Consider the following 57,671-nt stretch of genomic DNA (forward strand, 5'->3'; position numbering starts at 1 on the left):
CGCCGGGCTTTCCTGTCCCCCGGCCCCTCAAGGCGAAGGGGCGATCAGGTTCGCGGGCTATGCGGCGATATTCGACCGGGTGGACCGGGGCGGGGACGTGGTGCGGGCGGGCGCGTTCCGGCGCGCGGTGGAGGCCGGGCCGAAGGGCGTGCCGCTGCTGTGGCAGCACGACCCCGCCCGGCCGATCGGGCGGATCGACTATCTGGCCGAGGACGGCCACGGCCTGCGGGTGATCGGGCGGCTTTCCGGCCGGTCGCCGGCGGCGCGCGAGGCGGCGGCGCGGATCGGCGACGGCAGCGTGCGGGGCCTGAGCTTCGGCTATCGCGTGCGGGGAAGCGCGCAGAGAACAAACAGGGAACTTTTCGACCTCGACCTGGTGGAAGTTTCGCTGGTGACATTCCCGATGCAGCCGCGCGCGCGGGTGCATGCGGTGGAGCGGATATGACCGAGGAGACCAATATGGACGGCACTTACGACGTGAAGGCGGATGCGCTGGAGGCGAGCTTCGACGCGGCGGCGCGCGCCGACGAGCTGGCCGCGCTGCGCGGCGAACTGGCGGCGGTGAAGGCGCGGATCGACGCCCAGGCCGCCGCCGCGACCCGGCCGGCGCTGGCGGCGACGGGGGTGAAGGGCGATGCCTCGCCCGAGCGGCGCGCCTTCGTCGACGAATATCTGCGCCGGGGGGCGGACAGCGGCGTCAAGAGCCTAGCCGGCACCAGCCCGGCCGAGGGCGGCTATGCCGTGCCGCGCGAGATCGACGAGGTGATCGACAGCACGCTGAAGGCGATATCCCCCATCCGCGCCATCGCCAATGTGGTGAAGGTGGGATCGGCCGGCTATCGCAAGCTGGTGGCGACGGGCGGCTTCGCTTCCGGCTGGGCCGCCGAGGGCGCGGCCCGGCCGGCGACGGCGACCCCCGGCTTCACCGAGATCGTGCCGCCGATGGGCGACCTCTACGCCAATCCCGCCGCCAGCCAGGCGATGCTGGACGATGCCCGGTTCGACGTCGAGGCGTGGCTGGCGGGCGAGATCGCCACCGAATTCGCCCGCGCGGAGGGGGCGGCCTTCGTTTCCGGCAACGGCGCCGACAAGCCCCGCGGCTTCCTGGCCGGCCCGATCACCAACGAGGCGGACGGCGCGCGCGCCTTCGGCACGCTGCAATATGTGCCGAGCGGGGCGGCGGGCGCCTTCGCCGCCAGCAACCCGCAAGACCGGCTGGTCGACCTCATCCAGGCGCTGCGCCCGCCCTATCGCCAGGGCGCGGTGTTCGTGATGAATTCGGCCACGCTTTCGGCGATCCGCAAGTTCAAGACCGCCGACGGCGCCTTCCTGTGGCAGCCGGGCCTGGCCGAAGGGCGGCCGGACACGCTGCTCGGCTATCCGGTGGTCGAGGCCGAGGACATGCCCGACATCGCCGCCAACGCGCACGCCATCGCCTTCGGCAATTTCCGCGCCGGATATCTGGTGACGGAACGCGCCGAGACGCTGATCCTGCGCGATCCCTACACCAACAAGCCCTTCGTCCACTTCTACGTCAGCAAGCGCGTGGGCGGCGCGGTGAGCAATTCGGAAGCGATCAAGCTGATGAAGTTCGCCAGCGCCTGAGGACGAAGACGCGCCGCGCGGGTTTCCCCTTCCCCTGGCCCGCGCGGCGCGGTTGTTTTCCCCCCTGTTCGGAGACAGATATGGCAGACGCCTTCGCCGCCAGCGCGGACGCGGCCTATGCGCCCGCGATGCGCGCGGCCGCCATCGTGCCGCATGACAGCAACCCCCTGAACGACATCACCAAGGCCATCTATGTGGGCGCCGGCGGCGACGTGGCCGTCCGCGCCGCGCGCGACGGCGCGGACCATGTGTGGAAGGCGGTGCCGGCGGGATCGATCCTGCCGATCCGCGCCAGCCATGTGCGGGCCACCGGCACCACCGCCGGCGACCTGCTGGGCCTTTACTGAGCGGACGGCCGGCCATGCGCCTGGGCCTTGGCTTCGCGATCGCGCTGTTCCGGCGGCGCGACGCAACCGGCGGGGGCAGCCAGCCTCCGCTTTCCGTGCTGCTGGCCGAGGACGGGCTTGCCCTGGCCCTGGAAGACGGCGGCGCCTTCATCCTGGAGTGATCCATGCCATCGACGAAGATATCCGCGCTGCCGATCGCAGGGGCGATCGGCGGGGGCGAGCTGCTGCCCGCCGTGCAGGGCGGCGGCAATGTTGCGGTGACGCCGGCCATGCTGCGCCGGCACGCGCTGGCGGGCACGCCGCCGCTGATCGGGAGGCCGTTCGCCAAGCTGATGGTGGACGGCGACAGCAAGGCCGGCGAGGCGCCGGCCGCCGCCCGCTGGGTGGCGGCGCGCACGCCCCTGAACGTGTGGATCATGCCGGTGAGCTTCAGCGTCGGCGGATCGACATCGGGCACGCAGGCCGGCACGGGGCTGACCAACCCCGACCGCATGGCGGCGATGACGGCGGGCGTGGCGGCCGAGACGGCGGCCGACTGGATCGTCGACATGCTGCTGACCATCGGCACCAACGACGTGGTGCTATCGGGCCTTGCGGCGGACACCATCCTGGCCAACGTCCGCAAATATCACGACGCCTTCCGCGCGGCGGGCGGGCGCTTCCTGATCCTGATGGGGGTGGACCCGCGATCGGGGCTTTCCGCGGCGATGGCGCGCCAGATCGTGGCCGTGAACCGCGCCTATGCCGATTATTGCATGACGGTGCCGGACGCGATCTTCTGCGACACCGCGCCCTGGTGGCTGGACCCGGCGCCCACGAACGCCGCCTTTTCGCCGATCGGGGGCAGCACGGGCAACGCCTTCAGCATGGCGGCGGACGGGCTGCACGGCAGCGCTTATGGCAGCTACCGCAAGCAATTCGCCCTGGGGCCGATATTGCGGGCGATCTACCGCCCGCGCGATCCGATACCGTTGAACGCGGGCGACAGCTTCGACGCGACGACGGCGCCGCGCGGCAACATGCTGGGCGCCAATGCCCGCTGCGTGGCACTGGGCGGCACCAGCAGCATCGTCAATTCGGGCACCGGCGCCATCGCGGGGACCCCGCCCCTGGGCTGGACGGCGACGGGCACGCTGACCGGCGACCTGGGCGTGGCCTTTTCGACCGCAACCTGCGCGCCGCTGGAAGCCTATACCGGATCGAGCGGCTGGACGGCGGTGCGCATCGCCTTCACCGGCACGCCGGGCGAGGCAGGGTCGCTGACGCTGAGGCTGACCACCGCTTCCGCCCAGCAGGCGGGGATGCTGCTGGCAGGATCGGCGCTGCTGAGCGGCAACGCGCTGGTCGGCTGCCACGGCATCAGCGTGACCACGGCCAACATCACCCCGACCGTGAACAACATTCTGGGCGCGACCGGCACGCTGGGGGCGCCGGACCAGTTGCCGCAGATCGACGGATTGATCGCGCTGGACCTGATGGCCCAGCCGACCGCCGGCACCAACAGCGGCCTTTCCGTGGCGATCCGCTGGCGCGCGGGCGTGGCGATGAGCGGATCGATCGACCTGATCGGCGCGACATGGCGGCGGATCGACCCGATCCCCGCGGCGGCGGCCTGAGGGGAGGGCGGATGAGCATCTATCTGAAAGACCCCGACGCGACCGTCGATTATCTGATCGACTGGGGGGAGCGGCTGGAGGGCCGCAGCGTGACCGCGAGCGACTGGGCGGTGGTGCCGACCGAGGCGGGCGGGATCATCATCGCCGACGATGCGGTGGACGGCACCCGCACCCGGGCGACGCTGAGCGGCGGCGTGCCGGGCCATGTGTATCGCGCGACCTGCCAGGTCGAGCTTTCCGACGGGCGGATCGACGAGCGTTCGATCACCCTGCGCGTGGAGGAACGCTGATGCCGGCGGAGCAGGCGACGCCGCGCACGGCGGTGAGCGTGGAGGAAGCGCGGGCCTGGCTGCGGATCGACGGCGAGGCGGAGGATGCGGCGCTGGCCAGACTGATCCGGGCGGCGAGCGGCCTGTGCGAGCAGTTCATCGGCCAGGCGCTGCTGACCCGGCTGGTGAGCGAGACGGTGCCGGCCCGCGGCGACTGGCAAAGGCTGGCGCAAAGGCCGGTGCGCAGCATCGCCGAGGTGGCCGGATTGCCGGCGGAAGGGGCGGCCTTCGCCCTGCCGGTCGATGCCTATGCCATCGATATCGACGCGGCCGGCGACGGCTGGGTGCGGATCGACCGGCCCGGCGCGGCCGGCCGCGCGATCATCACCTACGAGGCCGGGATGGCGGCGGACTGGAACGGCGTGCCCGAGCCGATCCGCCAGGGGATATTGCGGCTGGTGGCGCATCTGCACGCCCATCGCGATGCCCCGGACGATGCCGGCCCGCCGGCGGCCGTGGCCGCGCTGTGGCGGCCGTTCCGCAGGATGCGGCTGTGAGCCGGCCGGGCGAGCTGAGCGGGCGGCTGCGCGAGCGGATCGCCATCCTGCGCCGGGACGAGGCGCGCGATGCGCTGGGCGGGGCGGACGGCGGGTGGCACCCGATGGGCGATGCCTGGGCCGCGATCGAGCCGGCGGGCACCGGCGCGCCGGTGGCGGGCGAGGCGATCCGCGCGCGGCCGCGCTGGCGGATGACGGTGCGGGCCGGGGCCGGGCTGATGCCCGGCGACCGCATCCGCTGGCGCGGCGCCGTGCTGCGCGTGCGGCAGGCGACCGCCGATCCGCGCCTGCCCGATCGCATCCTGGCCGAAGCGGAGGAGGAGCCATGAACCGGCGGATCGACGCCGCCGCCCGGCAGCGGGTGGCGATGCTGATCGCGGCGTTGCGCGAAACGGCGGAGGCGGAGCTGCCGGCCGGGCTGGCGGTGGAAGGCCGCGACGACGGCATCGCCATTTCCGGGCCGGGACTGGCGCGGCGGCTGGCCTATGACGGCAGCTTGCGCGGGCTCGCCTTCGCCATGCGGGGCATGAGGAGACGGGGATGAGCGCCATGGCATTGCAGGCGGCGCTGGTGACGGCGCTTTCCGCCCGGCTAGGCACGATGGTGAGCGGCATATTCGACGGGCCGCCGGTGCGGGCGGCCTTTCCCTATGTTTCGATCGGCGGCTGGGCGAGCGGCGACTGGAGCCACAAGACGGGGCGGGGCCGCGAGCACCGGCTGGCGGTGACGATCTGGGACGATGGCGGCCGGCCGGGACGGCTGCACGGGCTGATGGCCGAGGCCGAGGCGGCGATCGAGGGGATCGGGGAGATTGCGGGCGCCGAGCTGGCGAGCATCGCCTTCGTCCGATCCCGCATCATCCGCGACGCCGACGGGCCGTGGGCGGGGATCATCGAATATCGGGTGCGGGTGGCGGGATGACCGCCGCCGGCCGGCGGGACGGACAGGCGGCCCTGGGGTGCGGAGCCCACGGGGCGGAAGAAGGAGACCCATATGGCGGTGGAGAAGGGCAGCGCGTTCCTGCTGAAGATCGGCGATGGCGCGGCGACGCCGGCCTTCGCGACGGTGGCGGGGCTGCGCACGACGCAGATGTCGATCAACGGCGAGGCGGTGGCGATCACCACCAAGGATTCGGGCGGCTGGCGCGAGCTGCTTTCGGGTGCGGGCGTGCGATCGGTTTCGGTGGCGGGCAGCGGCGTCTTTACCGGATCGGCGGCGGAAAGCCGGCTGAAGGCCAATGCGCTGGCCGGGATGATCGACGATTATCGCCTGAGCTTCGAGGGCGGCGAGCAGATGCAGGGGCGCTTCCTGCTGACCCGCCTGGATTATAGCGGCGATTATAACGGCGAGCGCACCTATACGCTGGCCCTGGAAAGTTCCGGCCCGGTGGTGTCGCTGTGAACCCGGCGCGGGGCGAGGCGGCGATCCGCATCGCCGGCCATGCGGTGACGCTGCGGCCGAGCTTTGCCGCGCTGGTGGCGGCCGAGGGCGAGATCGGCCCGTTGTTCGCCATGGTGGAGCGGGCGGCCGAGGGACGGCTGGCGCTGGGCGAGCTGGCCGCCTTGTTCTGGCATTGCGCGGCGGACCTGCCCGAGGGGGTGGGCCGCGATCATTTCAACGAGGCGGTGCTGGAAGGCGGGCTGATCCGCGCGACGCCGGCGCTGAAGGTGCTGATCGGCCAGATATTGCAGGGGCGATGATGCGCTTCGCGGAAAAGGCGGCGCGACTGGCGGGCATGGCCGGCGCGATCGCCGGCTGGCGCCCCGACGATTTCTGGCGCGCGACGCCCGCCGAGCTGGCGGCGGTGCTGGAGGCGCTGGCCGGCGGTTCCGGCGATCGCGCCGCCGATGCCGGCGACATCGCCCGGCTGAAGGAGATGTATCCCGATGGATGAGGAGATCGAGCGGCTGATCGTGAGCGTGCGGGCCGACACGCGCGGCTTCGAGCGCGACGTGGCCGAGATGCGCGGCGAGCTGGAAGGGCCGCTGGCTGCCGGCGCGGAGCGGGCCGGCGGCATGATCGAGGCCGCGCTGGGCCGGGCGGTGCGCACCGGCAAGCTGGGGTTCGATGATCTGCGGCGGGTGGCGCTTTCCACCATGGCGGCGATCGCATCGTCCGCGATCCAGGCGGGGATGGGGCAGATCGGCGGATCGGGCGGCGGTGCCGGAGGCCTGATGGCGATCGGCGCACAGCTGCTGGGCGCGCTGGGCCTGCCCGGCCGGGCGACGGGCGGGCCGGTGGCGCCGGGTGCCGCCTATCTGGTGGGCGAGCGCGGGCCGGAGCTGTTCGTGCCGACCGCGAGCGGGCGGATCGAGCCGATGCGAGGCGCGCGCGGCGGGCGCGACGTGCGCGTCGCCATCAGCATCCAGGCGGGTGAGGGCGGCGAGCCGCGCGCGCTGGCGCGATCCGGCCGGCAGGTGGCGCGCGCCGTGCGGGCGGCGATCGAAGCGGCCGAGGGGTGAGGAGGGGCTTATGGGCTGGCGGCTGGCCGCGACCGGCGATGCGCTGGAAACCGGCTTCATCAAGCGGTTCGACCCGCAATATTGGACGGTGAACTTCCCCCAGCCGATGCTGGCGGCGGTGACCAACCCGGCGCCGGACGCGCTGCGGATCGACGCCACCTTCCTGCGCCGGAACGACCTGGCAGGGATCATCTGGGCGGCGGCGGACGACGGCAGCCACCCGCTGCTGGCCTATGAGACGGCGCGCGATTTCCGCGGGTGCCGGCTGCGCTTCCGCTGGCGATCGGCGGGGGTGGCGCCGCTCGACGCCGTGCACGGGCCGGTGATGACGATCGAGGGGCGCGACGCCGCCGGCCATGCGCGGGCCTGGTATGTCAGGCTGTGGAACTATGCCGAGGGCGGGCCGGACGATGCCGTCGTCACGCTGGATTTCGCCGGGCTGGAGAGCGGGTTCGCCCTGCCGGGCGAGGCGGTGTGGGCGGGCGATATCGACCGGCTGTTCCTTTCGCTGGTGCCGCCGGGATACGACCCCGCCAGCGATGCGCCGCTGCCCGCGCCCGCCGAGGGCTGGGCCGAGATATCCGCGATCGCCTGCGACGGGCCGGGTTCCGTGCTGGCGATCGGCGACGGGCTGATCCCCGGCCACGGCATGCGGATCGCGACCGGATATGACGACCTCTACCACCTGACTCCGGCGCGCGTGCTGCGCAGCATCCGGCACCTCGGCTATCGCGGCGCCATCAACCATTATGTCGGCATGAGCCATTATATGCGGCTCGGCTGGGACGGGGCGGCGGGCGCCTATCTGGCGGGGCTGGCGGGCGGCGCGATCGCGGCGCCGTGCGCGGCATGGCATCGCGATTTCGCGGCGCGGGCATGGGCGCAGGGGCAGGACGTCATCTGGTCGCTCTCCTACGAGCTGCTCGACCAGAATTGTCCCGATGCGTGGAAGCAAAGGGCGGAGAATGGCGATCCGGCGCGGACGGGGTGGGACCCGCCGTCCACGCTGCTCTCCCCGGCGCATGGCGGGGCGATGGCCTATCTGCGCGCGGTTGCCGAAGCCTTTGTCGATATCGCGGCGGATACGGGCATGCCCGTGCGCTTCCAGATCGGCGAGCCGTGGTGGTGGGTGATGCCGGACGACGGGCGGATATGCCTTTACGATCCGGCGGCGCGGGCGGCGCTGGGGGGCGATCCGCCGTCCATCCCCGACGTGCGCGGGGCGCTGGATGCGGGACAGCGCGCCCTGCTCGACCAGGCGGGCGCGCTGCTCGCGGCGTCGACGGCGGCGCTGCGCGATGCGGTGAAGGCGCGGGCGCCGGGCGCGGAGGTGCTGATCCTGATCTATCTGCCGACGGTGCTGGACCGCGCCGCGCCCGAGCTGAAGCGCGCCAACGTGCCCCTCGGCTGGGCGCGGCCGGCCTTCGACCGGCTGCAGCTCGAGGATTATGACTGGGTGACGGCGGGCGACGCCGGATCGACCGCGCGCGGGATCGCCGAGGCTTCGGCCCGGCTCGATTACCCGGTGGAGGAGCAGCATTATTTCGCGGGCTTCGTGCTGCGGCCGGAGGATCGGCGGCAGTGGCGGCGGATCCACGACGCGGCCTTCGCGGCCAAGGCGCGGGGGACGGCGGACGTGTTCGTCTGGGCGCTGCCGCAGGTGCAGCGCGACGGCTTCACCCTGTTCGCGATCGGTGACGAGGAGGCGGCGGTGCAGGCATTCGACGATGTGGACTTCCCCGTCGCCATCGGCGCGCGGGCGACGGTGGAGCCGGGCTTTTCCACCGCGATCGTGACGACGTCCGCCGGCCGCGAGCAGCGCAACGCCGACTGGGCGGACGCGCGGATGCGATATGATGTGGGGCCGGGCGTGCTTTCCCGCGGCGACCTGGAGGCGCTGATCGCCTTCTTCCGGGCGCGATACGGCGCGGCGCGGGGATTCCGCTTCCGCGATCCCACGGACGATAGCAGCCGGGGGATGACGGACGAGCCGGGCTTCGCCGACCAGCCGATCGGCACCGGCGACGGCATCGCCACCCGCTTCCCGCTGGTGAAGCATTATGGCGATCAGGTGCGCCGCATAACGCGGCCGGCGGCCGGCAGCGTGCGGGTGGGGGTGGATGGCGTCGCGCGGGCGAACGGCTGGTCGCTGGCCGAGGGCGGGGTGATCGCGTTCGACGAGGCGCCGGCCACGGGCGCTGCGATCACCGCCGGCTTCCGCTTCGACGTGCCGGTGCGCTTCGCCGAGGATCGGCTGGAGGCGGGGCTGGCGGGCTTCGCGGCGGGCGAGGCGGCATCCGTGCCGCTGATCGAGATCAGGGAGGGGGAGGCGTGACGGACTGGATCGGCCGCGACCTCACCACCATCGCCTTCTGCTGGCGGCTGGACCGGCGCGACGGGGTGGCGCTGGGCTTCACCACGCACGACCGGGACCTGGAGATAGGCGGGCTTGCCTATCGATCCGCGCCGGGGATGCTGCCTTCGTCCATCAGCCTTTCCGACGGGTTCGAGGTGGATACGCTGGACATAGCCGGCGCGCTGACCAGCGATGCGATCCGCGACGAGGATCTGGCGGCCGGGCGGTGGGACGGCGCGCGCGTCCGCCTGTTCGCGGTGGACTGGGCCGATCCCGAGGGCACGCCATTGCACCTGACGCGCGGCGAGCTGGGCGAGATTTCCATCCGCGACGGCGCCTTCACCGCCGAACTGGCCGGCCCGACCGCGATGCTGGACCGGCCGGTGGTGGAATATACCTCGCCCGAATGCCGGGCGGAGCTGGGCGACCGGCGATGCCGGATCGACATGGCCGGCCGGCGGCGGCTGACCCGGCTGGCCGATGTGGACGCGGACGGCCGGCTCCGCGTGGCGGCGGCGGGAACGGGGGCGCCCAATGCCCGTGGCTATGGCCGGCTGCGCTGGATCGACGGCGCCAATGCGGGGCTTTCCAGCGCGATCCTTTCTTCCGCCGGCGACTGGCTGACCCTGCGCGAGCCGCCGCCCTATCCAATCGCGGCCGGGCTGATCGTCGAGATAGCGGAAGGCTGCGACAAGAGCCTGGCCACCTGCGCGGGCCGGTTCGGCAACGCCGCGAATTTCCGGGGCGAGCCCTGGCTGCCGGGCAACGACATATTGACGCGCTATCCCGGCGCATGAGCGTGGCGATCGTGGCGCGGGCGCGGGCCTGCATCGGCGCGCGTTTCCGCCCGCAGGGCAGGAGCATCGCCGAGGGGCTGGATTGCGTGGGGCTGGCGGCGATCGCCTGCGACGTGCCGGCGCCCGCGCGGGATTATGCCCTGCGCGGCGGAGACGGCGATCGGATCGCGGCCGGGCTGGCGGCGGCGGGGCTGATCCCCGTGCCATGGCCGGAGGCGCTGCCGGGGGATGTGCTGCTGGTGGAGGCCGGGCCGGCGCAGGCGCATCTGCTGGTGCTGACGGATGTGGGGTTCGTCCATGCCGATGCTGGCCTGCGGCGCGTGGTCGAGACGCCGGGGCGGCCGCCCTGGCCGGTGCTGGGGGCCTGGCGCGGGACATAGGAGCGGAAACATGGCGACGTTGGTGCTGACAACGGTGGGATCGCTGGTGGGCGGGCCGATCGGCGGGATGATCGGTGCCGTGATCGGCCAGCAGGTCGACCAGCGCCTGTTCGCGCCGCGGCGGACCGGGCCGAGGCTGGGCGAGCTGGGCGTGCAGACATCGAGCTATGGCCAGGCGATCCCGCGCCTTTACGGCCGGATGCGGGTGGCCGGAACGGTGATCTGGGCGACGGACCTGCGCGAGGACCGCCATCGTTCCGGCGGCGGCAAGGGCGCGCCCAAGACGACGACCTACAGCTATTCCGCGAATTTCGCGGTGGCGCTTTCCGCCCGGCCGATCCGCGCCGTCCACCGCATCTGGGCGGACGGCAAGCTGCTGCGCGGCGCGGCGGGCGACTGGAAGAGCGAGACCGGATACCGGCTCTACAAGGGCGACGAGGGGCAGGAGCCCGATCCGCTGATCGCTTCGGATGTCGGCTTGGCCCCGGCGCATCGCGGGCTGGCTTACGCCGTGTTCGAGCAGTTCCAGCTTGCCGATTATGGCAACCGCATCCCTTCCCTGACCTTCGAGGTGGAGGCGGATGCGGACGAGGTGAGCATCGCGGACATCGCCGCCGACCTTGCCGGCCGCGCGATCGGCGGAAACACGGATGCGACCGTGCATGGCTTTGCGGCGACGGGAGACAGCGCGCGGGGCGTGATGGAGGTGATCGCCCGGGCCATTCCGCTTTCGGTGCGCGACGATGGCGAGCGGCTGCTGATCGGCGACGGCGCCCCTTCGCCCGTTACCATATCGGCCGGGGAGGCCGGCGCGCGCGCCGACGAGAAGCGGCGGGACCGGATCGCCATCGATCGGGCGGCCGCTGCCGCGATCCCGGACGAGATCGCCGTGGCTTATTATGAGCCAGGGCGCGATTACCAGGCCGGATTGCAGCGGGCGCGTAACGGCGGCGGGCCGGGGAGGCGGGCCGAGCGGATCGAGTTGCCGGCGGCGCTGCTGGCCGGGCAGGCAAAGGCCGTCGCCGAGCTGCGGCTGGCGCGCGCCTGGGCCGACCGGAAGAAGGCGGCGCTGGCATTGCCCTGGCGGCATATGAGGCTGCGGCCGGGGCAGGCGGTGCGGATCGACGGCATGGCACCGATGCGGATCGGCGGATGGACGCTGGACCGGATGATGCTTGAGCTGAAGCTGGCGGGCCTGCCGCTGGCGGGGGCGGGCCGGAGCGCGGTTGCCGGCGATGGCGTGCGCGAACCCGATGCGCCGCATGGGCCGACCGTTGTCGCCCTGCTGGATCTGCCGCCTCTCGACGCCACGGCGGCAAGCGTGCCCCGCATCTGGGCGGCCGCGGCCGGACCCGCGCCGGGCTGGCGGCGGGCGGAGCTGGGCTGGAGCATCGATGGCGGCGCGACGTGGCAGGATGCCGGGCAGACCGCGATGCCGGCGGTGATGGGCATTGCCGAGACGATATTGCCGCCGGGCAGCAGCGTGCTGATGGACCGGACATCCTTTGTGGATGTGGCGCTGCTGCACGACGGGATGGTGCTGATCGGGCGCGATGACGAGGCGCTGGTGAACGGGGCCAATGTCGCGATGATCGGCGACGAGTTGATTCAGTTCGGCAGCGCCGCGCCGCTGGGAGGCGGGCGCTACCGGCTTTCCCGCCTGCTGCGCGGGCGGCGCGGCACCGAGGCGGCGATGGCGGGGCACGCGGCGGGCGAGCGCTTCGTCCTGATCGAGACGCCCAGTCTTCTTCCCATCGAATTGCCCGCATCCTCGATCGGCGGCCATATCGGGCTGATGGCGCGGGGCGTGGGCGACGGCGCGCCCGCGACCGCGCAGGCCGCGTTCCTGGCCCGCGCCCTGAGACCGCCGTCGCCCGTGCACCTGCGCCTGGAGCGGGGCGTCGGCGGCGTCCTTATAGGCTGGACACGGCGAAGCCGGACGGGATGGCCCTGGATCGGCGGGGCCGACGCGCCGCTGGCCGAGGAGGCGGAGCGCTATCGAATCGTCATCACGCCCGCGATCGGATCGGTGCGGACGGCGGAAACGAACGAGCCTGCCTATGCCTATGACGCGGCCCGGATGGCCGCGGACGGGGCGGCGGGCACGCCCGCCATCGACATCGCCGTCCACCAGATCGGCGCGGGCGGCCTCTCCGATCCGGCAACCGCCAGCATGACTTTCTGAAAGGCACATCATGGCAGACAGCACCGCGCGCTTCGCCTTGCCCAATCTCCAGCCCGGGCAGGCGCAGAAGGAATTGTTCCACAATGAGGCGCTCGCCCGGATCGACGGCCTGCTGCATCCCGTGGTGGAGGCGCTCGATCAGAATGGGCCGCCGGCCGGCCCCGAGCCGGGGAAGGCGTGGATCGCAGGGCCTATGCCGACGGGAGAATGGGCCGGCCATGCCGGCGATCTGGCGATCCGGACCGAAGGCGGGTGGCGATTCATCAGGCCTGTCGCGGGAATGACGGCCTGGCTGACCCCGGCCTCGGCATGGGTGTGGCACGATGGCAACGGCTGGCGGGCGACGCCCGCGCCGACCTTCGGCGTGGCCGTGGGGGGCGAGCAGGTCGTGGGCGGCCGCCAGCCGGCGATCGCCCGTCCGGCGGGGGGCGCCACCGTCGACCAGCAGGCGCGGACGGCGCTGGATGCGATTCTTTCCGCGCTCGAGGCGCACGGACTGATCGCGAACTGAAACTTTTTTTTACGCGAAACGAAACCGGGGCAGGCAATAAGAGTTTAGGCGACGTCTGTAATGGGGTGGCCGCAGCGGCGTGTTTCGCTTGTTCTGTGAGACATTTCCGCAACAGATGTGGAAGATGCGCGCTTGCGCGGATAGTCCAGTTTGGTTAGGTAGCAGTGCTTCCGCGAGGAACTGCTTTGAAAGGGGAATGATATGCGTAAGCTCGCCATCATGGCCGCGCTCGCAACCACCGCGCTGGCATCGCCCGCGATGGCGCGTGACGGTGCGTGGTATGTCGGCGTCGAGGGCGGCGCGATGATCATCGAAGACATCAAGCTGAAGGTGGATGACGTGAAGAACGTCATTTCCTCCGACCAGAAGTATGGCTTCGATGTCGATGGTATCATCGGTTATGATTTCGGTGTGTTCCGCGTTGAGGGCGAAGTCGGCTACAAGCGTGCCGAGGTCGATGGCCACACGCTGAACGTGCCGCTCGAAGATTACGATGCTGGCACCTATGACAGCAAGTATTCCGGTAATTCCTCGGCCCTCAGCTTCATGCTGAACGGTTTGCTGGACTTCGGCGACGATGACGGCATCAACGGCTTCGTCGGCGGCGGTGTCGGTATCGCCCGCGTCAAGCTGAACGACTATCGTTTCGACGGTGGCCCGACGCTTCTGGACGACAGCGACTCCAAGTTCGCTTGGCAGATCCTGGCCGGCATTCGCGCGCCGATCACCCAGAATATCGATCTGGGCCTGAAGTATCGTTACTTCCGCGTGGACGACATCAAGCTCGTCTCTGCGGCCGGCGACGATGTGAAGACCAAGTGGCAGTCGCACAGCCTGCTCGCCAGCGTGATCTTCAACTTCGGCGAACCGGCGGCTCCGCCGCCCCCGCCGCCTCCGCCGCCCCCGCCGCCCCCGCCACCGGAACCGGCTCCGCCGCCTCCGCCGGCTGCGATCCCGGGACCGTTCATCGTGTTCTTCGACTGGGATAAGTCGGACATCACGCCGGAAGCCGCTGGCATTCTGGACAATGCGGCCGCTGCCTATGCGCAGGGCGGAACGGCTTCGGTCGTCCTCGCCGGCCACGCCGACAAGTCGGGCTCGGCCCAGTACAACGTCGGTCTGTCGCAGCGCCGCGCCGATGCGGTTAAGTCCTACCTGGCCGGCAAGGGCGTGCCCGACACGGCCATGTCGACCGAGGCCTTCGGCGAAAGCCGTCCGCTGGTCGAAACCGCCGACGGTGTGCGCGAGCCGCAGAACCGCCGCGTGGAAATCACCTTCGGTCCGGGTTCGGGCATGTAAGGTGGCGGATCGCTCCCTCGGGAGCGATCGCTGCGGAAATTGGGAGCCGGCCTTCGGGTCGGCTCCTTTTTCTTTTCCGGTGATATCTTTTCTTGGCCGGAACGAGATGGCCGTCACCGGCGCCGGCAATCCCGTCGTCCATTGCGGTTGGGCGCCGGGTGAAGCGCGTGGGGGATTCGCCAAGCGCCGCTGCGCCTGCTAACGGAGCCGCGAACGACAATCCTTCGGATTTCCCGCTATCATGAACGACCGCCCCACCGGCCGCCCCGACCGGCGCACCTTCGCGATCATCTCGCACCCCGACGCCGGCAAGACCACGTTGACCGAAAAGCTGCTGATGACCGGTGGCGCGATCCATCTGGCGGGCGAGGTGAAGGCGCGCGGGGCGACGCGGCGCGCGCGTTCGGACTGGATGAAGATCGAGCAGCAGCGCGGCATTTCCGTCACCAGCTCGGTCATGACGTTCGAATATGACGGGCTGACCTTCAACCTGCTCGACACGCCGGGCCACGAGGATTTTTCCGAGGACACCTATCGGACGCTGACGGCCGTCGACAGCGCGGTGATGGTGATCGACGCCGCCAAGGGCATCGAGGCGCAGACGCGCAAGCTGTTCGAGGTGTGCCGGCTGCGCTCCGTGCCGATCATCACCTTCGTCAACAAGGTGGATCGCGAGGGGCGGGAGCCCTTTGCCCTGCTGGACGAGATCGCCGACCAGCTGGCGCTGGACGTCTGCCCGATGATCTGGCCGGTGGGCATGGGGGGCACGTTCGAGGGCCTGTATGATCTCGCCGGGCATCGCCTGCTGCCGGCGGCGGGCGGCAGCGTGCAGGTGACGGGGCTCGACGATCCCAGGCTGGATGAGCTTGTCTCCGCGGACGCCCTGGCGAAGCTGCGCGAGGAAGCGGAGCTGGCGGGGGCGGGCTATGCCGACTTCGACCTCGCGGCCTATCGGCACGGCGATCTGACGCCGGTCTATTTCGGATCGGCGCTGCGCGATTTCGGCGTGCCGGAGCTGATCGATGCGCTGCGCGATCTGGCGCCGAGCCCGCGCCCGCAACCGGCCGCGCCCGCGCCGGTGGACCCGGACGATCCCGCCGTGGCGGGCTTCATCTTCAAGGTGCAGGCGAACATGAACCCGCAGCATCGCGACCGCGTGGCCTTCATGCGGCTATGCTCCGGCCGGTTCCGGCGCGGCATGAAGCTGAACCAGTCGGGCACGGGCAAGGCGATCGCGGTCCACAGCCCGATCCTGTTCTTCGCGCAGAACCGCGAGGTGGCGGACGAAGCCTGGCCGGGCGACATCATCGGCATCCCCAACCACGGCACGCTGCGCGTGGGCGATACGCTGACCGAGGTGGCGGGCGCGGCGAGCTTCACCGGGCTGCCCAATTTCGCGCCGGAAATATTGCGCCGCGTGCAGCTGGCCGATCCGACCAAGACCAAGCAGCTCCGCAAGGCGCTGGACGACCTTTCGGAGGAAGGCGTGATCCAGGTGTTCCACCCGGCGATCGGATCGCAGATGATCGTGGGCGTGGTGGGGCAACTGCAGCTCGAGGTGCTGATATCGCGGCTGCAGCACGAATATAAGGTGGATGCGAAGCTCGATGCCTCGCCCTGGGATACGGCCCGCTGGCTGAGCGCGGACAATGAGGGCGATATCAAGGATTTCGCGGCCAACCATCGCAACGCCATGGCCAGCGACCGCGACGGGCAGCCCGTGTTCATGGCCAAGGATGCGTGGGAGCTGAACTATGTGATGCAGCGCCATCCCACGCTGCGCTTTTCCGCCACGAAGGAGCGTGCCTGACGCTCGCGCCGGGGAGGCTTGCTTCCCCCTCTTCTTCCGCCCGCCGGGAAACCGCTCTAGACAGGAGCCGGAGAGGATGAGGCGGGAGAGGGCGATGGACGGGCGAAGCCCGACGGACGATGCGCCTCGGGCTGGCGCCCACGCATGACCATGCGGTTCGACCTGCTGATCGTCGGCGGCGGGATCAACGGCGTGGGCATCGCCCGCGACGCCACCGGCAGGGGCGTGAAGACCCTGCTGGTCGAGCAGGACGACCTGGCGGCGCATACCTCGTCCGCCAGCACCAAGCTAATCCATGGCGGCCTGCGCTATCTGGAATATCTCGAATTCCGGCTCGTCCGGGAGTCGTTGATCGAGCGGGAGAAATTGCTGCGGATCGCGCCGCATATCATCCATCCGCTGCGGTTCGTGATGCCCATGGGAGAGAGCGGCCGGCCGGGCTGGATGGTGCGGCTGGGCCTGTTTCTCTACGATCATCTGGGCGGGCGCGGGATATTGCCCGGATCGGCGGCGGTGAGGCTGGCCGGCGATGGCCTGGCCGGTGATGGGCTGGGCGCGGGGCTGAAGCCGGGCGTGACGCGCGGCTTCGCTTATTCCGATTGCCGGGTGGATGACGCCAGGCTGACGGTGCTGAACGCGATGGATGCCGCCGCGCGCGGCGCGGATATCCGCACGCGGACGCGCTTTATCGGGGCGAAGCGCGACGGCGATGCATGGGCGGTATCCATCGAGGATGGGCCGAGCGGACGGCGGAGCGAGGTGCGCGCGGCCAATATCGTCAACGCCGCCGGGCCGTGGGTCGGCGGTGTGCTGGGCGCGATCGAGGGGGCCCGCGCCGAGCGGCCGCCCCGGCTGGTGAAGGGCAGCCATATCGTGGTGCCGCGCCTGTTCGCGGGCGACCATGCCTTTATCCTGCAGAATCCGGACGGGCGGATCATGTTCGCCATTCCCTATGAGCGGGATTTCACGCTGATCGGCACGACCGACGTCGCGGTATCGGGCGATCCCGCCGCCGCGCGGATCGAGGCGGAGGAGGTGGCCTATCTTTGCGAGGGCGTGAACCGCTGGTTCGCGAAGGGGATCGGGCCTGCGGACGTGATCTGGCGATATAGCGGCGTGCGGCCGCTTTACGACGACGGATCGGCCAGCGCATCGGCGGTGACGCGCGATTATGTGCTGAAGCTGGGCATGGCGGAGGGACCGCAATTGCTGTCGGTGTTCGGAGGCAAGCTGACCACCTATCGCCGGCTGGCCGAGCATGCGCTGGAGAAGCTGGCGCCGTTCCTGCCGATGCGGCGCGGTGCCTGGACCGATGGCGAGGCCCTGCCCGGCGGTGACCTGCCCGATGGGGATTTTGCCGCCTTCGTGGCGGAGGCGCGCCGCCGCTGGCCTTTCCTGCCGCCGGAGACGGCCGAACGCATGGCCGGGGCATATGGCACGCGGATGGCGATGATCCTGGGCGATGCCCGATCGCTGGACGATCTGGGGGAGGCGTTCGGCGGGGGGCTGAGCGAAAGCGAGCTTGCCTATTTGATCGACCATGAATTCGCGCGGACGGCAGAGGACATAGCGTGGCGCCGGTCCAAGCTGGGGCTGCGGATGACCGAAGGGGATATCGCCCGGATCGCGGGGCGGCTGGCGCAAGGGAAGATGGAGGCCGCCCGTGGCTGAGCCGCGTCATATCCTGGCGATCGACCAGGGAACGACATCGACGCGCAGCATCGTATTCGATGCCGAGGCCCGCGTGGTGGCGACCGCCCAGCGCGAGTTCGCGCAGCATTATCCGGCGCAGGGCTGGGTGGAGCATGAGCCCGAGGATATCTGGCGCGACGTGCTGGCCACGGCGCGGGAGGCGATTGCCGATGCCGGGCTGACGGCGGCCGGAATCGCGGCGATCGGCATCACCAACCAGCGCGAGACGACGCTGCTGTGGGACCGGGCGACGGGCGAGCCGCTGCACCGCGCCATCGTGTGGCAGGACCGGCGGACGGCGGATGCCTGCGAGCGGCTGAAGAAAGCGGGCCATGAGGCGCTGGTGCGGGCGCGGACGGGATTGCTGATCGATCCCTATTTTTCGGCGACCAAGCTCGCCTGGCTGCTGGACCATGTGGAAGGCGCGCGGGAACGGGCGGAGCGCGGGGAACTGGCCTTCGGCACGGTCGACAGCTTCCTGCTGTGGCGGATGACGGGCGGGAGGGTGCATGCGACCGATGCCACCAATGCCAGCCGGACCATGCTGTTCGACATCCACCGGCAGGAATGGAGCCGCGAACTGATCGCGCTGTTCGCCATTCCCGCATCGCTGCTGCCCGAGGTGCGGGACAGCAGCGAGATAGTGGGCCATTGCGATGCCGGGCTGTTCGGCGCGCCGATCCCGATCGCGGGCATGGCGGGGGACCAGCAGGCCGCGCTGGTGGGGCAGGGATGCTTCGATCCGGGCAGCGCCAAGGCGACCTATGGCACGGGCTGCTTCATGCTGCTGAATACGGGCGAGCGGCCGGTCGCCTCGGTCAACAGGCTGCTGACGACCACGGCCTACCGCATCGATGGCGAGACGAGCTATGCCGTCGAGGGCTCGATCTTCGTCGCGGGTGCCGCGATCAAATGGCTGCGCGACGGATTGGGCCTGATTACCCATGCTTCGCAGACGGACGACATGGCGACGCGGGTGGAGGATAATGGCGGCGTCTATATGGTGCCGGCCTTCGTGGGGCTGGGCGCGCCGCATTGGGACGCGCATGCACGCGGCCTGATCTGCGGGCTGACGCTTGGCACGTCCGCCGCCCATGTCGCGCGGGCGGCGCTGGAATCGGTGGGTTATCAGACGGCGGACCTCATCACCGCCATGATCGACGACGGCGCCGCCAAGCCCGCCTTGCTGCGCGTGGATGGGGGGATGTCCGCCAATGACTGGCTGTGCCAGTTCCTGGCCGACATCCTGGAGCTGCCGGTCGAGCGGCCGGCCAATCTGGAAACGACGGCGCTGGGCGCGGCATTCCTGGCGGGCATGGCGGTGGGGCTGTGGGATGGCCGGGCCGGCGTGGCGGCGCTGACCCGACAGGCGGCGCGGTTCGAGCCCGCCGGCGATCCCGATACGCGCGCCGCCCTGTTGGCGGGCTGGCGGCAGGCGCTGGCGCGGGCGTTGGGGAGACAGGTTTCAGAATGATGGCCGGGAGGGCCGGAAGGCTGGAAGGGGCGTTGCTCTGAGCCCTCTCCCGCTTTCGCGGGAGAGGGTTGGGTGAGGGTCTTCCTTCTTCTAATCTGCGCGCATGTATCCGGTCAGGCGCCAGATCAGCCCCCATGCCGCGCGCCTTCGCCGCGACATGACCGACGTCGAACGCAAGCTTTGGCTGGCCGTGCGGAATCGCCGGCTGAACGGGTTCAAGTTTCGCCGACAGGCGACGGTCGGCCCCTTCATCGTCGATTTTTTGTGCATCGAAGCGCGGCTTATCGTCGAACTCGATGGCGGACAGCATGGAGAAACAGCCGATGCACCCCGCACCGCTTATCTTGAAGCGCGGGGATTCCGTGTCCTTCGGTTCTGGAACAATGATGTCATCGAAAGTTTCGACGGCGTTCTGGAATGTATCGGCCGCGCGCTGGCCAGCCGTTGAGCACCAAGGAAGAAGACCCTCACCCAACCCTCTCCCGCGAAGGCGGGAGAGGGCTTAAGGATACCGTCACATCTGTGAGCCTGCACGGGCCACATGATGGATTTGTCCACGCGCTCCGCCACCCATCCCCTGACCCGAACGCGCCGGCAACTTTACCCGGCGGCGGATCGTCCCTATGTCGCGGGCCATGTCCGCACCTGTCCTCGCTTTCGAAGATCTCGGCCTCGTCCAGGGTTCGGGGTGGCTGTTCCGCCATCTCGACATCTATATCCAGCAGCGCGACCGGCTTGCGCTGATCGGGCGCAACGGCGCGGGCAAGACGACCCTGCTGAAGCTTCTGGCCGGCGCGATCGAGCCCGATGAGGGGCGGCGGACGGTGGTGCCCGGCACCCGCGTGATCCTGCTGGAGCAGGAGCCTTCCATGGCGGGCCATGCGACGCTGCGCGACTTCGCGCTGGCCGGCAACAGCGCCGCCGCGCATGAGGTGGAGGCGATCGCCGACCAGATCGGCATCGATCTTTCGCGCGAGGCGGCCACCGCATCGGGCGGCGAGCGGCGGCGGGCGGCCATCGCCCGCGCGCTGGCGCAGGAGCCGGACGTGCTGCTGCTGGACGAGCCGACCAACCATCTGGACATCGCCGCGATCGACTGGCTGGAGCAATGGCTGGGCCGTTATAATGGCGCGTTCGTCGCGATCAGCCACGACCGCACCTTCCTGACCCGGCTGACCCGCCAGACATTGTGGCTGGATCGGGGGACGATCCGCCGGGCCGAGATCGGCTTCGGCGGGTTCGAGGCGTGGACCGAGAAGGTCTATGAGGAGGAGGCGCGCAACGCCCAGCGGCTGGATGCGCGGCTGAAGATCGAGGAGCATTGGCTGCAGCGCGGCGTCACCGGGCGGCGGCGGCGCAACCAGGGGCGGCTGGCCCAGTTGAAGGAGATGCGCGCGCAGCGGGCGGCGATGATCGGCCCGCAGGGCGCCGCCAACCTTGCCGTCGCCAGCGACGACAGCAAGACCAAGGTGGTGATCGATGCCGAGCATGTCACCAAGCGTTTCGGCGATCGCGAGGTCATCAAGGATCTGAGCTTCCGCATCACGCGCCGCGACCGGATCGGCGTGGTGGGCGCCAATGGCGCGGGCAAGACGACGCTGCTGAAGCTGCTGACCGGCGAGCTGCCGCCGGACGAGGGCACGGTGAAGCTGGCGAAGACGCTGGACGGCATCGTCATCGACCAGCAGCGCAGCCTGATGGCGCCCGACAAGCGCGTGCGCGACGTGCTGGCCGACGGCGGCGACTGGGTGACGGTGCTGGGCGAGAAGAAGCACGTCCACGGATATCTGAAGGAATTCCTGTTCGATCCCTCGCTGGCCGATGCCCGGATCGGCACGCTTTCCGGCGGCGAGCGTTCGCGCCTGCTGCTGGCGCGGGAATTCGCCCGCCATTCCAACCTGCTGGTGCTGGACGAGCCGACCAACGACCTCGACCTCGAGACGCTGGACCTGCTGCAGGAGGTGATCGCCGATTATGAAGGCACGGTGCTGATCGTCAGCCACGATCGCGACTTCCTCGATCGCACGGTGACGGTGACGCTGGGCCTCGACGGATCGGGCAAGGTGGATATCGTTGCCGGCGGCTATGAGGATTGGGAACGGCAGCGGGCGCCCAGGGTAGAGGCGCGGCGACCCTCTGCTCCCAAAGCAGATGCGCTGCCGCCGCGCGAAAAGACGCGCACCAAGCTCAGCTACAAGGACCAGCGAGATTACGACAATCTGCCGGCCGAGATCGAGAAGATCGAGGCGGCGATCGCGCGGGACGAGGCGGCGCTGGCCGATCCCGATCTCTATGCCAGGAACCCCGCGCGTTTCGCGGAGCTGACCAGGGCGATCGAGGCGGCTCGCCAGCGCAAGGAGGAAGCGGAGCTGCGCTGGCTGGAACTGGCCGAGATGGCCGAGGCGCTGGGCTGATCGCGGCGGCCGGGTTCGCGCGCATCGCGCAGGCCGCGCTGGAAGTATCTGGGGCACATATCTTCTTCCCTTGAGGGCATCTCGTGCTAGGCTCGGTCGAGCGGCACGGGGTTCCACGGCGGGAGTAGCGTGTGCGGATCGACAGCGATGCTCCGTGGCACGGCCTGGAAGGGAATGACGTGCTCGCCAGGCTCGCCGCCGATGGCGCCGGCCTCGACGAGGATGAGGCCCGGCGGCGGCTGGAAAGCCATGGCCCCAATCGCCTGCCGGAACCGGCGCGCGCTTCCGCCATTACCCGCTTCGTCGCCCAGTTCCGCAGCGCGCTCATCTATTTCCTGCTGGCCGGAGCGGCGGCGGCCGCCGCGCTGGGTCATCTGGTGGATGCCTTCGTCATTATCGTGGTGGTGCTGGTCAACGCGATCGTCGGCTTCATGCAGGAGGGCAAGGCGGAGCAGGCGCTGGGCGCGATCCGCGACCTCATCACGCCCCATGCGACCGTGCTGCGAAGCGGGCATCGGCGGTCGGTGGACGCGGCCAGCATCGTGCCGGGCGATATCGTGCTGCTGGAGCCGGGAGACAGGGTGCCGGCCGACATGCGGCTGCTGCGCGTGCGCGGCCTCACCATCGACGAGGCGCTGCTGACCGGCGAATCCGTGACGGCGGACAAGCATGAGGCGCCCGTGGCGCCGGATGCGGCGATCGGCGATCGGACGGACATGGCCTTTTCGGGCACGCTGGTCGCCACCGGGCAGGCGACGGGCGTGGTGACGGCGACGGGGCAGGGCACGCAGATCGGGCGGATCAGCCAGCTTCTCCAGGACGTGGAGCCGATGACGACGCCGCTGCTGCGGCAGATCAACGATTTCGGCCGGCGCTTTACCTGGGTGGTGATGGCGGGCGCGGCGCTGCTGTTCGCCTTTGCGGTGCTGGTCCGCAATTTCGACTGGGCCGATGCCTTGATCGCCGTGGTGGCGCTGGCGGTGGGCATCGTGCCGGAAGGGCTGCCCGCGGTGATCACCATCACGCTCGCCATCGGCGTGCAGCGCATGGCCGCGCGCAACGCCGTGATCCGCAAGCTGCCGGCGGTGGAGACGCTGGGCGCCACATCGGTGATCTGCACCGACAAGACCGGCACCCTGACCCGCAACGAGATGACGGTGCGGCACGTGCTGATCGACGGGCATTCCCTGCATGTGAGCGGCGCCGGCTATGCGCCCGAAGGCAGCCTGACCGCCGATGGCGGCGATGACGATGCCGCCGCCGTCGCGGCCGCCAGCCGGATCATCGAATGCGGCCTGCTGTGCAACGATGCCGCGCTCGATCTTCGCGACGGTGAATGGCGGGTCGAAGGCGATCCCATGGAAGGCGCGCTGGTCGCGCTCGCGATGAAAGCAGGGTTGAGCCCCGACAATCTGCGCGGCCAATGGTCCCGGCTGGACGAGATACCGTTCGACGCCGCCTATCGCTTCATGGCGACCCTGCATCGCGCGCCCACGGGCGAGGTGGTGGCGTTCATAAAGGGCGCGCCGGAGGCGGTGATGGCGAAGGCCGGCATCCGCGAGGCGGGCTGGGACGCCCGGATGGCGGCGGCCGCCGATCGCGGCGAACGCGTGCTGGGCTTCGCCCTCAAGCGCTTTTCGACGCCGTCCGACCGGCTGGGTTTCGGCGACCTCGAGGGCGGCGTGGAATTTCTCGGCCTGATGGGCTTCATCGATCCGCCGCGCGAGGAAGCGGTGGCGGCGATCGCGGAATGCCGGTCCGCCGGGATCGCGGTGAAGATGATCACCGGCGACCATGCCGCGACCGCGCTCGCCATCGCGCGGCAAATCGCGCTGGCCGACGATCCCAGGGCGATGACCGGCGCCGAGCTGGACGGCCTGTCCGATGCGGATCTGGCGGCGATCGTCGGGGACATATCCGTCTTCGCCCGCACCAGCCCGGAACATAAGCTGCGCATCGTCCGCGCGCTCCAGTCCGACGGCGCGATCGTGGCGATGACGGGCGACGGCGTGAACGATGCGCCCTCGCTCAAGCAGGCGGACGTCGGCACGGCGATGGGCCGCAAGGGCACGGAGGCCGCCAAGGAGGCGGCGCAGATGGTGCTGCTGGACGACAATTTCGCCTCGATCGTCGCCGCCGTGCATGAAGGGCGCACGGTCTACGACAATATCCGCAAGGTGATTTCGTGGACGATCCCCACCAATGGCGGCGAGACGCTGACGGTGGTGCTGGCGATCCTTGCCGGGTTCGCCATGCCGCTTTCGGCGACGCAGATATTGTGGATCAACCTGGTGCTGGCGGGCACGCTGGGGCTGGTGCTTGCCTTCGAGCCATCGGAGCCCGGCGTGATGCGGCGCCCGCCCAGGCCGTCCGGCGCGCCGCTGCTGACGCCGTTCCTGCTGTGGCGGGTGCTGATCGTATCGATCTTGCTGGCGGCGGCTTCCCTGGGCTTCTATTTCCACGCCCTGGGCCAGGGACGCGACCTGGAGACGGCCCGGACGATCGTGGTCAACTTCATGATCGTGGCCGAGATATTCTACCTCTTCAACGTGCGTTACCTGCACATGCGATCGCTGACCTGGCGGGGCGCGCTGGGGACGCCGGCGGTGCTGGGCGCGATCGCGGTGGTGGTGATCGCCCAGATCGCCTTCACCTACGCGCCCTTCATGCACGGGCTGTTCCACAGCCGGCCGCTGCCGGTTCGCGACGGCATCGCCATCATCGCGGCGGGATTCGGCTTGATGCTGGTGCTGGAAGGCGAGAAGCTGCTGATGCGCCGCCTCGGCTGGTTCGAGGAATTGCGGGCATGACCGGCGCGCCGCCACGACGCATCCTCATCCTGAACGACAGGGAGTAGAACCTTGGACGAACCAGTGGTCGCCGCGCCGAAGCGCATCATGCTCGCCACCGATCTGAGCTGCCGCTGCGATCGCGCGCTCGATCGCGCCAGGCGGCTCGCCCGCGACTGGAAGGCGACGCTGGTTCTCGTCCATGTGATGGAGCCGGGCCTCGCCGATCGGATCCGGACGGATCCGGACGTGCCGTCATGGCGCCGCACCGGCGATCCGGCGACGAAGATGCGGCACCAGATATGGCGCGACCTTGCCGGCGACATGGCCGATGTCGACGTGCGGGTGGTGGAGGGCGAGGCGGCGGAGCAGCTTCTCGCCGTGGCGGCCGAGGAGAGATGCGACCTCATCGTCACCGGCGTGGCGCGCGACGGCATATTGGGGCCGATGGTGCTGGGCACGACCGTGAACAAGCTGGTCCGCCATGCCGAGGTGCCGGTGCTGATCGTGCGGAACCGGGTGAACCGGCCCTACGGCAAGATCGTGGTCGGCACGGATTTTTCGGACAGCTCGGCCCGCGCGCTGACGACGGCGGCCAAATGGTTTCCCACCGCCGAATATGTGCTGTTCCACGGATATGACATCCCGTTCGACGACCTGCTGGACAAGGATGAATTCGGCCGGCAGCTCGCGGCGATGGAGGAGCGGTGCAAGGCCGATTTCCTCGCCAAGACGCCGCTGGACGATGCCGTGCGGGAGCGCGTCCACCTGTTGATCGAGCATGGCAATCCCGAACGGCTGCTATGGGATTATGTCACCGATCAGGAGGCCGACCTCACCGTGATCGGCAGCCATGGGCGCAGCGCGTTCTTCGACGTGCTGATCGGCAGCATGACCAAGCGGTTGCTGGAATCCGCGCAGGGCGACACGCTGGTCGTCCGCAGACCCCGGACGCGCTGAACCTTCCACGGAGGAAAAGACATGGCATTCCGCAACATATTGCTGCCGCTGGACGTGAACGATCTGGCTAACGCGGATCGCGCGCTTCAGGATGCCCGCTTTCTGGCCGAAGCGGCGGGCGCGACGGTGCACCTGCTGCACGTCCGGCTCTATCTGCCGCTGTCCTACGTCGATTTCCTCCCTTCCAGCTTCGACCAGGAGGAAAAGGAGAGCTGCATGGAGCAGTTGCGGGCGTGGAAGGCGAGCCTGGGCCTGCCGGAGGACCGCGTTACGATCACCCTGCGGCGCGGACCGGTGCCGGCGGAGGTGCTGGACGAAGCGGCGCAGCGGGAGGCCGACCTCATCATCATCGGATCGCGCCAGCCTTCGATGTCGACGCGGCTGCTGGGGTCGAACGCCTCCTCCATCATCCGCGACGCCAAGATCAGCGTGCTGGTGACACGGCGGCAGGATCAGCGCGAAACGGCCTAGGGCCCGGTGGGGCGGAAGCGGAGGAGGGCGTGATGGCGATCAACACCATTCTCACGCATTTGCCGACGATGCTGCAGCCGGACCCGTCGCGCACGGTGATCCGCCCCTTCTACGCCGAAGACCCCGCCCAGTTCGCGATCGACGGGTGCCCCCGGCCGCAGCGGATCGTCGATCGCGTGCTGAACCTTCCGGCGGACCGGGCGCGCATGATGGTGGATATGATGGTTCCCGCCATGGCGAGCCGCCATCCCAATGCCGAAAAATTCTTCCTGCGGCGATTTGAGGAAGTGCGCGGCGAACTGAGCGAAGGACCGGTGAGCCGGGAACAGGCGCTGCTTATCGGCGCCTATTTCAGCCAGGAATATGCCTTCGAATCCGCCGCTTTGTTCAATCCCAGCATCGTCGCCCATCCGCTGGAGGATGCCGCGCGGCCCGGTTGCCTGCGCTTCGTGATGTCGCTCCGCGGGATCGGCGAAGGGCATATATCGTCCGTCACCTTCCGCACCGGCACCTGGGACACGGTGGCGAACCAGGTGACGGTGGACCCGGCCAGCGCGCATGGTGTGCCGCCGCGCATCGAGGAGGTGGAGGAAGACGGGCGCACGATCCGCCTTTCCTGCCCGGAAAGCACCAATATCAGCGAATCCGTGGTCTTTCCCGTCACGCCCAGCCAGCGCCAGGGCGTGGAGGATCTGCGCATGGTGCTGTTCGTCGAGGAGGATGGATCGCGCAACCTGCTGGGCACCTACACCGCCTTCAGCGGCGCCGAGGTTCGATCCGAGATGCTGCGCGCCCTGGACTTCAGGACCTATGAGCTGCGCCCGCTGGAAGGCGATGTCGTGCGGAACAAGGGCATGGCGCTGTTTCCGCGCCGGATCGACGGCCGCTACATGATGCTCGGGCGGCAGGATAATGAGAATATCTGGCTGCTTGCCTCGGACGATCTCTATCGCTGGGATGGCGGGCAGAAGATCGTCACGCCCAGATATTCCTGGGAATTCGTGCAGCTTGGCAATTGCGGCTCCCCGATCGAGATCGAGGAGGGCTGGCTGGTGCTGACCCACGGCGTGGGCATGATGCGGGGCTATTGCATCGGCGCCTGCCTGCTGGACAAGGCGGACCCGTCGCGCGTGCTGGGCAGGACGGATCGGCCGATCGTCTATCCCGATCCGGCGGAGCGGGGCGGCTATGTGCCCAATGTCGTCTATAGCTGCGGCGCACTGGTCCACAATCGCATGCTGCTGCTGCCTTATGGCGTGGCGGATACCTACACGACCTTCGCGACCGGATCGGTGGATGCGGTGCTGGCCGCGATGTCGTGAAGCCTTCTATCGGACAGCCTTCTATCGGACGATGGCGATGCCGAAGCGGAGGCGCGTCATGCTCTTGCGGTAATCGAGCAGATTTTCGCCATAGCCGGCGAAAGCCTGGCCGAAGAGATAGATGTTGAGGCTGGATTCGAAGATGCGGTCCAGCGGGTAGCTTAGCTCCGCATCGATCGCGCCCTTGCCCGATCCGAAGTTGAAGCGGCTGTTGGTGGTGAGGCGGAAGCCCTCATCCTCGCCGATTTCCGCGAACAGGCCGGTATTGCCGCGATAGCGCTTGATATCGGGATTGTCCTCCAGGCTGGCGATATAGACCCACAGCCGCGGCCCCACCGATATTGTGTAGCGGCCGGCATACATGGTCGCGACCGGCTGGACGTAGAGCATGTTGATGCTGCGGGAATCGAGCCCGTCGCGGCCGTTCGATTCATGGCGGTAGCCCGCCTGGCCGCCCAGCGCGAAGCCCTTGCCCACGGGCGTGGCCGGAACAAGGTAGAAAAGCTCCGGCATGAAATCGATATTGTGGAAGGGCGAGGATTTGGCATCCAGATCCCAGAACATGCGCTGGGTATAGGCGAAATGGACGCCGTTGATCGCGGGCTCGTCCTTGCCCACGGCGCCCGGTTCCCCGAAAAGCTGATATTTGAAGCTGATCTGCAGGCGCCCGTCGCTGTTGGTGCCGGGGCCATAGGCCGCATAGATCGGCGCATAGCTGGAGAGATTGCCGAGGAAGGCATTGCCCTGATCGGGCTTGGCCGATGGCGGGGCCTCCACGGGCGAGGCCGGCACGGGACGGGGCGGGCGGGGGGCCGGGACGCCTGGATCGTCATTTTGCGCCAGCGCCTCGCGCCGTTCCCCGGCATCGCGCGGCGGAAGCCGGAAGGCATATCCTTCGGCGTCCTGGCCGGGGCGCAGCGTCAGCACGGCATCGCGGCGGGGCGTTCCCACGGGAAGGCGCAGCGCGTAGCGCGCCTCGGTGAAGCCGCGTGCCGGCACCTCCTGTTCCGCGACGGGATCGATCCGGTCGAGAACCACCGGAATGGTGCGACCGGCGACCTTCAGCTCCGCCTCCAGCCTTTCCGGCCGGGCCACGCGCGCGGATGCCGTGTCCGGGTTGAGCGTGACGATGCCGACGATCAGGCCGTCGCCGTCGGGCGCGGGCGTGATCGCCCCGACGAGATCGCGCGGCTCCGCCTGGGCCATGGCAGGCGCGGCGAAAATCGCGGCGGCGCAGAGCCATGGGCGCAAGCGCGGGCGGTGGCATGATGGGTGGGAAGGGGGCATCGGGCGTGTCGGTTCCTAGGCCATGGTAACGATCGTCTTGCGGAAACGGGCCAGCGCGATGCCGAAGAACAGCCCGCCTATCACCATGATCGCAAGGAATTGTGGCCATACGACAGCAAGGCCGGCACCGCGATAGAGGATGGCCTGGGCCAGCTTCACGAAATGGGTGGTGGGGGCGGCCAGCATCACGTTCTGCACGAATTCGGGCATGCTTTCGCGCGGGGTGGTGCCGCCGGACAGCATCTGGAGCGGCAGCATCACCAGGATCAGCAGCAGCCCGAATTGCGGCATCGATCGCGCGACCGTGGCCATGAAGATGCCCATCGATGTGGTGGCGAACAGGTGGAACGCGGTGGCCAGCAGGAACAGCGCGACCGAACCTTCGATCGGCACATGGAGCAGCCCCCGCACGACCACCGTGAGCGAGAAGGCGCAGGCCAGCAGCACGACGAGCCCCATGGCCCAGACCTTGCCGGCCATGATCTCGAACGGGGTGACGGGCATCACCAGCAGATGCTCGATCGTGCCATGTTCCCGCTCGCGGATCAGCGCCGCGCCCGTCAGCACGATGGAAAGCATGGTGACGTTGTTGATCACCTCCATCACCGATCCGAACCAGCTTTGCGCCAGCGTGGGGTTGAAGCGCGCGCGCAGCTCCAGCGCCACCGGCGGCTGCGGATTGGCGCGGTAGCGCTGGATGAATTCGTTCACCTCGTCATTCACGATCTGCTGGACATAGCCGTTGCCGGTGAAGGCCTGGCTCATCCGCGTCGCATCGACGTTCAGCTGCACCGCCGGCTGGCGGTTGGCGAGCAGATCGCGCTGGAAGCCGGGCGGGATGTTGAGCGCGAAGGTATAGAGGCCCGCATCCATCCCCGGATCGATCTCGTTCTGCGAGATGATGAAGGGCTGGGTGAAGTGCGGGGGATAGAAAGCGGCGACGATCCGCTGCGACAAGGGGGACTGATCCTCGTCGACGATCGCGATCGGCGCCTTGTGCAGCGTTTCCGGCATGGCGGTGGCCGCCACGTAGATGCTGAAGGAAAAGGCCCAGGCGATCAGCGCGAGCATCATCGGATCGCGCCAGAGGCTGCGCAGTTCCTTGACGCCCAGCCGGAATATGTTGGCCGCCGCCATGCCTAGCGTTCCTGCTTGCGCAGCAGCACCACGCAGGCGGCCATCAGGACCGGGATCGCCAGCGCCAGCCCCAGCATCTGCGTATGCAGATCGCCGAAGCCCAGCCCCTTGGAAAAGACGCCCCGGCACACGGTTACAAAATGGGCGGTCGGGAAGATGCGGCCGATCAGGGCGCCGGCGCCCTCCAGCGAGGATACCGGGTTGATCAGGCCGGAAAACTGGATGGCCGGCAGCATCGTGCCGATGGCGGTGGCGAAGATCGCGGCGATCTGGCTGCGCATGAACACCGAGAACAGCAGGCCGATCGCGGTGGCCGATATGGTGTAGAGGAAGGCCGCGGCCGTCATCGCCAATATGTTGCCGGTGATCGGCACGCGGAAGATCGCCACCGCCAGGATCACCAGCAGCGCATAGTTGAGCATCGCCAGCGCGACATAGGGAAGCTGCTTGCCGATCAGGAATTCGATCCGTGTGATCGGGGTGACGTAGAAGTTGATGATCGATCCCAGCTCCTTCTCGCGCACCACGCTGAGCGCCGTCAGCATCGCCGGCAGCAGGAGGAGGAGGACGGGGATCACGGCGGGCGCGATCGCCACCAGGCTCTTCACGTCCGGGTTGTAGCGATAGCGGGTCTCGATATCGATCAGCCCGGCGCTTGGCCGCTCGCCCAGTTCCTGCAACGCCATGTCGCCCAGCCATTGGGCGTGCATCGCCTGCATGTAGCCCTGCACCGTTTCCGCGCGCTGCGGCATCGATCCGTCGATCCATGCGGCTATGGCCACCCTGTCGCCCCGGCGCAGATCGCGGGCGAAGCCGGGCGGAATCTCGATCGCGACGCTCAGCTCGCCGGCGCGCATCCGCCGGTCGAGCTGGTCGTAATCGGTGACGGGCGGCCGTTCGACGAAATAGCGCGATCCGGCGAGGTTCAGCGCGTAATTCTGGCTGGTGACGGTGCCGTCGCGATCCAGCACGGCGAAGGACAGGTCCTCCACGTCCATGCTGATGCCATATCCCATGATGAACATCAGGATCACGCTGCCCACCAGCGCCAGCGTCGCCCGGATGGGATCGCGGCGCAGCTCCAGGCTTTCGCGCTGCGAGTAGCTCAGCATCCGCCGGATGCTGAAGCCGCCGATCCTGTCCTCGGGCGCGTGGGCGGCGGGCGGGGCGGATTGGGGGACGGCCTCCTCCGGCACGGCCGCGGCGGCTTCCGCTTCCTCCAGATAACCGATGAAGGCTTCCTCCAGCGTCGCCGCGTGCCGGCTTTCCACGATGCCCCTGGGCGTATCGCTCACCAGCACCTTGCCGGCATGCATCAGCGATATGCGGTCGCAGCGCTCCGCCTCGTTCATGAAGTGGGTGGAGATGAAGATCGTCACCCTGTCCTGCCGGGACAGGTCGATCAGGCTCTGCCAGAACTGGTCCCGCGCGATGGGATCGACGCCGGATGTCGGCTCGTCCAGGATCAGCATCTCCGGCCGGTGGATCAGCGCCACCGCCAGCGACAGCCGCTGCCGCTGGCCGAGCGGCAGGGCATCGGGCAGGGCGTCCAGTATGTCGCTCAGCCCGAACCGGCTCGCCATCTCGTCCACCCGCGCCGGAATCTCGCTTGCCGGAACGCTGAAGAGCTGGGCGTGCAGCACCAGATTCTGTCGCAGGGTAAGCTCGCTGTAGAGCGAGAAAGCCTGGCTCATATAGCCGACGCGGCGGCGGGTGCCGATATCCTGGCTGTCCACCTCCTGCCCGAACAGCCAGGCCTGGCCCTCGGTCGCGGGCAGGAGCCCAGTCAGCATCTTCATCGTTGTCGATTTGCCGCAGCCGTTCGATCCCAGGAAGCCGAAGATCTCGCCGCGCTCGATGCGGAAGTTCACATGATCGACGGCGGTGAAATCGCCGAAGCGCTTGGTGAGGCCCTTGGCCTCGATCGCCACCTCGTCCAGCCCCTCGCCGGTGCGCGGCGGGATGGTGACGGCATGATGGCCCCGGCGCTGCTCCTCCGGCAGCAGTTCGATGAAGGCCTGTTCCAGATTGTCCTTGCCGGTGCGTTCGTAAAGCTCGGCCGCCGTGCCGGTGGCCAGCACGCGGCCGGCATCCATCGCCACCAGCCAGTCGAAACGGGCGGCTTCCTCCATATAGGCGGTGGCGATCAGCACGCTCATGCCCGGCCGGTCGAGCCGGATGCGATCGATCAGGTCCCAGAATTGCGCGCGGGAAAGCGGGTCCACGCCCGTGGTGGGTTCGTCCAGCAGCAGGAAATCGGGATCGTGGATCAGTGCGCAGCACAGGCCCAGTTTCTGCTTCATGCCGCCGGAAAGCTTGCCCGCCGGCCGATCGCGGAACCGCGACATGCCGGTGCTGGCGAGCAGATCGACGATCCGTTCCTCCCGCTCCGCCGCGTCCTGGCCGAACAGCCGGCCGAAGAATTCCAGATTCTCCGCCACCGAAAGCGTGGGGTAGAGATTCTTGCCCAGCCCCTGCGGCATATAGGCGATGCGCGGGCATATGGCGTTGCGGTGGCGGGCATCGGCCATGTCGCCGCCCAGCACGGTGACGGTGCCGGCCTGGATGATGCGCGATCCGGCGATCAGCGAGAAGAGGCTGGACTTGCCGACCCCGTCCGGCCCGATCAGCGCGACCATGCGCCCCGCCGGAATGTCCAGGTCGATGCCGTCGAGCGCTTTCGTGTCGCCGAAGCGCAGGCTCACCCCGGCCAGGCTTGCGACCGGCGGATCAGGCGCGGTCGCGGGCGCCGTCATCGGCCGACATTGACCGCGAGATCGGCCGGCCATTCCGCCTTGGGGTCGATCCGCACATAGGCCATGCCGGGAAGGCCGGTCTTCACCTGGTTGATATGCTTCCTCAGCAAGGCGGGATCGATCCGGGCCTTCACCCTGAACATCAGCTTCTGCCGCTCGCTTTCCGTCTCGACCGTCTTGGGCGTGAACTGGGCGACATCGGCGACGAAGGAGACGCGGGCGGGAATCACATATTGGGATGCGGCGTCCAGCACGATCCGCGCCTCGCTGCCCACGCCCACGCGGCCCGCCACCGTTTCGGGCAGGAAGAAGGTCATGTAGACGTCCGTCAGGTTGACGACGTTCAGCACGCGGCCGCCGCCGGCCACCACCTCGCCCGGCTGGGCGACGCGATATTGCACGCGCCCGTCCGTCGGGGCCTTGAGGTCGCTGTCCGTGATGTCGGCTTCCAGCCGGCGGATGGTGGCGCGGGCGGCGTCGACATTGGATCGCGCGCCGATGACCTGCGACTTGGCCGTCAGGATCGCGGCGTCGACCGCCGCAAGCTGCGCGCGCGCCGCCTCCACGGCGGCATGGGCGCCTTCCACCTGGGCCTGATCGTCGTCGCGTTCCTGCACGGCGGTGGCGCCTTCGCGCGCCAGCGTGGTCGATCGGGCGAGCCGCTTGCGCGCGGCGTTCAGCTCCGCCTCGCGCTGGCGGACCACCGCGAAGGCGGAGGCGCGATCGCCCTGGCGCTGGGCCACCTGCGTCTGCGCGACGTCGATCCCGTTCAGGGCCTGCTGCAACTGCGCTTCCGCTTCCGCCTTCTGCGCCTGCAGGACATCGGTATCGATCCGGGCGACGATCTGGCCGGCCTTCACATAATCGCCCTCGTCGACCGCGATCTCCGCCACGCGGCCCGGCGTCTTGGCGGAAATGTCGATCTCGGTCGCCTCGATGCGGCCGTTGCCGCCGACGATCCCTTCGGGAAGGCCGCCGGGGGCCGCCAGCTTCCACAGCAACCAGGCGGCCAGCAGGATGATGGCAGCGATGCCGCCGCGGATGAGCCAGCGTCGATCGGGCATTTTCATCGGGGCTGATCCTCCTCGACGGAAGGCGATGGGGAAGGCGAGGGCGCGGGGGACGGCGGCGCGAAGGTCGCATCGTCCGCGAAGCCGCCGCCCAGCGCGGCATAGAGCGCGACGCCGCTGGCATAATAGCCGCGGCGAAGCTGGATCAGCGATTGCTGGGTGTCGAACAGGTCGCGCTGGGCGTCGAGCACTTCCAGATAGGCGGACCGGCCGTTGTCGAAGCGCAGCTGCGCCAGCCGCGCGCGCTCGCGGAGTGCTGCCACCATGTCGCGCGTGCTGGCGATCTGGGCGATGAGCTGGCGGCGCTGGACCAGCGCGTCGGAAACGTCGCGGAAGGCCTGCTGGATCACCTGCTCATATTCGGCGACGGCAACGTTGCGCCGGGCTTCGGCGGCATCGAGGCTGGCGGCGTTGCGGCCCGCGTTGAAGATGGGCAGCGTGATCGTCGGGCTGAAATTCCAGGATAGGCTGCCGTCGCCGAACAGGCCGTCCAGCTCGTTGCTGGCGGTGCCGAACGTGCCGGTGAGGTTGATGTTGGGGAAGAAGGCGGCCCGCGCCGCGCCGATATTGGCGTTGGCGGCGCGCAGGCGGTGTTCCGCCGCCACGATATCGGGGCGGTTGATCAGGAGGTCGGACGGCAATCCCGCCGGCAGCTCGCGGTTGCTGTCCGTTTCCGCCAGCCGCAGCGGGCCGGGGCGGAATTCCACGGGATGGCCGACCAGCAGCGCCAGCGCGTTGCGGTTGACCGCCTGGTCCTGGACCAACGCCTCGAGCGCGGTCTTCGCCTGGGCCAGCAGCAGCTGCGCCTGCGTCATCTCCAGCTTCGATCCGGAGCCGACCTCGTAGCGGCGGCGCATGATCCACAGCGATTTGTCGCGCGTCGTCACCGTATCGCGGGCAAGCGCGATCCGTTCCTCATATTCCCGTTCCAGCAGATAGCCGGTCGCCACCTGCGCGATCAGGCTCGTCGCCACGGCGCGGCGCGATTCCTCGGTGGAGAGGAATTGCTGCACGGCCGCTTCCTTCAGGTTGCGCAGCCGCCCCCAGAAATCGATCTCCCAGCCCGCGCTCAGCAGCGCCTGATATTGGCTGGCGGTGACGGGCCGGCCGATCAGCGAGAGGCCGGCCGGCGTGCGTCCGCGATTGCCGGCGACCACCGCATCGACCTGCGGGTAGAGCGCGCTGCCCTGGATGCGGTAATTGGCGCGCGCTTCCTCCACCCGGCCGGCGGCGATGCGGATATCGCGATTATGGACCAGCGCCTCGCCGATCAGCCCCTGCAATTCGGGATCGCGGAAGAAATCGCGCCAGCCGATCCGGGCGATGCTCCCGTCGGACGCGGAGGTTGTCGAGAAACTGTCCGGCACCGGCATCGGCGGCTGCACATAAGGCGGCGCAAAGGAGCATCCGGCCAGCAGCAGCAAGCCGAGCGGCGCGAACCTGCCCATCCGCCCGGCGGGCGATGCAGATGTGCCCCGGCGGGGGCCAGGCGCATGGTCGATCGTCAGTCCGTCCGCAACCGATACAGCTCGCGCCATGCCTGCAAGGTCCCCACAGGAGTTTGGCTTTCAACGACTTGGAGACGATAGTTTGTGTTGCGCACCATATCTCATCGGCGGCGCATGTCCAATCGCGGGCAGGGCCGGTGGCCGTCGTGATGGAGGGACGGCCGCCAAAAAGACGGCGATCGGCATGGCATCGCGCGATCCGCTGGGCTAGGTCGGCGCGGACTCGATTCACGGAAGAGCGAATATGGGACAGGAAACCCGCTTCACCATCACCCCCCACCCGTCGCCCGTCGCGGCAGACGAGCGGGCCGTGCTGCTGGAGAATCCCGGCTTCGGCCGCGTGTTCACCGATCATATGGTCACGGTGAAATGGACGTCCGACAAGGGCTGGCACGACGCGCAGGTAGGCGCGCGCCGGCCCTTCCAGCTCGATCCCGCGGCGGCGGTGCTGCATTATGCCCAGGAAATCTTCGAGGGCATGAAGGCCTATCGGCTGGCGGACGGATCGGTCACGCTGTTCCGGCCGGACGAAAATGCCCGCCGCTTCAATGAATCGGCGGCGCGCATGGCGATGCCGGACGTGCCCGAGGAGCTGTTCCTGGCGGCGATCGAAAGCCTCGTGGAAATCGACCGGGGCTGGATTCCGGGCGGCGAGGGCAGCCTCTACCTGCGCCCCTTCATGTTCGCGAGCGAGCCGTTCCTGGGCGTGCGGCCGGCCTCCGAATATATCTTCTGCGTCATCGCCTGCCCGGTCGGCGCCTATTTCAAGGGCGGCGCCAAGCCGGTGACGCTCTGGGTGTCGGACGATTATACCCGCGCGGCCCCCGGCGGCACCGGCGCGGCCAAGTGCGGCGGCAATTATGCGGCCAGCCTCGTCGCGCAGGCGGAAGCCTCGCGCCATGGCTGCGACCAGGTGGTTTTCCTCGACGCGGCCGAGCATCGCTGGGTCGAGGAGCTGGGCGGCATGAACATCTTCTTCGCGATGGACGACGGCAGCCTGGTGACGCCGCCGCTCGGCACCATCCTGCCGGGGATCACCCGCAAGTCGCTGATCACGCTTGCCCGCGATGCCGGCATCGTCGTGCAGGAACAGCCTTATTCCTTCGATCAGTGGCAGGCGGATGCGGCATCCGGCCGCCTGCGGGAAGCGTTCGCCTGCGGCACCGCCGCCGTGGTCGCCGCGATCGGCGAGGTGCGGCATGCCGGCGGCTCCTTCCTGATCGGCGACGGCGGGACCGGCCCCCTCACCACGCGGCTGCGCGAGGAGCTTGTGGGCATCCAGCGCGGCACCCTGGCCGATACGCGCGGCTGGCTTCGCCGGGCCTGAGCGGCCGCTTGCGGACGGGGAGGGCGCCCGCAGCCGGCGCCACCCCGTCCCCGATCGCTATCCGGCCAGCGCCGGCACGAACATCGCCTGCAGTTGCCGGCAGGCCAGCGACGGGCGGACCGGCCGGATCATCCATAGCCGGCTCAGCGTGTCGTTCCCCGCCAGGGGGCGATAGACCAGGCTGTCGAGGTGGATCACGCTCAGCGACCGGGCGAGGAAGGTGATCCCGAAACCGGCGGAAACCAGGCCCAGCAGCGTGGCGATGCCGCCGCTTTCCTGGATCACGCGCGGCTCGAAGCCGGCGGCGCGGCACATGCGGATCAGCTGCTCGTTGAACCCCGCGCCCAGCCGCCGTTCGTAGAGCACGAAGGATTCCTCGGCGAGGTCGGCCACCGCCACGGTGGCGCGATCGGCCAGCGGATGATCGCGCCGCATCGCCACCACCATCTCCTCCTCCAGCATCAATGTCGCCATCAGCCCGTGCGAAAGCTCGGGCGGCTCGGGGCTGCGGACGAAGCCCATGTCGAGGTCGCCCTCCGCCAGCGCTTCCAGCTGCGCCTCCAGCGACAATTCGCGCAGGTCGAGCCGGATCGCCGGATAGGCCTGGCGGAAACGGAAGAGCGCGCTGGCGACCGCCGGCACGAAAAGCACGGAGCTGAGCAGGCCGAGCGCCAGCTCGCCGATCTCGCCGCGCGCGGCGCGGCGGGCCACCTCGGCGGCATGGTCCGCCTGCTGCAGCGCCTTGCGCGCTTCGGGAAGGAATATCTCCCCCGCCTCCGTCAGCCGCACGCGGCGGCTGGTGCGTTCGAACAGGGCCACGCCCAGCTCGTCCTCGAGCGCGCGGATCTGCTGGCTCAACGGGGGCTGGGATATGCCGAGCTGGGTTGCCGCGCGGCCGAAATGCAGTTCCTCCGCCACGCGGACGAAATAGCGGAGATGGCGGAGGTCCAATTCATTCGCCTTTGATATCAATCATGCCGAATTTGATATTAGACGCGAAAATTGCAATGGTGCATCGCGTCATCGGATGCGCGACCGCCTTGGGGAGGCGGCGACCAGCCCTGTCGGTTCAACGGTTTAGACCCGTTCGACAGTGAAGCGCGCCCATGATCCGTCCGCCCAATCGGGCTCAAAGCAGGTGCAGGGCGCGCCGTTCGCGGCGTTCGTCCGTTCGGAGAAACTGGATGATAGGCATTGTCCGGGTCGCGCTGGGAAGGCCGCTGACGTTCATCGTCATGGCGCTCCTGATAGCGATCATCGGCATCCTCGCGGCGCTGCGCACGCCCGTGGATATCTTTCCGAACATCCGCGTGCCGGTGATCGCGGTCGCCTGGCAATATGCCGGCCTTTCGCCGGACGAGATGTCCGGCCGCATCATCACGCCCTATGAGCGCGTGCTGACGACCACGGTGAACGATATCGAGCATATCGAAAGCCAGTCGATGCAGGGCATCGGCATCGTGAAGATCTTCTTCCAGCCGGGGGCGGACATCCGCACCGCGACCGCGCAGGTCACCTCCATCTCGCAGACGGTGCTGCGCCAGATGCCGCCGGGCATCACGCCGCCGCTGATCCTGAACTACAACGCCTCCACCGTGCCGATCATCCAGCTCGCCATGTCGGGCAAGGGGATGAGCGAGCAGCAGCTTTTCGACCTCGCGCAGAACCAGATCCGCCCGCAGATCGTGACCGTGCCGGGCGCCGCCATGCCGTTCCCGTCGGGCGGCAAGCAGCGCCAGGTGCAGGTCGATATCGATCCGCAGGCGCTCCAGTCCAAGGGCCTTTCCGCGCAGGACGTGGGCAATGCCATCGCCGCGCAGAACCAGATCAACCCCGCCGGCTTCGTGAAGATCGGCAGCTATCAATATGCGGTGAAGCTCAACAACGCGCCGGGCACGATCGAGGAGCTCAACAACCTGCCGGTGAAGGTGGTGAACGGCGCCACCGTCTATATGCGCGACGTCGCCTATGTGCGCGACGGCAATTCGCCGCAGACCAACGTCGTCCATGTCGAAGGCCGGCGCTCGGTGCTGATGACGGTGCTGAAGAACGGCGCCACCTCCACGCTCGCCATCGTCCAGGGCGTGAAGGATCGGCTTCCCGCCATCGCGGCCGGCCTGCCCGATACGCTGAAGATCCAGCCGATCGGCGATCAGTCCCTGTTCGTGAAGGCGGCGGTTTCCGGCGTGGTGAAGGAAGGCGCGATCGCGGCCGCGCTCACCTCGCTGATGATCCTGCTGTTCCTGGGATCGTGGCGTTCGACCGTCATCATCGCCATCTCGATCCCGCTGGCGGTGCTGGCCGCGGTGGCCCTGCTTTCCGCCACGGGGCAGACGCTCAACGTGATGACGCTGGGCGGGCTGGCGCTCGCCGTCGGCATCCTCGTCGACGACGCGACCGTGACGATCGAGAATATCAACTGGCACCTGGAACAGGGCAAGGGCGTGATCCAGGCGATCCTGGACGGCGCCGCCCAGATCGTGACGCCCGCCTTCGTCTCGCTGCTGTGCATCTGCATCGTCTTCGTGCCGATGTTCTTCCTGCCGGGCGTCGCGGGCTTCCTGTTCGTGCCGATGGCGCTCGCCGTGGTGTTCGCGATGATCGCGTCCTTCATCCTCTCGCGCACGCTGGTGCCGACGATGGCGATGTATCTGCTGAAGCCGCACGCGCCCGGCGAGGATACGCATGCCGCCGGTTCTCCGACCTCGCGCAATCCGCTGGTCCGCTTCCAGCGCGGGTTCGAGGCGCGGTTCGAAAAGGTCCGCGCCGGCTATGGCGGGCTGCTGGAACGGGCGATGCGTTCGCGCAAGCCCTTCATGATCGGCTTCATGGCGGTGGTCCTGCTGTCCGGCCTGCTGCTGCCGTTCCTGGGCAGCAACTTCTTCCCCAGCGTGGATTCGGGCCAGATCATGATCCACGTCCGCGCGCCCGTGGGATCGCGGATCGAGGACAGCGCCGCCCAGTTCGAGCGGATCCAGCACCGCATCCGCCAGCTGATCCCGGCTTCGGAGCTGCGCTCCGTGGTCGACAATATCGGCCTGCCGGTCAGCGCCATCAACACCGTCTACAGCAATTCGGGAACGATCGGCCCGCAGGACGGCGACATATTGATCGCGCTGGAGGAGCATCATCGCCCCACCGAACAGCATGTGGCGACGCTGCGGCGCGAACTCGCCCGCAGCTTCCCGGGCACGACCTTCGCCTTCCTGCCGGCGGATATCACCAGCCAGATCCTGAACTTCGGCGCGCCGGCGCCGATCGATATCCAGGTCACGGGCCGCAACCAGGCGGACAATGCCGCTTATGCCGCCAGGCTGCTGCGGGCGATCCGCACCATTCCGGGGCTGGCCGATGCGCGCATCCAGCAATCGGCGCGCTATCCGCAGCTCAACGTCGATGTCGATCGCACGCGGATCGGCCAATATGGCCTGACGGAGCGCGACGTGACGACCAGCCTGGCAAGCTCGCTTGCCGGCACGTCGCAGACGGCCCCGGTCTTCTTCCTGAACCCGGAAAACGGCGTCTCCTACGCCGTCGTCGCCCAGACGCCGGAATATCGGGTGGGATCGATCGCCGATCTCCAGAGCATCCCCGTCACCGGCCCGAACGCCACGGTGCCGCAGACCTTGGGCGGCATCGCCACGGTGCGGCGTTCGAACACGACGCCCGTGGTCAGCCACTACAACATCCAGCCGATGGTCAACATCTTCGCCGCCCCGCAGGGCCGCGATCTGGGCGCCGTCGCCGGCGATGTCGAGCGTGCGATCCAGAAGCTGGAGAAGGAAAAGCCCCAGGGCGTCACGGTCACGATCCGCGGCCAATATGCCACGATGAACGCGGCCTTTTCCGGCCTCGGCTTCGGCCTCGTCGGCGCGATCCTGCTGATCTACCTGCTGATCGTCGTCAACTTCCAGAGCTGGCTCGATCCGTTCGTCATCATCATGGCGCTGCCGGGCGCGCTGGCCGGCATCATCTGGACCCTGTTCGCCACCGGCACCACGCTTTCAGTGCCGGCGCTCACCGGCGCGATCATGTGCATGGGCGTGGCGACGGCGAACTCGATCCTGGTGGTGAGCTTCGCGCGCGAGCGGCTGGCGGAGCTGGGCGATTCCACCGCCGCCGCGATGGAGGCGGGCCTCGTCCGCTTCCGCCCCGTGCTGATGACGGCGCTGGCCATGATCATCGGCATGCTGCCGATGGCGCTGGGCCTGGGCGAGGGGGGCGAGCAGAACGCCCCGCTCGGCCGCGCGGTGATCGGCGGTCTCGTCGTCGCCACCATCGCCACATTGTTCTTCGTCCCCACTGTCTTCAGTTTCGTCCACCGGCATGGCCGCGTGCAGGACCGGTCCAAGGAGCTAGAACCCGCGCATGTCTGAGGAAATCGAGAGCCGGAAGCTGAAGCGCGTCGGTATCGGTGCGGCCGTCGCGGCGCTGGCCGTGGTCGCCATCGGCATCTCCGCGCGCACCATCACGGATAGCCGCCTGAAGGAGGTGGCCGCCGAGGCCGCGATCCCTTCCGTCGATGTCGTGCGCCCCACGCCGTCGGGAGACGGCACCGGGGTGGTGCTGCCGGGCAGCATCCAGGCCTTCAACAGCGCGGCGATCTATGCCCGCACCAACGGCTATGTCCGCCGCTGGACGGCCGATATCGGCGATAATGTCGCCGCCGGGCAGACCTTGGCGATCCTCGACGCGCCGGAGGTCGATCAGCAGCTCGCGCAGGCCGAGGCCGATTATCAGACGGCGCTGGCCAACCAGGCGCTTGCCCGCACCACCTCCACCCGCTGGGCGGCGCTGGTCGGGCAGGATGCGGTGTCGCGGCAGGAGGCGGACGAGAAGGCCGGCGATTATGCCGCCAAGACGGCGCTCGCCAACGCCGCGCGCGCCAATGTGAACCGCCTGCGCGCATTGCAGGGCTTCACCCGGCTGACGGCGCCGTTCGCCGGCATCGTCAGCAGCCGGTCCGCCCAGATCGGCGCGCTGGTGGTGTCGGGCAACGCCGCCGCCCAGCCATTGTTCACCGTTTCCGACGTGCATCGCATGCGCGTCTATGTCCGCGTGCCGCAGGGGCTTTCGGCGCAGATCAGGCCGGGCATGCACGCGTCGATGACGTTGCCCGAATATCCGGGCCGCACCTTCGACGCGGTTCTCCAGCGCACCGCCGATGCGGTGGATACGCAATCGGGCACCGTCCTTGTCGAGCTTCAGGCCGACAATCCCGATCGCGCGCTGAAGCCCGGCGCCTATGCGCAGGTCAGCTTCCCGGTCCGCGCGATCGCCGGCAGCTTCCGCCTGCCCGCCAGCACGCTGATCTTCGGCGAAAAGGGGCCGACGGTCGCGATCGTCGATGCGTCGAACAAGGTCACCATCCGGCCCGTCGTCGTCGGCCGCGACGAAGGGCGCGAGGTGGAGGTGACGTCCGGCCTCGCCGGAACGGAGCGCATCATCGATACGCCGCCCGATGCCGTGCAGAACGGCGATCATGTCCGGGTCAATGCAGAGGCCGCGCCGGGGAAGGATGCCGGCAAGGCCAAGGCGCCGGCCAAGGCGGATGCGCGCCGTGGCTGATCGCGTGGCGGCGCTCGCCGCGCTGGCGCTGCTCGGCGGCTGCTCGCTCGCGCCGGATTATGAACGGCCGGCCACCGTGGCCCCGGTCGCCTATAAGGAACTGCCCGCCGGCTGGACCGAGGCCAGCCCGCAGGATGCGGCGCCGCGCGGCGATTGGTGGGCGGTCTTCGGCGATCCGGTGCTCGATGGATTGCAGGGCCGGTTGAACGAGGCCAGCCCCACGCTGGCGGCGGCCGTCGCGCGCTACGATCAGGCGCAGGCGGCGGCGCGGGCGGCGGGCGCGGATCGCTTTCCCGAACTCAGCGTCGGCGGCGATGCCTCGCGCCAGCGCGTCTCCGCGCGCCGTCCGCTCGCCAGTGACAAGGCGATCTACAACGATTTTTCGGTCGGCGCGGCGCTCGATTACGAGCTCGATCTCTGGGGCCGCGTGCGCAACTCCGTGCGCGCGGGCAAGGCGGATGCGGAGGCGAGCGCCGCCGATCTCGCCTCGGCGCGGCTCAGCCTCCAGGCGGCGCTGGCGGACGCCTATTTCCGCCTGCGCGGGCTCGATGCCGAAGCCGCGTTGCTCAAGGATACGGTCGAGGCTTTCGGCCGCGCCCTGGAGCTGACGAATACGCGCCACGATGGCGGCATCGCCTCGGGGCTCGACGTCAGCCGCGCGCGCACGGTCCTCTCCGATGCCAGGGCGCAGATATCCGCCATCGCCAACGAACGGGCGGCGACCGAGCATGAGATCGCCGCGCTGGTCGGCGAGGTGGCATCCGGCTTCTCCATCGCGCCCGCCGATCCCCCGCGCGAGCCGCCGGCCATCGCGTCCGGCGCGCCGTCCGATCTGTTGCAGCGCCGGCCCGATATCGCCGCGGCCGAACGGCGTGTCGCCGCCGCCAATGCGCGGATCGGCGTGGCGCGCGCGGCGCTGTTCCCGTCGATCACGCTGGGTGCTGGCGCCGGGTTCGAGGCCGCGCACGGCTCGCTGCTCAGCTCGCCGGCCAGCTATTGGGCGCTGGGGCCGCTGTCCGCCGTGCTGTCCATCTTCGATGGCGGCCGCCGCAGGGCAGAGGTGCGGATCAGCCGCGCCCAATATGATGAGGTCGCCGCCGATTACCGGGCCACGGTTCTGGCCGCCTTCCGCGAGGTGGAGGATGGGCTGGCGGCCGTGCGGACGCTTGCCACCCAGGCCGGGGATCAGCAGGCGGCCGCCGTGGCGGCGGCCCGCACGCGCGATCTGGCGCTGATCCGCTATCGCGAGGGCGCATCCGATTATCTGGAGGTGGTGACGGCGCAGACGGCGGCGCTCGATGCCGAACGCGCGGCGATTTCCGTGCAGACCCTGCGGATGCGGGCGGCCGTGGCGGTGGTTCGCGCCACCGGCGGCGGCTATCCGGCCTGAATGGCGATTGGTCCTAAGCCCGTTCCGGGCCTTACCGAAGTTTCATGTGCCCGCCACGCCCCGGCGGGATGATGGCTGGCACATAGGGGGCATCACCCGGCCCGGCTCGATCGGACAATGGGCCTGGGTGGATGTTGGAGTTGCCCCCATGCAGATTACCAAGCGTCTCCTTGCCGCGCCGCTGCTGGCCGGATTTGCCGTCGCGATCATCGCCGGCCCGGCCAGCGCCGCAACCACTGCCACCGCCGCGAAGCCTGCCGCCGCCGCCAAAACCGTGCAGCACAAGGCCGCCAAGCCCGCAGCCAAGGCGAATGCCGCGAAACCGAAGAAGGCGAACTGAATCGCGGACGGCGGGTCCGCGCTGCCAGCGATCGTCGCGCCGATCCGCCCCGCCTCCGGCCCCGAATTTCCCCCTTGTCCTGGGGCCGGATATGCCCGGTCGACGTCCTCTTGCCCAGAACCAGCGTCGACCGGGCCTTTTTCCTTACTCCACGTGGATGGCCGTGTAGGGGATCTGGATATAATCCAGCACGCTGCCCGCCGCGCGACCCACGCGCGATTGCGGCGACTTGAAGAAAAGCTCCTTCAAATTAAGGCCCACGCCGAAGAATATCCTGCGCCTCGGGTCCTCGCCCTTGGCCTTGTCCTTGGCGGTGAAGCCCGAGGCGTGATAGCCGACATGCAGTTCCACGAAGCGCCAGGGCGTCTCGCGGAACTGATCGAAGCCCGCCAGCGTCAGCGCCAGCATGAAGCGCTGCTGCTCGTAATGCTCCTTGCCCTTGAAGGTGTAGATGTCCGAATTGGGCATCAGCAGCAGGCGAAAATCCAGCTTGTCCTTCAATCCCGGAACGGTGTTGCGCAGCACCGAAAAGGCCGCGCCGCCGGTGTTGAACAGCACGTCCTGGATGGAAAATCCGCTGCTCACCTTATGCGCGTCATATAGCTCGCTATAGATCATCAGGCCCGATGCCAGCACGGCGGCGGTCAGCGCCCCGCTGGATCGATCGCCGCTCTTCCGCCCTATCCGGGCATTGAGCAGCTCCGCCAGCAGGTAGGAATTATAGGCGTGGGTCAGCTTGTCGACGCCCAGGTTGGTGGTCGATTTGCCGAACCAGCCTTCGTCCTGGAAGTGGAAGGACGTGGTTTCATGGGTGACGGCGATCTGGGTGATCGTCATGTAGGCGGCGATGCCCGCGACTTCCCATTTCACCGCGCCCACCTGCTCGCCGAAGCTGTCGTAGCGGCCGTTCCGCACCGGCGCGGCCGACTCCCCGGAAGGGGTGGGGCCATAGACCGCCACCGGTTGCGGGGGCGGCGCATCCCCTGCCGGCTGGCCGTCGCCGCCGGCAAGCGGGGCCGGCCCCTCCAGCCTGTAGTCGATGTCGACGATATCTTCGGCCTGCGCCAGGGCGGGGCAGGCGAATGCCGCCAACCCCAGCAACAGGATATCGGAAGGCAGGCGGTTGGCGCGACTTTTCAACCGGGCATCCAGCCAGCGTCTCGTTTGCGCCAAACACCCCTCCGATTCATTGCTGCAAATCACTGAACATATGGCCGCTTTGTTTGATCCGTGGAATGATCGGCGGCTCATGCGGGGCCTTCCGTGCGGCGATATGTTCAGCCGGGGAGACGAATCTCCACCTCGAAGCCGCCGGCCAATCCGTCCGGGTCGCTTTCCAGCCGTATTTCCCCCCCGTGCAGGCGCGCGACGGCCGAGACCAGCGACAGCCCCAATCCGGCGCCACCGATATGACGGGCGGGGTCGAGCCGGCCGAACCGGCGGAGCGCCTCCGCGCGATGTTCCGGCGGGATGCCGGGGCCGCTGTCCGCCACGCCGATCGCGATGCCGTCCGGCGTGCGTCGCGCGCGCAGCCGGATGGGGCCGGGCCGCGCATATTTCATCGCATTGTCGACGAGATTGGCGAGCGCCTGTCCCAGCAATTCCCGGTGGGCGCGGATCGCCATGTCGCCCTGGGCATCCCATTCCAGCCTGAAGCCATGATCCTCGGCCACGGGGCCGTAGACCTCCGCGATATCCGAAAGCATCGCCGCGACGTCGACATCGGTGAAGCGATCCCGGCCGATGCCGGCCTCGGCCCGGCTGATCTGCATCGCCGTGCCCAGCATTGCCAGCAGCGTTTCGGCCTCGTTGGCCACGGATTGCAGCGCCGTCGCCTGCGTGTCGTCGCCGGTCTCCGCGATCGCGCGTTCCAGGCCGGCCTTCAGGCGGGTCAGCGGCGATCGCAGGTCGTGCGCCAGCCCGTCCGTCACGATCCGCAATTCGGTGACGAGCGTTTCGATCCGGTCGAGCATGGCGTTGATGCCGGCGGCCAGCGTCTCGAACGTATCGCCTGATCCGTCGAGCGGGATGCGCCGCGAAAGATCCCCCGTCCGCACCGCCTGCACGGTCGTGGCGATGCGCGCGATCCGCCCGTCGACCACCCGCGCGGCCAGCATCGCCCCCAGCAGCGCGATGGGAAGGGCCAGCAGCAGCACGCTGGCCATCGCCTCCTCCACCGTGGCCCGCAACTGCAGGCTTCCCTCGACGACATGGCCGGCCAGCAGCAGCGATCCGTCCGCCATCCGCGATGCGGATACGATCATCCGTTCCGGCCGGTCCGAATCGACGCGATAGAGCGTTATCGCCCGCCATTCCCCATCTGGCTTCACGCCCGGTGGCCATGCGCCCAGGTTGCCGGCCAGCTCCCGGCCCCCGCCATCGGCCACCAGCACCACCACGTCATCCCCCGGCGAACGGGCGATGCGGGCCTGCGCGCGCGCCTTCAGGGCCGGCAGCCCGCCCTCGTCGAAGCTGGCGGCAAGATCGCCGCGCAGCTCATCGGCGATATCCACGGATAGCTGGCGCAGCTCGCCCGCCGCGATATGCTGGACGGCCAGCAGCAGCAGCACCGAAGAACCGATCTGGAGCGCGAATACCAGCGCGACGAAGCGTATGGTGGAGGATCGCAGGAAGTTGCGCGGCCGCACCCCTCAGCCGTCCGCGCCCAGGCGATAACCGGCGCCCCGCACCGTATGCAGCAGCGGACGATCGAATCCCTCGTCGATCTTCTTGCGCAGCCGGCTGATATGCACGTCGATCACGTTGGTGCCGGGATCGAAATGATAATCCCACACGCCTTCCAGCAGCATGGTGCGCGTCACCACCTGGCCGCGATGGCGCAGCATATATTCCAGCAGGCGGAACTCGCGCGGCTGCAGGTCGATGCCGGTTCCGCCGCGCCGCACCTTGCGGGACAGGAGGTCCATTTCCAGATCGTCGCAGGCGAGCCGCGTTTCGGGCGCGGTTCCGCTTCCGCGCCGGCGCAGCAGCAGGTTCAGGCGGGCGTGCAGCTCGGCGAAGGCGAAGGGTTTGGTGAGATAGTCGTCCGATCCCGCCGTCAGCCCCGCGACCCTGTCGTCCACCGATGCCAGCGCGGAAAGGATCAGCACCGGCGTCTCGATGCCGGCGGCGCGCATCGCGCCCAGCACCGCCATGCCGTCCATGCCCGGCAGCATGCGATCGAGGATGATGGCGTCGTAACGGCCGTCGGTGGCGTGGAACAGGCCGTCGCGGCCATTATCCGCCTGGTCGACGGTGAAGCCGGCCTCCACCAGCCCCTTCACGATATAGGATGCGGCCGCCTGATCGTCTTCAATGACGAGGATCTTGTGTGTCACCGCAGCCATGCCCCAGTCGAACCAGCCTGATATCGTAGAATTGCATACCACGACGCATACGCAACGATACTATTCCCGGAAATTGCGCGCCGGCCATGCGCGTCAGGGCGCTGAGCGTCTCGACATGCCGGCCGTCGATGCTTTCCACCAGATCGCCCACGCGCACTCCCATCCGCTGGGCCTGCCCGCCGGAACGCAGGCTGGTGACGGCCAGGGCGTGGAGCGCGGCGATCGGCTCCAGCGTCAGGCCCGGCAGCGGCGCGGCGGCGGCATAAGGCTGCGCGTCGTCCCGGCAGGCGCCGGCGGCAGGTGCCGTCATCCAGTGGCCGATCAATGCCGCCGCCGCGAGGGCGAGCATCGCCGCCGCAGCCACGATGATCAGCCGATCCCGTATCGGGCCTGATAAGGAGGAGCCAAGCATGCCCGCCACGCTAGCCGCCCCCAAATGGCGGCCAGATGATGCGCAAATGACAGATCGGTCATGTGACGGCCGGCAGGCTCGCGCCCTAACCCAAGGGCGCCGCCGGCAAATTCGCAACCCTACATGTTCGCTCCGTTCGGTTGCCCTCCGCGCCCGCTGCCCCGATCCGGCCTTTTCTGCGCGACCATCCCGAGCTTGCGACCGCCATGGTATCCGGCCAGTCCGCTAATGAGCCGAAAAGGGTGAAACCAGCCCATCATTCATAGTCTGGAGACGACTCCATTTATTATCCCTCTCCGATGCAAACGCGTTTTACGGAAAAGATGCCCCCGAGCATCAAGTCGCCATTTTCGAGCAGCGTGGTGATGCCACCATAGGCATTCCAGCGGCGGCTATCGTCGGGGAACTCCCATCGCGCGCGCTCCTCGCCGGTCTCCCAATCAAGACCGAGATAAACGTAATTCCCATCCGCCTTGGAAGCCATATAGATCATTGATGTCGCCGCTGAGATCACCGGCACCATCACATCGGTGTTGTCGATTTCGGAGTTGATCCAGCTGCTTTCAAACGCATGCTTTTCGCTGTCCCACTCGAACTTTTGGGCGCCTTTCGCGGCCGGCCGCGTGAGGCCGCCAGTAAAGGTATCGCCGAAAATGTCGGCCACTGGCTGAGGAAAGCTGCAGTTGAGCACGACCACGCCCGTGCCCAAAACTTCAGGCGAAGGTTCAATTGTCACCTTCGAGATAGCGATGCGGATTTGGTCGGCAATCCGCCGCGACTTCGTGCCGGGCTTCTGCTGGAAACCGTCGGGGATTGTATCGCGCCAGAAGGCAACAAGATTGGTGCCTTCAGGGTCACCGTCGGCGATAATCACTAGTTTGTCATCGCCGTCCTCGAACCCCATCAGCACGGGGGTCGTTCCTGACCCGCCCGATTGAGTAAGTGAACCCGCCGCTGTCGCCTGCTCACGCGACATGGTGTTGTATTCACTGCGCCACCCGCCATCGGCCTTGTCATAGGAAAGTTTTGAGCCGGTCCAGACGATCTTGTGCATGTGCCGGGATGTCACGACGTAGAGACCCGTTTCGTCGAAGCAGACGCTGTTCTCAACTGGCTCGCCGTCGAACGACAGGCTCCCCAGCGGCTTGAGATCGCGGTCAAGCAGCAACATGTGACCATAGGCCATCGCGGCGATGTGTCCGTCATAAAGCTGTGCTGCGACGACGAGGTGCGTACCCTCGGGCAGATGCTCGGCCAGATCAGCCACCTGAACGATGCGAAGCGGCTTCGCCGGATCATTGTCGTCGGTGCTTTTGAGGATCTTGGTCGCAGCAAAGGCCGCATAGTGGCACCCGTCGCGATCGATGAAGCCGTACGCACCATTGGCCATGAGCTTGCGGGAAAAGTTCAGCTCCTCAGCCTGCTTGGTAAGTGCGACGATCTTCGCATCGTCGCGCGCGCGTGCCGCCGCGTCGAGTTGCGCGATCAGCCCTTCCAACGCAGCGTCGGTAGATTGCTCCGGCAACTGCTCCATGCCCGGATAAGGAAGGATTGAGACCAGCTCAAACTTGTCGCCTGTCGCGTCGATCTTTCGGATACCGTCGGTACAGCCGGCGATTACGATTGTGCTGTCGCCAATCTTCTTCACCGTGGGGTTGGAAGTGAACGGCAGCATCACTGCCTTTACATCCGACGGGACAAGTTTGCGGCCCTTCGTTGGCCCAGCATGGGGGACAGAGTCCGTGGCGCCAGGATTGAAATGCGCCATCGGGTAGACGCTATCGGTCAGATACGGGTTGCGCGCCGGGAAGCTTGCAGTAGCTGTGTGATGATGGGGCAGTGCGTGATCCTCCTTTGTCGCATCGCGCATCGTTCGGATAGCGACGAGCGCCGACATCACGAGATCGATAAAGTTCGTCCGCCCAACTCTGGCGTGCGCCAACATAGCCTTGTCGACAAAGTGCGTAACTAGGGCGGACCCTTAGAAGGGGTGAGTGCGGACCCTTGCGATAAGGCAATTACGCCTTGAACGGATGGCGGCTTCCGGATTGCTCGGGTGCCTCCTAGGTTGGGGACTCATTTGATCCACTCGGCGATGGTGGCGACCAGTGCGATGGCGGCGAGGTAATTGGTGGCATATCGGTCATATCGCGTGGCGATGCGGCGCCAGTTCTTGAGCCTGCAGAAGAGGCGCTCGATAACATTCCTGCGGCGATAGATGCGCCTGTTCAGCGGGTAGGGCGTGCGGCGTGAGGCAGTGGACGGAATCACGGCCTTGATGCGCCGCTCGGCGAGCCAGCGGCGCAGGCTGTTGGCGTCATAGGCTTTGTCGCCGATCAGGCGTCGGGCCGGAGCGGTGACGCTTAGCAGCGGCACCGCCATGCTGATGTCGGCGACATTGCCGGGTGTCAGGGCGATGGCAACCGGTCGGCCGCGATCATCGGCCAGGCAGTGGACCTTGCAGGTCCGCCCACCGCGCGAGCGGCCGATCGCTTCCTGCCACTCCCCCTTTTTGAGCCCGCTGCCGAGCGGTGCGCCTTCACATGCGTGCTGTCGATCGACAGTTCGTCCGGCACCGGCCCGGCACCAGCGATCTTCTCGAACAAGCGCTGCCAGATGCCGCGCGATGCCCACCGGTTGTAGCGATTGTAGATGGTGGTCGGCGGCCCATATGCAGCCGGAACATCGCGCCACCGGCAGCCTGTCTTGAGCACATGCAGGATGCCAGAGATCACCGTCCGATCGTCGACCCGAGGCTTGCCCGGGCGCCCATGCGGAAGATGTGGCTCGATCGCCGCCCACGCCTCATCCGACAACCAAAACAAATGCCGTGCCATCGCCGCTCCTGCTCGAACCTATCGCAGGCAGATATTTACCAGAAAGTATCAACAACTTGTATGGGTTCTCAACCTAGGACGCCGATAAGTCGTCGTATCCTGATAGGCGGGATTTCGGCGGAATCCACGGGAAGCTGCCTGTCACGTATCGGTGCGCCGATTGTCGAGAATGCGCCAGTTCGGCGCCACCTTTCAATGACGACGCCGTCGAAGGAAGCGGACGGCAATCTGAGCCCTCTCCCGCTTTCGCGGGAGAGGGTTGGGTGAGGGGCTTCTTCCTTCAACCATCTGAAACAAGAAGAAGACCCTCATCCACCCACCGCCTGCTGCGGCGCGCGCGCCTTTTCCCGCGAACGGGGGAGAAGGCCGCTATGCCGGAACGTCCCAACTGTCGGCCCGCCCCCAGCAAACAGGTCCTGCCACGGCCATTCAGGGCGCAGGCGTGGAGTGGCCCAATCTAAAGCCAGCCCGCCGTGCGATAGCTCTGGGCGGTTGCCTTCAGGCCTGCCGGCGTTTCCACCAGCGGCCGCCAGATCGTTGCCGGCGGGCGGGCGTGGGGGCCGCACACCCAATCGGGGTGGCAGAAATAGCGCACGCGATCGGGTGTCAGCTTGGCGGCCTTGCCGCGCACGAGGCCGTCGGCCAAGGCGCCGAGGCGCAGCAGGGAGGCGGGCAGGGCGATAGTCTTTACGGGACGGCCCACCGCATTCCCCAGCGCCAGCGCGAAATCGCGATGGCTCCAGCCGCCGGCCACGCCGTCGTCCGGTTCGTATATATGGCCCGCGGCTTCGGGCGCGTCGACCAGATCGAGGAGAAGGCGGGCAAGGTCGCTCGCCTCGATCACCGAAAGGCAGCCGGCGGGGGGCAGCGCGACGAAGCCCCTGGCCGCCATCCTGAACATTTCCAGCATCTCGCGATCGCCGGGGCCATATACGGCCGGCGGGCGGACGATCGTCCATGCCAGTGCGGAGGCGGCGACCGGCTTTTCCGATTCGGCCTTGGACCAGCCATAATCGGACAGGTCCGGTTCCCGCGCGGCGAGGGAGGAGACATGGATGAAGCGCGCCGCGCCCGCCGCTTGCGCGGCCGCCAGCATCGCTTCGGTTCCCGCGATATTCCCGGCGGCGAAGGCGGCCCGATCGGGCGCGTTGATGACGCCGGCGATGTGGATCACCGCGCGGGCGCCGTCGCAAAGTCGCGCGAGCGCGTCGCGGTCGTCCAGCGTGCCGGCCACCCATTCCACGCCGGGCGCGGGCGGTTGCGCCCTGCGGGTCAGCGCCCGCACGGCCACGCCCCGTTCGGCCGCGATCCGCAGCACATGCCCGCCGACGAAGCCGGTGCCGCCGGTGATGGCGATCGGCGCCCTCGCGTCGCTCACAGCAGGACCATATGGGTGCGATGGACCAAAGCGGCGCGCGGCGCGTAGCCGAGCAGCGCCTCCAGCGCGTCCGATCGGCGGCCGACGATGCGGGCCGCGTCGGTGGCGTCATATTCGGCAAGGCCGCGTGCGACGGGGGCGGAATCCGGGCCGATAATGTCCACCACGTCGCCGCGTTCGAACCGGCCCTCCACGGAAACGGCGCCCGCCGGCAGCAGGCTGCGGCCGTTGCCGAGCGCCTCGGCCGCGCCGGCATCGACGTGGATGGAGCCCCTGGCCGTCAGGCGGCCGGCCAGCCAGGCCTTGCGGGCCGACGCGCCGCGCTCCGCGACGAAAACGGTGCCGCGCCCGCCCGCCGCGAAGGCGGCGAGGGGGCGTTCCACCTTGCCCGATATGATCGCCAGATGCGCGCCGGCGCTCATTGCGATCCGGGCGGCCTCCAGCTTGGATATCATGCCGCCGGAACCCATGCCCGAAGCCGATCCGCCATCCGCCATCGCCCGGATGCGCGCGTCGATGCGCGTCACCTCGGCCACCAGCTCGGCATCGGCGTGGCGGTGGGGATTGGCGGTATAGAGCCCGTCGATATCCGAAAGCAGGATCACGCCGCGCGCGGCCGCCGCCTGGCCGATCCGCGCCGCAAGCCGGTCATTGTCGCCGAACCGGATCTCCTCGGTCGCCACCGAATCATTCTCGTTGATGACGGGCACCACGCCCAGCGCCATCAGCCGGTCGAGCGTGGCGGATGCGTTGAGGTAACGGCGGCGATCTTCCAGATCGTCCAGCGTCACCAGCATCTGCGCCGCCGTGAGGCCCCGTTCGCCGAGCAGCTCGGCCCAGCAGTGCGAAAGCGCGATCTGGCCCGTTGCCGCCGCCGCCTGCGCGTCCTCCAGGCTGGCGCGCCCGCCCTTGGGAAGCCCCAGCCGCCGCGCGCCGAGCGCGATCGCGCCGGATGATACCACCGCCACGCGCTGCCCGGCGGCGATCCTGTCGGCGATGTCGGCCACGACGCCCGCCATCCACGGCCGCCGCACTTCGCCCGACGGATCGACCAGCAGGGCCGATCCGATCTTCACCACCAGCCGGGGGCACGCATCGGGCGCGAAGCGCGCGGCCGCGCCCTTCAGATCGGCGACCATTCGGATGCTTCTCCCCCGTCCTCGCCGTCGGGGCTGGCCTCCTCCAGCGGGCCGATCGCCTCGACCAGCCGGTCCAGCACCGCCTCCACGCCGGTTCCGGCCGCGCCCGAAAGCAGCAGCACGTCCTCCCCGTCCGCCGCCTTCTCCAGCTTCTTGCGGAGCTTCGTCAGCGTCTTTTCATCGACCGCGTCGATCTTGTTCAGCGCCAGCACCTGCGGCTTGTCCGCAAGGCCGGCGCCATAGGCGTCCAGCTCCTCGCGGACGATGTGATAGGCCTCCACCGGGTCCTCGCCGCTGGCGTCGATCAGGTGCAGCAGCACGCGGCAGCGTTCGATATGGCCCAGGAAGCGATCGCCGATGCCCGCGCCGTCGGCCGCGCCCTCGATCAGGCCGGGAATGTCGGCGATCACGAATTCGCGGGCGTGGCGGGTGACGACGCCGAGCTGCGGGCGCACGGTGGTGAAGGGATAATCCCCCACCTTGGCCTTGGCGTTGGTCACGGCGTTGATGAAGGTGGACTTGCCGGCATTGGGCAGCCCGACCAGGCCGGCATCGGCCAGCAGCTTCAGCCGCAGCCACACCCAGGCTTCCTCATAGGGCCAGCCGGTGCCGTGCTGGCGCGGCGCGCGGTTGGTGGAGGTCTTGTAGCTGGCGTTGCCGCGCCCGCCGTCGCCGCCGCGCAGGAACACGTGGCGCTGGCCGGGGGCGGTGAAGTCCAGCAGCACCGTCTCCTTGTCCTCGGAAAGCACCTGCGTTCCCACCGGCACCTTGATGACGAGGTCCTCGCCGCCCGCGCCCGTGCGATTCGATCCCGCGCCGCCCTTGCCGCGGGGCGCGCGGAAATGCTGGGTGTAGCGGAAGTCGATCAGCGTGTTCAGGCCGGCCACCGCTTCGAACACGATATCGCCGCCCTTGCCGCCGTTTCCGCCGTCGGGGCCGCCATATTCGATGAACTTCTCGCGCCGGAAGCTCACGGCACCGGGGCCGCCGGCGCCTGAGCGGACGTAGATCTTGGCTTGGTCAAGGAAATGCATGGTCGCGCATATAGCGAATAAGCGGAAAACGTCACCCCGGCTGAGTCGTTTCCTTGTCCTTGCCGGCGAAGGAGAGGATCTGGGCCAGCGCCATTTCGCGCGCCGTGCCGCGCGGCAGGCCCAGCGCCTCGGCCATGGCCTCCCCCATCAGGGCGTCGCCGAGCGCCGAAAGCGTGAGCGCGAGCGTTATGGCGTGGACGGGGCGGTCCTCATGCGGGCCGAGCTCGTCCACCAGCCGGTGGATGGCGCCGACGATCGGGTCCAGCGCGGCGCGATCGCCGGACAGGATCATCCAGGATGCCAGCGCGCCGGCCCCTTCCTTGTCGAAGGCGTCGAAGGTGAGGTCCACGATCTCGCGCGGGTCCGCCTCGCCGGCGCGGGCGCGCAGCACCACGGCGCCGATCTGCGCCGTTATCCGGTCCGCCATGCTGGCGGCCAGCGCCTGCTGCAGCCCGGCGGCCGATCCGAAATGATGCAGCAGGTTGGCGTGGGTGCGGCCGATCCTGGCGCCCACCGCCTTCAGCGTCACCGCCTGGGGGCCTTGTTCGATCAGCAGCAGGCGGGCCGCCTCCAGCGCGGCAAGGCGGCTGTCTTCGGCGCTCAATCTGGGTCGTATTATTGACATTGATGTTAGTAGCCTTATCCTGCACCCGGATCAGGGAGGCGCGGATGACCAGAACGCCGACGGACCTTACCATCACCCCCCGCGACCGCCGCTTCGGTCGCGGTCTCTCCATGGATCGCTGGTGGCTGGCCGGCGATCCGGTTGCAACCGCATTCTACAATTGCCTTTCGGCCACCTTTCCCAAGGGGGAGGGTTTCTTCATCGATAGCGTGCGCCAGTTCCGCGAAGGGACACCGCCCCGGCTGGCCGGCGAAATCGCCGCCTTTACGAAGCAGGAGGTGATGCACACGCGCGAGCATGTCGCCTTCAACCGCCGCGTCACCGATGCCGGCTACGATGTGACCCGGCTGGAGGCGGCGGTGGATCGCCGGCTGGCGCTGGTCCGTTCCAAGCCGCCGATCGCCAGCCTTGCCGCGACGATGGCGCTGGAACATTTCACCGCGATCCTGGCGCATGAGCTGCTCGCCGATCCGCGCCACCTGGCCGGGGCCGATCCCGATGCCGCGGCGATGTGGCGCTGGCACGCGATGGAGGAGATCGAGCATAAGGGCGTCGCCTACGATACCTGGCTGCATGCGACGCGCAACTGGCCCCGCTTCAGGCGCTGGTCGGTGAAGGCGAAGGTGATGATGCTCGTCACCCGCAACTTCACGGTCGATCGCACGCGCGGCATGATCGATCTGCTGCGTCAGGACGGGCTGTCCGGCCCGCGCATCTGGGCGCGGATGTTCTGGTTCGCCTTCGTCCGGCCCGGCATGATGCGGCGCATCTTCGCGTCCTGGCTCGCTTTCTTCCTGCCAGGCTTCCATCCGTGGAGGCATGATGATCGCGCGCTGATCGATCGCGGCGAATCGAAAGCGGGGGCAGGGGACGCCGTTCTGGCGCGCTGATCCATCGCGCAGGCCGGCATCACCGGCACATGAAAAAGGGGCGGGCGACTCAGGTCGCGCGCCCCTTTTTTCCGGGCATCTGGATCAGGCGGCAAGCGCCGGGTTGGAGCTTTCGCCCTCGGCGCCGGCCTCGCGGACGAACCGCGCGCAGGCGACCTCGCGCCGCCGGGCGACGCTGCGGCGCATGAACACCTCGCCCGTCGGCCGGAATCCCAGCTTGTAGAGGACGTTGCGGGATGCCGGATTGTCCAGGAAGTGGCTGGCCGTCAGGCGCGGGATGCGCAGGGTGTGATCGGCGGTGGCGACCACGGCGCGCGCCGCCTCGGTCGCGAAGCCAAGCCCCCAATAAGGCCGCGCTATCCAGTAACCGAGCTCGATCGTGCCGGTCTCGTCGCCATGATCTTCCCGGGCCAGGCCGATCCCGCCGATCAGGCGCGGCGTGCCATGGGTGCGCGCGAAGATCAGATAATCGGGCAGGGCCGCGTCGCGGGCGGCGCCCACGAAGCTCCGCGCATCCTCCAGCCGGTAGGGCCAGGGCGCCTTGGCGAGGTTGCGGACGACGGTCTCGTCGCCGATCGCCGCGTGCAGCGCATCGGCATCCTCATCCCAGGCTGGCCGCAACAGCAGCCGTTCGGTACGTGCAAACATAGAGAAGCCTCTCCCTCGGCTTGTGCAACGCCTCTGCCCGCAAAGGGTTACAAGGCGACGACAGTTTTCTGAGGGAGACAGCAAAAAGGGAGGCGGTGCGACCCGTCTCCCTCACGGTCCGTCTACAGGACCTTCCGGGTCGCCCACTGGACGACCCGAAAACCGGTTCGTCCGATTATTCGGCGGCCTGCGCCACCGCGTCCACGCTTACGTATTTCCGGCCAAGCTTGCCTTCGTGGAAGGCCACGCGGCCGTCGACGAGCGCGAAAAGGGTGTGATCCTTGCCCATGCCGACATTGCGGCCGGGATAGACCTTCGTCCCGCGCTGGCGGATGATAATGTTGCCGCCGACCACTTCCTGGCCGCCGAACTTCTTCACGCCGAGACGACGGCCAGCCGAATCGCGACCGTTGCGCGAGGAGCCGCCTGCTTTCTTATGTGCCATTTTCTCTTACTCCTTCCGCTGGGGCTCAGGCTTCGGCAGCCGCGGGCGCTTCGGCCTCGGCCTTCTTCGACGCCTTCTTGGCCTTGGGCTGCTCGCCACCGATCGACAGGATCTTCAGGATCGTGTGCTGCTGGCGGTGGCCGTTGCGGCGGCGATAATTGTGGCGGCGGCGCTTCTTGAACACGATCACCTTTTCGCCCTTAGCCTGGGCGATGATCTCGGCCGCGACGGTCAGGCCGTTCACGTCCTTCAGTTCCGAACCTTCGCCGGCGAGCAGCACGTCGCTGAGCTGCACGGTCGAGCCCGCGTCACCCGCGATCTTCTCGACGACGATCTTGTCTCCTGCGGCAACGCGATACTGCTTGCCGCCCGTGCGCACGATAGCGAACATGGCCCTCATCACTTTTCAAAAGCTGGACCCGCGCATAGATAAAGGCTGCGGCCTAAACCCCCGCACGGGAAGGCCGCGCTGCTACTTGAACCCCGGCGCGCTGTCAACTTCCTAGCGTCGCGAATGCAGCGCCGGATCGAGCAAAATGTGCGCCGATCGGTGTTTGACTGCCGGAATCCCGTCGTTAAGGGAAGGGTTCATGAGCCTGAATCCATTCGAACGCGGCGGGAATCCGCTCCGGAACCCCCATCGTGGCTGATGCCGATCCCAAGCGGGATATCCTCCACGATACCAGGCCCGGTCCGGCCGATTCGGGCGTATCGCGGGCGCGGCGCTCCTGGAAGCGGGCGGCGCTGATCGGCACCGGCCTGTTCGCGGTCGCCGTCGGCTATGGCTATGCCACCTTCGATGCCGACAAGTGGGTTCCCGAACGCGCCGTGCGCCCGGTCTCCCCGGGGCGGATCGCGATCAAGCCGGGCGTGCCCACCGCCGGCCCGCACCTCGTGGATTATAAGCGCCTGGATGAGCGGCTGACCCGGCTGGTGGGCGAGGACGATATGGTCGGCCTCGCCATCGCCGTGGTCGAGAAGGGCCAGATCAGCTTCGTGAAGGGCTATGGCGTCACCCAGGCGGGCGGGGACGACAGGGTGACGACCGGCACCGTCTTCCGCTGGGCCTCGCTCTCCAAGGGCGTCGCCGCCACCCTCGTCGCCAAGCTGGCGGAGGAGGGCAGGCTTTCGCTGGCCGATCCGATCTCGCGCTGGGCGCCCTCGCTGAAGCTGCCGGGCAACGGGCAGGATGTGGTGGCGGTCGCCGATCTGCTCGC

At 68.5% G+C, this 57,671-nt stretch carries 54 protein-coding genes and 1 pseudogene (2 of these 55 running past the window's edge); 36 read left to right on the plus strand and 19 right to left on the minus strand.

Annotation, left to right across the window (positions count from 1 at the left end):
• The 29 genes from G432_RS17205 to G432_RS17340 form a co-directional block, all read left to right on the plus strand.
• Positions 1-445, plus strand: partial view of an HK97 family phage prohead protease gene (locus G432_RS17205; protein WP_015460097.1) — the 3' portion only. 14 nt of this gene lie to the left of the window's left edge; only the last 445 of its 459 coding nucleotides appear in the window; the start codon falls outside the window, past its left edge; it ends in the stop codon at positions 443-445.
• Positions 442-1,605 (plus strand): phage major capsid protein, encoded by a 1,164-nt coding sequence (locus tag G432_RS17210; protein WP_015460098.1) that lies wholly within the window; start codon positions 442-444, stop codon positions 1,603-1,605. Before G432_RS17205 ends, G432_RS17210 begins: the two co-directional genes overlap by 4 nt.
• Positions 1,606-1,685: 80 nt before the next feature.
• On the plus strand, positions 1,686-1,952 hold the full coding sequence (locus G432_RS17215) for a spike base protein, RCAP_Rcc01079 family (protein WP_015460099.1): 267 nt from the start codon (positions 1,686-1,688) through the stop codon (positions 1,950-1,952).
• Positions 1,953-1,966: 14 nt separating this feature from the next.
• On the plus strand, positions 1,967-2,113 hold the full coding sequence (locus G432_RS23800; RefSeq protein WP_170112669.1) for a hypothetical protein: 147 nt from the start codon (positions 1,967-1,969) through the stop codon (positions 2,111-2,113).
• A gap of 3 nt (positions 2,114-2,116) precedes the next feature.
• A complete protein-coding gene (locus G432_RS17220; protein ID WP_015460100.1) occupies positions 2,117-3,568 on the plus strand; it encodes an SGNH/GDSL hydrolase family protein in 1,452 nt (483 codons plus the stop codon).
• An 11-nt stretch (positions 3,569-3,579) separates the two neighbouring features.
• The gene (locus G432_RS17225) at positions 3,580-3,858 is read left to right on the plus strand and encodes a phage fiber-tail adaptor protein (RefSeq protein WP_041865534.1); all 279 of its coding nucleotides are present in this window, start codon (positions 3,580-3,582) and stop codon (positions 3,856-3,858) included.
• A complete protein-coding gene (locus G432_RS17230) occupies positions 3,858-4,394 on the plus strand; it encodes a head-tail connector protein (RefSeq protein ID WP_015460102.1) in 537 nt (178 codons plus the stop codon). The genes G432_RS17225 and G432_RS17230 overlap by 1 nt, the downstream gene beginning before the upstream one ends.
• On the plus strand, positions 4,391-4,723 hold the full coding sequence (locus G432_RS17235) for a head-tail adaptor protein (RefSeq protein WP_015460103.1): 333 nt from the start codon (positions 4,391-4,393) through the stop codon (positions 4,721-4,723). Before G432_RS17230 ends, G432_RS17235 begins: the two co-directional genes overlap by 4 nt.
• A complete protein-coding gene (locus G432_RS17240; RefSeq protein WP_015460104.1) occupies positions 4,720-4,938 on the plus strand; it encodes a hypothetical protein in 219 nt (72 codons plus the stop codon). The genes G432_RS17235 and G432_RS17240 overlap by 4 nt, the downstream gene beginning before the upstream one ends.
• Positions 4,935-5,315: a DUF3168 domain-containing protein gene (locus tag G432_RS17245; RefSeq protein WP_015460105.1), complete on the plus strand. Its 381-nt coding sequence runs from the start codon at positions 4,935-4,937 to the stop codon at positions 5,313-5,315. The genes G432_RS17240 and G432_RS17245 overlap by 4 nt, the downstream gene beginning before the upstream one ends.
• Positions 5,316-5,387: 72 nt before the next feature.
• Complete coding sequence (locus G432_RS17250; protein ID WP_015460106.1) at positions 5,388-5,795, plus strand: phage major tail protein, TP901-1 family; 408 nt, start codon at positions 5,388-5,390, stop codon at positions 5,793-5,795.
• Positions 5,792-6,094 (plus strand): gene transfer agent family protein, encoded by a 303-nt coding sequence (locus G432_RS17255; protein ID WP_015460107.1) that lies wholly within the window; start codon positions 5,792-5,794, stop codon positions 6,092-6,094. The genes G432_RS17250 and G432_RS17255 overlap by 4 nt, the downstream gene beginning before the upstream one ends.
• Positions 6,091-6,288 (plus strand): phage tail assembly chaperone, encoded by a 198-nt coding sequence (locus G432_RS17260; RefSeq protein WP_015460108.1) that lies wholly within the window; start codon positions 6,091-6,093, stop codon positions 6,286-6,288. The genes G432_RS17255 and G432_RS17260 overlap by 4 nt, the downstream gene beginning before the upstream one ends.
• Complete coding sequence (locus tag G432_RS17265) at positions 6,281-6,856, plus strand: hypothetical protein (RefSeq protein WP_015460109.1); 576 nt, start codon at positions 6,281-6,283, stop codon at positions 6,854-6,856. Before G432_RS17260 ends, G432_RS17265 begins: the two co-directional genes overlap by 8 nt.
• A 10-nt stretch (positions 6,857-6,866) precedes the next feature.
• A complete protein-coding gene (locus G432_RS17270) occupies positions 6,867-9,191 on the plus strand; it encodes a DUF2460 domain-containing protein (RefSeq protein WP_015460110.1) in 2,325 nt (774 codons plus the stop codon).
• Positions 9,188-10,009, plus strand: coding sequence for a DUF2163 domain-containing protein (locus tag G432_RS17275; protein WP_015460111.1), 822 nt, complete (start codon positions 9,188-9,190; stop codon positions 10,007-10,009). Before G432_RS17270 ends, G432_RS17275 begins: the two co-directional genes overlap by 4 nt.
• Positions 10,006-10,389, plus strand: a complete 384-nt coding sequence (locus tag G432_RS17280) for a hypothetical protein (protein WP_015460112.1) — start codon at positions 10,006-10,008, stop codon at positions 10,387-10,389. Before G432_RS17275 ends, G432_RS17280 begins: the two co-directional genes overlap by 4 nt.
• Before the next feature lie 10 nt (positions 10,390-10,399).
• Complete coding sequence (locus tag G432_RS17285) at positions 10,400-12,574, plus strand: phage tail protein (protein WP_015460113.1); 2,175 nt, start codon at positions 10,400-10,402, stop codon at positions 12,572-12,574.
• A 10-nt stretch (positions 12,575-12,584) separates the two neighbouring features.
• Positions 12,585-13,085 (plus strand): DUF2793 domain-containing protein, encoded by a 501-nt coding sequence (locus G432_RS17290; RefSeq protein WP_015460114.1) that lies wholly within the window; start codon positions 12,585-12,587, stop codon positions 13,083-13,085.
• A gap of 201 nt (positions 13,086-13,286) precedes the next feature.
• Positions 13,287-14,384 carry an OmpA family protein gene (locus tag G432_RS17295; protein WP_015460115.1) on the plus strand — a complete coding sequence of 366 codons (1,098 nt, stop codon included), beginning with the start codon at positions 13,287-13,289 and terminating at the stop codon, positions 14,382-14,384.
• A gap of 241 nt (positions 14,385-14,625) precedes the next feature.
• Complete coding sequence (locus G432_RS17300; protein WP_015460116.1) at positions 14,626-16,194, plus strand: peptide chain release factor 3; 1,569 nt, start codon at positions 14,626-14,628, stop codon at positions 16,192-16,194.
• A gap of 144 nt (positions 16,195-16,338) precedes the next feature.
• Positions 16,339-17,865, plus strand: a complete 1,527-nt coding sequence (gene glpD, locus G432_RS17305; protein ID WP_041864975.1) for a glycerol-3-phosphate dehydrogenase — start codon at positions 16,339-16,341, stop codon at positions 17,863-17,865.
• Positions 17,858-19,360: a glycerol kinase GlpK gene (glpK, locus tag G432_RS17310; RefSeq protein WP_015460118.1), complete on the plus strand. Its 1,503-nt coding sequence runs from the start codon at positions 17,858-17,860 to the stop codon at positions 19,358-19,360. The genes glpD and glpK overlap by 8 nt, the downstream gene beginning before the upstream one ends.
• Before the next feature lie 103 nt (positions 19,361-19,463).
• Positions 19,464-19,808: an endonuclease domain-containing protein gene (locus G432_RS17315; protein ID WP_015460119.1), complete on the plus strand. Its 345-nt coding sequence runs from the start codon at positions 19,464-19,466 to the stop codon at positions 19,806-19,808.
• Positions 19,809-19,995: 187 nt separating this feature from the next.
• Positions 19,996-21,774, plus strand: coding sequence for an ABC-F family ATP-binding cassette domain-containing protein (locus tag G432_RS17320; protein ID WP_015460120.1), 1,779 nt, complete (start codon positions 19,996-19,998; stop codon positions 21,772-21,774).
• A 131-nt stretch (positions 21,775-21,905) separates the two neighbouring features.
• Positions 21,906-24,584 (plus strand): HAD-IC family P-type ATPase, encoded by a 2,679-nt coding sequence (locus tag G432_RS17325; protein WP_015460121.1) that lies wholly within the window; start codon positions 21,906-21,908, stop codon positions 24,582-24,584.
• A gap of 51 nt (positions 24,585-24,635) precedes the next feature.
• Positions 24,636-25,523 (plus strand): universal stress protein, encoded by an 888-nt coding sequence (locus G432_RS17330; protein WP_144062074.1) that lies wholly within the window; start codon positions 24,636-24,638, stop codon positions 25,521-25,523.
• Positions 25,524-25,544: 21 nt separating this feature from the next.
• Positions 25,545-25,994, plus strand: coding sequence for a universal stress protein (locus tag G432_RS17335; protein WP_015460123.1), 450 nt, complete (start codon positions 25,545-25,547; stop codon positions 25,992-25,994).
• Between the two features lie 32 nt (positions 25,995-26,026).
• Positions 26,027-27,316, plus strand: coding sequence for a glycoside hydrolase family 130 protein (locus G432_RS17340; protein ID WP_015460124.1), 1,290 nt, complete (start codon positions 26,027-26,029; stop codon positions 27,314-27,316).
• Positions 27,317-27,337: 21 nt separating this feature from the next.
• On the opposite strand, the gene G432_RS17345 is transcribed toward G432_RS17340, so the two are convergent.
• The 5 genes from G432_RS17345 to G432_RS17365 all read right to left on the minus strand — a co-directional run bounded on the left by G432_RS17345 (position 27,338) and on the right by G432_RS17365 (position 35,104).
• The gene (locus G432_RS17345; RefSeq protein ID WP_144062075.1) at positions 27,338-28,522 is read right to left on the minus strand and encodes a phospholipase A; all 1,185 of its coding nucleotides are present in this window, start codon (positions 28,520-28,522) and stop codon (positions 27,338-27,340) included.
• 96 nt (positions 28,523-28,618) lie between these two features.
• A complete protein-coding gene (locus G432_RS17350) occupies positions 28,619-29,740 on the minus strand; it encodes an ABC transporter permease (RefSeq protein WP_015460126.1) in 1,122 nt (373 codons plus the stop codon).
• Between the two features lie 2 nt (positions 29,741-29,742).
• Positions 29,743-32,496 (minus strand): ribosome-associated ATPase/putative transporter RbbA, encoded by a 2,754-nt coding sequence (rbbA, locus tag G432_RS17355; protein WP_015460127.1) that lies wholly within the window; start codon positions 32,494-32,496, stop codon positions 29,743-29,745.
• Positions 32,493-33,566, minus strand: coding sequence for an HlyD family secretion protein (locus G432_RS17360; protein ID WP_015460128.1), 1,074 nt, complete (start codon positions 33,564-33,566; stop codon positions 32,493-32,495). The genes rbbA and G432_RS17360 overlap by 4 nt, the downstream gene beginning before the upstream one ends.
• On the minus strand, positions 33,563-35,104 hold the full coding sequence (locus G432_RS17365; protein ID WP_236626809.1) for an efflux transporter outer membrane subunit: 1,542 nt from the start codon (positions 35,102-35,104) through the stop codon (positions 33,563-33,565). The genes G432_RS17360 and G432_RS17365 overlap by 4 nt, the downstream gene beginning before the upstream one ends.
• Before the next feature lie 214 nt (positions 35,105-35,318).
• On the opposite strand from G432_RS17365, the gene G432_RS17370 reads away from it, so the two are divergent.
• On the plus strand, positions 35,319-36,401 hold the full coding sequence (locus G432_RS17370) for a branched-chain amino acid aminotransferase (RefSeq protein ID WP_015460130.1): 1,083 nt from the start codon (positions 35,319-35,321) through the stop codon (positions 36,399-36,401).
• A 57-nt stretch (positions 36,402-36,458) separates the two neighbouring features.
• On the opposite strand, the gene G432_RS17375 is transcribed toward G432_RS17370, so the two are convergent.
• Entirely contained in the window at positions 36,459-37,352 is an 894-nt protein-coding gene (locus G432_RS17375) for a LysR substrate-binding domain-containing protein (protein ID WP_015460131.1), read from the minus strand.
• A 233-nt stretch (positions 37,353-37,585) separates the two neighbouring features.
• On the opposite strand from G432_RS17375, the gene G432_RS17380 reads away from it, so the two are divergent.
• The 4 genes from G432_RS17380 (at position 37,586) to G432_RS23805 (ending at position 43,699) form a co-directional block, all read left to right on the plus strand.
• Positions 37,586-40,777 (plus strand): efflux RND transporter permease subunit, encoded by a 3,192-nt coding sequence (locus tag G432_RS17380; protein ID WP_015460132.1) that lies wholly within the window; start codon positions 37,586-37,588, stop codon positions 40,775-40,777.
• A complete protein-coding gene (locus G432_RS17385) occupies positions 40,770-41,969 on the plus strand; it encodes an efflux RND transporter periplasmic adaptor subunit (RefSeq protein ID WP_015460133.1) in 1,200 nt (399 codons plus the stop codon). The genes G432_RS17380 and G432_RS17385 overlap by 8 nt, the downstream gene beginning before the upstream one ends.
• Positions 41,953-43,359 (plus strand): efflux transporter outer membrane subunit, encoded by a 1,407-nt coding sequence (locus G432_RS17390; protein WP_015460134.1) that lies wholly within the window; start codon positions 41,953-41,955, stop codon positions 43,357-43,359. Before G432_RS17385 ends, G432_RS17390 begins: the two co-directional genes overlap by 17 nt.
• 148 nt (positions 43,360-43,507) lie before the next feature.
• Positions 43,508-43,699, plus strand: a complete 192-nt coding sequence (locus tag G432_RS23805; RefSeq protein WP_015460135.1) for a hypothetical protein — start codon at positions 43,508-43,510, stop codon at positions 43,697-43,699.
• Between the two features lie 144 nt (positions 43,700-43,843).
• Here G432_RS23805 and G432_RS17400 read toward each other — a convergent pair whose 3' ends face one another.
• The 10 genes and pseudogenes from G432_RS17400 to G432_RS17450 form a co-directional block, all read right to left on the minus strand.
• Positions 43,844-44,872: a YfiM family protein gene (locus G432_RS17400; protein WP_236626810.1), complete on the minus strand. Its 1,029-nt coding sequence runs from the start codon at positions 44,870-44,872 to the stop codon at positions 43,844-43,846.
• Between the two features lie 104 nt (positions 44,873-44,976).
• Entirely contained in the window at positions 44,977-46,347 is a 1,371-nt protein-coding gene (locus tag G432_RS17405; protein WP_015460137.1) for a sensor histidine kinase, read from the minus strand.
• 3 nt (positions 46,348-46,350) lie between these two features.
• Positions 46,351-47,037: a winged helix-turn-helix domain-containing protein gene (locus G432_RS17410; RefSeq protein WP_015460138.1), complete on the minus strand. Its 687-nt coding sequence runs from the start codon at positions 47,035-47,037 to the stop codon at positions 46,351-46,353.
• Complete coding sequence (locus G432_RS17415; protein ID WP_051128757.1) at positions 47,012-47,458, minus strand: PDZ domain-containing protein; 447 nt, start codon at positions 47,456-47,458, stop codon at positions 47,012-47,014. Before G432_RS17415 ends, G432_RS17410 begins: the two co-directional genes overlap by 26 nt.
• 286 nt (positions 47,459-47,744) lie before the next feature.
• Positions 47,745-49,355 (minus strand): hypothetical protein, encoded by a 1,611-nt coding sequence (locus tag G432_RS17420; RefSeq protein WP_236626811.1) that lies wholly within the window; start codon positions 49,353-49,355, stop codon positions 47,745-47,747.
• Between the two features lie 179 nt (positions 49,356-49,534).
• Positions 49,535-50,295: pseudogene (locus tag G432_RS22670) on the minus strand (IS5 family transposase).
• 457 nt (positions 50,296-50,752) lie between these two features.
• On the minus strand, positions 50,753-51,673 hold the full coding sequence (locus tag G432_RS17435) for an NAD-dependent epimerase/dehydratase family protein (protein ID WP_015460141.1): 921 nt from the start codon (positions 51,671-51,673) through the stop codon (positions 50,753-50,755).
• On the minus strand, positions 51,670-52,812 hold the full coding sequence (gene proB, locus G432_RS17440; RefSeq protein ID WP_015460142.1) for a glutamate 5-kinase: 1,143 nt from the start codon (positions 52,810-52,812) through the stop codon (positions 51,670-51,672). The genes G432_RS17435 and proB overlap by 4 nt, the downstream gene beginning before the upstream one ends.
• Positions 52,797-53,846, minus strand: coding sequence for a GTPase ObgE (gene obgE, locus G432_RS17445; RefSeq protein WP_015460143.1), 1,050 nt, complete (start codon positions 53,844-53,846; stop codon positions 52,797-52,799). Before obgE ends, proB begins: the two co-directional genes overlap by 16 nt.
• A gap of 31 nt (positions 53,847-53,877) precedes the next feature.
• On the minus strand, positions 53,878-54,471 hold the full coding sequence (locus G432_RS17450; RefSeq protein WP_041864976.1) for a TetR family transcriptional regulator: 594 nt from the start codon (positions 54,469-54,471) through the stop codon (positions 53,878-53,880).
• Positions 54,472-54,515: 44 nt separating this feature from the next.
• On the opposite strand from G432_RS17450, the gene G432_RS17455 reads away from it, so the two are divergent.
• A complete protein-coding gene (locus G432_RS17455; protein WP_015460145.1) occupies positions 54,516-55,361 on the plus strand; it encodes a metal-dependent hydrolase in 846 nt (281 codons plus the stop codon).
• 84 nt (positions 55,362-55,445) lie between these two features.
• On the opposite strand, the gene G432_RS17460 is transcribed toward G432_RS17455, so the two are convergent.
• From G432_RS17460 to rplU, 3 genes are all read right to left on the minus strand, one after another.
• Positions 55,446-56,009, minus strand: coding sequence for a GNAT family N-acetyltransferase (locus G432_RS17460; RefSeq protein ID WP_015460146.1), 564 nt, complete (start codon positions 56,007-56,009; stop codon positions 55,446-55,448).
• Between the two features lie 175 nt (positions 56,010-56,184).
• Entirely contained in the window at positions 56,185-56,454 is a 270-nt protein-coding gene (gene rpmA / locus G432_RS17465) for a 50S ribosomal protein L27 (RefSeq protein WP_015460147.1), read from the minus strand.
• A gap of 25 nt (positions 56,455-56,479) precedes the next feature.
• Positions 56,480-56,845: a 50S ribosomal protein L21 gene (gene rplU, locus G432_RS17470; protein ID WP_015460148.1), complete on the minus strand. Its 366-nt coding sequence runs from the start codon at positions 56,843-56,845 to the stop codon at positions 56,480-56,482.
• Between the two features lie 251 nt (positions 56,846-57,096).
• On the opposite strand from rplU, the gene G432_RS17475 reads away from it, so the two are divergent.
• A protein-coding gene (locus G432_RS17475) for a serine hydrolase domain-containing protein (protein ID WP_015460149.1) crosses the window boundary here: on the plus strand, positions 57,097-57,671 show its beginning. The gene runs 757 nt beyond the window's last position; only the first 575 of its 1,332 coding nucleotides appear in the window; the start codon lies at positions 57,097-57,099; the stop codon falls past the right edge of the window.

Origin of the sequence: Sphingomonas sp. MM-1, from assembly GCF_000347675.2 — a bacterium.
In the GTDB taxonomy this organism is placed as follows: domain Bacteria; phylum Pseudomonadota; class Alphaproteobacteria; order Sphingomonadales; family Sphingomonadaceae; genus Sphingomonas_E; species Sphingomonas_E fennica.

Coding starts and splice junctions, on each gene's coding strand:
- G432_RS17210 (WP_015460098.1), top strand. CDS start 442: ATGACCGAGGAGACCAATATGGACGGCACTTACGACGTGAAGGCGGAT.
- G432_RS17420 (WP_236626811.1), bottom strand. CDS start 49,355: ATGTCGGCGCTCGTCGCTATCCGAACGATGCGCGATGCGACAAAGGAG.
- proB (WP_015460142.1), bottom strand. CDS start 52,812: ATGGTCGCCGATCTGAAGGGCGCGGCCGCGCGCTTCGCGCCCGATGCG.
- rbbA (WP_015460127.1), bottom strand. CDS start 32,496: ATGACGGCGCCCGCGACCGCGCCTGATCCGCCGGTCGCAAGCCTGGCC.
- G432_RS23805 (WP_015460135.1), top strand. CDS start 43,508: ATGCAGATTACCAAGCGTCTCCTTGCCGCGCCGCTGCTGGCCGGATTT.
- G432_RS17360 (WP_015460128.1), bottom strand. CDS start 33,566: ATGAAAATGCCCGATCGACGCTGGCTCATCCGCGGCGGCATCGCTGCC.
- G432_RS17320 (WP_015460120.1), top strand. CDS start 19,996: ATGTCCGCACCTGTCCTCGCTTTCGAAGATCTCGGCCTCGTCCAGGGT.
- G432_RS17285 (WP_015460113.1), top strand. CDS start 10,400: ATGGCGACGTTGGTGCTGACAACGGTGGGATCGCTGGTGGGCGGGCCG.
- G432_RS17415 (WP_051128757.1), bottom strand. CDS start 47,458: ATGCTTGGCTCCTCCTTATCAGGCCCGATACGGGATCGGCTGATCATC.
- G432_RS23800 (WP_170112669.1), top strand. CDS start 1,967: ATGCGCCTGGGCCTTGGCTTCGCGATCGCGCTGTTCCGGCGGCGCGAC.
- G432_RS17300 (WP_015460116.1), top strand. CDS start 14,626: ATGAACGACCGCCCCACCGGCCGCCCCGACCGGCGCACCTTCGCGATC.
- glpD (WP_041864975.1), top strand. CDS start 16,339: ATGACCATGCGGTTCGACCTGCTGATCGTCGGCGGCGGGATCAACGGC.
- G432_RS17280 (WP_015460112.1), top strand. CDS start 10,006: ATGAGCGTGGCGATCGTGGCGCGGGCGCGGGCCTGCATCGGCGCGCGT.
- G432_RS17290 (WP_015460114.1), top strand. CDS start 12,585: ATGGCAGACAGCACCGCGCGCTTCGCCTTGCCCAATCTCCAGCCCGGG.
- G432_RS17315 (WP_015460119.1), top strand. CDS start 19,464: ATGTATCCGGTCAGGCGCCAGATCAGCCCCCATGCCGCGCGCCTTCGC.
- G432_RS17450 (WP_041864976.1), bottom strand. CDS start 54,471: ATGTCAATAATACGACCCAGATTGAGCGCCGAAGACAGCCGCCTTGCC.
- G432_RS17245 (WP_015460105.1), top strand. CDS start 4,935: ATGAGCGCCATGGCATTGCAGGCGGCGCTGGTGACGGCGCTTTCCGCC.
- G432_RS17240 (WP_015460104.1), top strand. CDS start 4,720: ATGAACCGGCGGATCGACGCCGCCGCCCGGCAGCGGGTGGCGATGCTG.
- G432_RS17350 (WP_015460126.1), bottom strand. CDS start 29,740: ATGGCGGCGGCCAACATATTCCGGCTGGGCGTCAAGGAACTGCGCAGC.
- G432_RS17230 (WP_015460102.1), top strand. CDS start 3,858: ATGCCGGCGGAGCAGGCGACGCCGCGCACGGCGGTGAGCGTGGAGGAA.
- G432_RS17295 (WP_015460115.1), top strand. CDS start 13,287: ATGCGTAAGCTCGCCATCATGGCCGCGCTCGCAACCACCGCGCTGGCA.
- G432_RS17250 (WP_015460106.1), top strand. CDS start 5,388: ATGGCGGTGGAGAAGGGCAGCGCGTTCCTGCTGAAGATCGGCGATGGC.
- G432_RS17460 (WP_015460146.1), bottom strand. CDS start 56,009: ATGTTTGCACGTACCGAACGGCTGCTGTTGCGGCCAGCCTGGGATGAG.
- G432_RS17265 (WP_015460109.1), top strand. CDS start 6,281: ATGGATGAGGAGATCGAGCGGCTGATCGTGAGCGTGCGGGCCGACACG.
- G432_RS17225 (WP_041865534.1), top strand. CDS start 3,580: ATGAGCATCTATCTGAAAGACCCCGACGCGACCGTCGATTATCTGATC.
- G432_RS17335 (WP_015460123.1), top strand. CDS start 25,545: ATGGCATTCCGCAACATATTGCTGCCGCTGGACGTGAACGATCTGGCT.
- G432_RS17220 (WP_015460100.1), top strand. CDS start 2,117: ATGCCATCGACGAAGATATCCGCGCTGCCGATCGCAGGGGCGATCGGC.
- G432_RS17215 (WP_015460099.1), top strand. CDS start 1,686: ATGGCAGACGCCTTCGCCGCCAGCGCGGACGCGGCCTATGCGCCCGCG.
- G432_RS17270 (WP_015460110.1), top strand. CDS start 6,867: ATGGGCTGGCGGCTGGCCGCGACCGGCGATGCGCTGGAAACCGGCTTC.
- obgE (WP_015460143.1), bottom strand. CDS start 53,846: ATGCATTTCCTTGACCAAGCCAAGATCTACGTCCGCTCAGGCGCCGGC.
- G432_RS17345 (WP_144062075.1), bottom strand. CDS start 28,522: ATGGCCCAGGCGGAGCCGCGCGATCTCGTCGGGGCGATCACGCCCGCG.
- G432_RS17365 (WP_236626809.1), bottom strand. CDS start 35,104: ATGGCGCGAGCTGTATCGGTTGCGGACGGACTGACGATCGACCATGCG.
- G432_RS17370 (WP_015460130.1), top strand. CDS start 35,319: ATGGGACAGGAAACCCGCTTCACCATCACCCCCCACCCGTCGCCCGTC.
- rplU (WP_015460148.1), bottom strand. CDS start 56,845: ATGTTCGCTATCGTGCGCACGGGCGGCAAGCAGTATCGCGTTGCCGCA.
- G432_RS17455 (WP_015460145.1), top strand. CDS start 54,516: ATGACCAGAACGCCGACGGACCTTACCATCACCCCCCGCGACCGCCGC.
- G432_RS17390 (WP_015460134.1), top strand. CDS start 41,953: ATGCGCGCCGTGGCTGATCGCGTGGCGGCGCTCGCCGCGCTGGCGCTG.
- rpmA (WP_015460147.1), bottom strand. CDS start 56,454: ATGGCACATAAGAAAGCAGGCGGCTCCTCGCGCAACGGTCGCGATTCG.
- G432_RS17340 (WP_015460124.1), top strand. CDS start 26,027: ATGGCGATCAACACCATTCTCACGCATTTGCCGACGATGCTGCAGCCG.
- G432_RS17260 (WP_015460108.1), top strand. CDS start 6,091: ATGATGCGCTTCGCGGAAAAGGCGGCGCGACTGGCGGGCATGGCCGGC.
- G432_RS17380 (WP_015460132.1), top strand. CDS start 37,586: ATGATAGGCATTGTCCGGGTCGCGCTGGGAAGGCCGCTGACGTTCATC.
- G432_RS17385 (WP_015460133.1), top strand. CDS start 40,770: ATGTCTGAGGAAATCGAGAGCCGGAAGCTGAAGCGCGTCGGTATCGGT.